Below are 56,336 nucleotides of genomic sequence, written 5' to 3' on the forward strand. Positions count from 1 at the left end.
CAAGCTCAAGCAGCCGACGGAAATGGATGCGGCGCACGTGCCGGCACAGGCTTGGTGGGCTGCGCTGCGGGCGCGCTACGAGCACGACGATGTGGGGTTCTCCGCCGACGCGCTCGACGAAACGCCCTTGCCGCAGGACCTGTTCGACAGCGTGGCCGACAATCTGCTCGCCAACGCGCTGCGCAAACGCCGCGGCGGCGTGGGTGTAGCCGTGGAGGTGCGCCTCAGTTTGCGGCCGACGGTCGCCTTGACCGTGACCGACACCGGCGCGCCCGCCCCCGAGCATGTCGCGCGTAATCTGTTCCTGAGTCCGGTGGCGTCGGATTTCGGGCTTGGCGTCGGGCTTTATCAGGCGGCGCGCCAGGCGGCACGTTCGGGCTTTCGCCTCGATCTGCCGGCCAATCAGGCGGGCCAGGTGACGCTCCGAATTCAGGCTACGGACAGCCGCCACCCGGACATATCCGCCCCCTGAGTTGATCGGCGGAAATCCAGGTCACGAGGTCGTCGAAGTCGTCTGAAGGCGTGCGGCTGACAAATTCTTGGTCGACGTGGTCGCTGTTGGTGTTTTCGCGCTCGGTATTGCTCGATGGGGCTGCCAAAGTATTTCCGTTGAGGTTGCGGGCACCCCAGCCGTTCGGACCGTGGGAAAGAATGACGATCGGCACGTTCGCGGCTACGTTTCCGAGCGCGCCGCAATCGTCAGAATCCGCATTTGTGCTGGTAGTGCAAACCTGGCGATCGCCCACGTCTGCGTTCTGAAAGCCCGTAACGGAATTCGCGAATTCTTCGGTAACGGCGTACCGCAGACGGTTGCCCCAGGCGTCCTGCGCCGCCGTCCCCAATGCAGCCCAGGGGAAAAAACCTTCCGTGTTAAGGCATCTGCCCGCGTCGCGGGGCCCTTCGAGGCCGTCGCCATTGACGTTCGGGCAGGGCAGGTAGGGTGCGCCAGTGCCATTGCTGGCTGAGTGCGCCATCGCATATCCAAAAATCGCCTCGCGCGCTTCGTTCAATGTCTGCTTGGTTTCCGCGATCCGCCGCGCCTGAATCTGAGCCGACAACGGAACCGCGAGCCCCCCGATCAGGATGGTCATGATCACGAGCACGATCGCGAGTTCGATCAGCGTGAAGCCGCGTTGCGGGGTCATGGGGCGGGTTCCTTCTCGAGCGGCGGCGAAGGCGGGGTGGACGGTCGCAGCACCTGATACGGTTCGTACACCTTGCCGTCGCTGCGGATCTGGCCCGGCTTCAAGCCTGACGGGCCGGTCCCGTCGAACTCGGCCGCGCCGTCGACCCAGCGCGTCGTCTTGCCGTCGGAACGGATCACGACCCCGTCGTAACGTACGGGCGGCGGCGTGTCGCTCGCGGCAGACGGGGCCGGGGATGGCGCGCGGCCACTGGTCCGCGCCCGCGCCGCCTCGAGTTGCGCGCGCTCGGCCGGGGTGAAGAAAAGGCGGCCGATCTCGGTCGCTTGCGCCGGTGCGACGCCGAGGACGAGGAGGCTCAGCGTGCCGAGCAGCGGCGCGGCAAGACACGACGGGAATCGGCGCGAAGACCGGTTACGCATCCTGCCCCCGATCCGTCGCTGCGACGGTGAACCACAGCAGTTCGCATTCTGCCTGCAAGGTCGGCCGGCTGGCGGCGGCGAGCGCGAGGTCTTCGCGCTTGCTCAGCCGGCAACCCTGGACGCGGTAGACGCCCGGCGCGCGCGCCTTCAGCGCCGCGAGAAAGCGCGGCAGATCGGTTTCAACCAACACGGGCATGGCCAGCGTCATCACGGTTTGCCCGAGCGGGAGGCCGTCGGCGAGCGCGGGCAGCGCATCGGTGCGCGGCGCCAGGCGGTAGTCGAGCCCGTAAAGACCGGCATCGCGGTTCGCGAGCTGCGCCGCCTCGATCCACGCGAGCCGGTCTTCGGCGCCGACGAAGCCGCGCGCGACGAGCGCCCGATAAGCGCCGAGATGGGTCGCGATCAGGTGCTGTTGCTGGCGGCTACTCTCGAGCTTGCGCCGCACCGCGTCGAGCGCGCCTTGCTGCGCCTCGAGCTCCGCCGCGGCGCGCGCGGCTTCACCGCCCCCCCACCAGATGCCGGCGCCCGCGAGCAGCAGCGCGACCAGCACGAGCAACAGGTGAAACTTGAGGGCGGCGAAGGGGGGGCGTGTCATCGCGCGACCTCGGCGAGACGGGCGCTGACGCTGAAGCGTGCGGCGGGTGCGCTCGCCGCGTCGCCTGCGACGGTCTTGCCCGCCAGCGTGCCGGTCGAGTCGGCGTTGACCGGGCTGCGCACGAGGCTCACGCCGGCCACGCCCGGCACCGCATCGAGGGCGCGCATGAAGCCCTCGATATCCTGCATCGCCACGCGGAAGTTGCCGTCGAACGGCACGAGCGCGGCGTCGATGTCGAGACGTATCTGCCCCGAGGTCAGGGTCTCGTCATGCCAGCTCAGCGTTTCGGGCACGACCCCCGGTGTCGACTGCAGGGCCGCGCCGGCCGTGGCCAGAAGCGTGTCGACCTCGGTCTGGCGGCGGTCGAGACGGGCGGCCAGGGCGACGGTGCGCGCGAGGTCCTCGGGTGTTTCCGCGTCCGGCGGGAAGGTGCGTGCGATGGCCATGTAGCGGCCCTCGAGGCGCTGCACCTGCTTCGCGAGCTGGGTCGCCTGATCGCTCACGTCCTGCGCGTGCAGCCAGTAGGCGGCGGTCATCCCGGCGCCGAGGAAGGCGATGATGCCTGCGGCGGCGCGCAGACCGCGGCGCCACAGAAATTCGACATGGGGTTGCAGCAGTTCGACCGGCGCGAGGTTGAGCGGCAGGGCTTCGCTGGCGATCGCCGCGAGGGGCGCAACCTCCGGCGTCAGCCGCAGAAAGTCGTCCGGGATGTGCAGCGCACGCGCCAGAGTCGCGAGGTCGATCACGCGCGCGCTGAACGCGGGATCGGCGTTCAGCGGCGCCTGCGCGCTGTCGAGTTGACCCGACGGGTCGAGCAGCAACACATGCAGGCGCGCTTCGCGCGGCAGGATGCGCTGGCCGCTCATATAGAGCTGGGTCTTGGCGATTTCCTCCGCCGCGTTGCCCGGCGACTGGGTCGGTGTCTCGCCCGCGATCAGGCGCGAAAACCGCAGCAGGCCGTCGTGGTAGTAGGACAGCCGCAGCCCGTTGCCGAGCCGGCAGGCCAGTAACACATGGGTCGACGGCGCCTTGAGCTTGCCGAGCAGATACTGGTAGGCAAGTGCGAGCGGCGTGATACCGGCGAGTGGCGTGCCTTCGCGGTGCAGCACGCCGAGCCAGGGCATGAGCCAGTCGGCGTCGGGCAGCGCGACGAGCAGGTAGCGGTCGTCGCGGCGGCCGCTCGCTTCGCGTGCCTGGCGCCAGGCGCCGGTGAAGCGCGCGTTGCGGAACACCTGCCTGAGCTTTCGCCCGAGCAACTCGGCGCGCGCGCGGCCCTGCACGTGCGGCAGAATTTCGCTGCGATAGTCTTCCTCGACCGTATCGGCGACGAGCACGACGGGCAGACCGGCGTTGCGCGCGATGATGCGCTGGAAGGCGACGAGGCCTTCGGGCGTTGCGCGGAACTCACCCAGCCAGTGCATGCGCCCGGGCCGCCAGTCGAGGACGCCGATCTGGCGTGCCGTCGCAAGCAGGATCAGGCGATGGTCGAGCATCACAGCGGCAGGTTTCCGATGAGGTCGTAAATCGGCAGCAGCACCGACACCAGAATGCCGCCGAGCAGCAGCCCGAGAATGGCCGTGAGCATCGGCTCGAGGACCCTTAGGCCGTTTTCGATCGAGTCGAGCACCTCGCGGTTATAGAAATAGGTTACGTTGTCGAGGGCTTCGTCGAGCGCGCCGGTCGTCTCGCCGACGCGCAGCATGCGGATCACCAGCGGCGGGAACAGCGCGAGCGAATGAAAGCTTTCCGACAGGCCGCGCCCTTCGGCGATCTGCTGGCCGGCACGGCGGATGCCCTCGGCGATCAGGCGGTTTCCCGCGACCATTTCGCCCGCGCGCAGCGCGTCGAGCACGCTCACCCCGGAGCGGTACATCATCGCCAGGGTGTTGGTGAAACGCGAAAGGACGATTTTCTTCACGATCGGCCCGACCACCGGCAGTCGCAGCTGGGCGCGGTCCCACCACGCGCGCCCGGCCTCGTTCTTCGTCACCCAGAGCGGTACGCCGACGCCGAGCGCGAAGGCCAGGAGCAGACCGATCAGCCAGTACGAGCGCACCGCCTCGGACACGGCCATCAGGATCAGCGTCGGCAGCGGGAGGACGACGCCCATGGTCTCGACGAGCGTGAGCACCTGGGGCACGAGGTAAATCAGCAGGAACAGGATCGCCGCGCCGACGACGGCGAGCACCAGCAGCGGATAAATCATCAGCCGCCGCGCCTTGGCAGCGACTTCCTCCTGCCATTTGAGCGATTCCGCGAGGCGCTCGAAGACCGCGTCGAGGAGGCCGGTCTGCTCGCCAGCCTTGACGCTGTGGACGAACACGGCGCCGAACACGGCGGGGTGCGCCGCCAGCGCCTGCGACAGCACCTTGCCGCCTTCGAGGTCCTCGAGCAACGCGGTCAGCACGTCGCGGAAGCCGCGCTTGTCCATGCTGTCGCGCAGGTCGCGCAGGCCTTCAAGCAGCGGGATGCCGGCGCGCGTGATGTAGCGCATGTGGATGCAGAAGGTCACGAGGTCTCGCCGCGTGACGCGGTCGCGGCCCTGCGGCGCGTACTGCCGCGACAGCTCGGACAGCGTGATGAGGTCGAGCCCCATGCGCTTGAGCCGCAGTTCGAGGTCGACGTCGTTGACCGCCGACAGCGTCCCGCGCACGTTGCGTCCGGTCTGGTCGACGGCGCGGTAGTCGAAAAACGGCATCGTCAGGCCCGCCCGGTCAGGTCGACGACGCGCGCGACTTCGGCGAGCGAGGTGACGCCGTCGAGCACGCGCTTGACGCCGTCCTCGGCGAGCGGGTGGTAGCCGTGCCTGAGCGCTGCGCGGCGAATCTCGTGCAAGGGCGCGTGGCTGGCGACGAGCTCGTCGAGTTCGGGATCCATGCGCAACAGTTCGATCAGCGCCAGCCGCCCCCGGTAGCCCTTGTGGCTGCAAGCGGGGCAGCCCGTTGCACGGAAGATCCAGGTCGGCTCGGCCGCGTCGATGCCGAGGATGCGGGCCTCGTCTTCGTCCGGCTTGTAGGCCTCCCTGCAGCGCGGACACAGCTTGCGCACGAGGCGTTGTGCGACCACGCCGATGATGTTGCCCGACAGGATGCCGGGCTGGATGCCGATATCCATCAGGCGTGGAAACACGCCGAGCGCCGAGTTGGTGTGCAGCGTCGTGAACACCTGGTGCCCGGTCATCGCCGCACGGAACGCCATTTCGGCCGTGTCCTTGTCGCGGATTTCGCCGACCAGGATGATGTCCGGATCCTGCCGCATGATCGAGCGGATGCCGTTGGCGAAGTCGAGCTTGAGCGTCTCGTTGACCGAGCTCTGGCGCATCAGCGTGACCGGATATTCGACCGGATCCTCGAGCGTCATGATGTTCACGGTCTCGTTGTTGAGATGCGAGAGCATCGAGTAGAGCGTCGTCGTCTTGCCCGAGCCGGTCGGGCCGGTGACGACCAGAATGCCTTCGGGGCGCGCCATCATCAGCTGCAGTTCGCGCAGCGCGTCGGCGGTGAAGCCCATCTGCTCGAGCGGCATGATGGATTTTTCGCGGTCGAGGATGCGCAGGACGAGGTTTTCGCCGTGAATGCCGGGCTGCGAGGAGACGCGGAAGTCGATCGGGCGGCCGTTCAGCGTGAGCGACATGCGGCCGTCCTGCGGCGCGCGCGTCTCGGCGATGTTCATGCCCGAGAGCACCTTGAGGCGGACGAGGATGCCCGGCCAATAGGTCTTGTGCAGGCTGCGGATCTGTTCGAGCACGCCGTCGATGCGGTAGCGGATACGCAGGAAGGCATGCTCGGGTTCGAAGTGGATGTCGGACGATTCGCGCTTGACGGCATCGGTCAGCAGCGCGCCGACGAGTCGCACGACGGGCTGCGTGTATTCCTCGGTCTCGGGATTCAGGCTGGCGTAGTCGACTTCGCCGGTTTCGATTTCGCGCAGGATGCCGTCGAGCGAGAGGTCGAAGCCGTAGAACTTGTCGATGCACTCGAGCAGCTGGGCTTCGCCGGCGAGCAGCGCGTCGATTTCGAGATGGCCGCCGAGTCCGGCCTTGAGCTGGTCGAGCGCGACGACGTTGAACATGTCGGTCGTCGCAAGCGTCAGCACGTTCCGCGCCGCGTCGTGGGCGATCGGCAGCAGATGATGGCGGCGCGCAAAATCCTCGGGCACCAGATGCAGCGCTTCGGGGTCGGCGACGACCTGGGTCAGGTCGATGCCCTGGCTGCCGAGCGCGTTCGCGAGCTGGTCGCGCAGCACCGCCTCGGTGATGAACCCGAGCGCGACGAGCTGGCGGCCGATCGGCAGGCCCGTGGCCTTTTGCTCCTTGAGGCCGATGCGCAGCTGGTCGAGCGTGATGAGCCCCTGGGACACCAGGGTTTCGCCCATGCGCAGTTTCTTGCGGCGTTCCATGCGGTCAGCGCATCCGTTGCAGTTGCTGCACCCGCGCTTCGGCCTGCGCACGATCGAAGCGGTGAGCGCCGCCGAGCGCCAGGGCTTTCGTGTAGTAGCTCAACGCGGCGGGATACTGGTGCAACTGATCGAGGCTCACGGCGAGGTTGTAGGCATAGTCGGCGTTGTTCGCGGCGCCGCGGAAGGCCTCGAAATACGCCGCCTGCGCATCGCCCCAGCGGTTCTGGCCGGCGTAGAGATTGCCGAGGGTCTGATAGAGATGGGGGCTCGGCTCACGTTCGAGCAGAAGCTTCAGGCGACTTTCGGCGGCCCCGTCGTCGGTGCTGCCGAGAAGATCGAGCAAGGCGGCCTGCGCGGTCGCGTTGCGTGGATCGAGGTCGAGCACGCGCTGATACAGGCGCTGTGCGTCCGCCTCGCGTTTCTGCACGCCCGCGATCGCGGCCAGTCCGAGCAGGGCATCGACGCTCGGCGCGGCATTCGCAGCCCGCGTGTAGAGCCGTAGCGACTCGTCGATGGCGCCGCGCTGGTAGGCGGCATGCGCCTCGGTCAGCAGGCTCGACTGCGCATCGGGCCGGAAGCGCACCGCGGGACTCGGGGCTGGCGACGGCGCCGATGGCGCGGTGGGCGCCGCCGGGCGTGCCGCCGGGGTCGGTGGGGCAGGCGAGGCCGGCCCGCCGGAAGCGGGCGGCGGGGCAAGGCGCGGCGCAGGGGGCGGGGCCTTGCGCGGCTCGGGCGGAGCAGCGGTTTCCGGCGCCGTGGGCACCGCAGGTACAGCGGGGCGAGAGGCGGCCGACGGGATGAGGTACGCGCTTTCGTCGACGGCGGGCGGAGGCGGGGCGGGCGCGGCCGGTTGGAGCGCGAAGTAGAGGTACACGCCGTATGCGGCGGCGACGAGCCCGGCGAGAAGCGCGGTCAGCGGGACCAGCGAGAGATGCGGCAGCCGCGACAGCAGTGGGCGCTCCCGCTCCGGGGCGGCGCCGGACTTGCCGAACAGCAGGCCGGGCGGCTCGACCCACTCGCGGGCCTTCGCGGCGCCCGGAAGCGCGGGCTCGAGTTCCAGATCGCCTTCGACGCGGCCGTAGCCGTCGGCGGCGTTCGACGATTCCGCGTTCGCGGCTTCGGCCTGTTTCAACGCTTTGAGCAGCAGGCTCACGGTGTCGTCCGTGGGTGGATTCGAATCACTGCCTGCTGCCGACGCGCGGCAGGAGGTGCTGGAAACGCCGCAACTCCTCGTCCTCGAGCGAGGGATTGGCGACGACGATCGGGCGCAGGAAGATCACGAGTTCGGTCTGGCTGTTGATTTGCTCGTGCTGACCGAACACGGCGCCGATGCCTTCGGGGCGCGAAAGGCCCGGGATGCCGTCCCGCGCGTTGTTCGAGTCGTCCTGGATCAGCCCGCCGAGAATGACGGTCTGACCGCTGCGGACCTGCAGCAATGACTCCATTTCGCGGACCTGGATGACGGGAACCTGGTTGGGGATCGCGACCGGAATGCTTGGATTGGGATCTCGGACGAAACCGACGTTTCGCGAAATCGTCGGGCGGACCGTCAGCGAAACCATCCCGTTCTCGTTGATCTGCGGCGTCATCGTCATCACGATGCCGACCGGCACGGTCTGCGGCGTCGTCGTGAACGTCGTCGTCGTCCCTACGTTCGCGGTCGCCGTCGTGTCGGCTTTGACGTTGAAATACACGAGATTGTCGACGACCTTGAGCAGCGCGGTCTGGTTGTTCAGCGCCATGAGCTTGGGGCTCGACAGCACCTTGGCCTTGCCGAACGATTCCAGCAGGTCGATCGCGGCGGTAAATCCGTTACTACCCGCGTTGGTGTACGTCGCCTGGATGAACGGTGTGAGTGTGTTGGCGAGCGCGTTGCTGCCGCCGCTCAAAGTGTTGATCGTCCACCCCGTCGTACCCTCCAGGGCCTTCGACCAGTCGATACCCGCGCGATACTGGTCCTTGAGCGTGACTTCGACGATCGTCGCCTCGATCAGCACCTGCCGCTGCGCCGATTGCATCACGCGGTCGAGGTATTGCTGGACCAGCGCCTGCTGTTTGGCGGTGCCGAGCACGGTCACGGTTCCGGCCACAGGGTTGACCGCGACGTCGTTGCTTGCGTCGAAGCTCGACTGTCTGTCGAATGCCGCGGTGAACAGGCTGGCGGCCCCGGCGCCGGCCTTGCTCGCAGCTTCGGCCTGCGAGACGCGTTCGGCGCGTGCTGCCTTCTCGGCCTCCAGACGCGCGGCGCGCTCCTCGTTGCTCTGGGTGACGGCGCGAGTGCCCGCGAGAATCGTGCGGATGTTCTCGGCAAGCACGTTCCAGAGGTTGTTGTTGGATTCGCTCGCGACCGTGGTCGTCGACGAGTTGCCGACGGCCGAACCGCCTGCGCTCGCCGAGCTGATGTTTCCGCCGGTGCTAGCGATCTGCGCCGCGACCCCGACGCTCGATGTCGTGTTGCGCGCGACGTTGACGTAGTTGACGGTATAGGTCTTGACGTAGGGCGAGTCGGGCATGATCGACACCGTGCGCCCGTTCATCTCGTAGCGCAGATCGGCCTGGCGCGCGATGCGCTCGAGGATCGCCGGCAGGGGCTCCTGCACGGCGTTGAGCGAGACGCGACCGGAGATGCCCGGATGCAGGTCGATGTTGTACTGGGTGTCGCGCGCGATCGAGAACAGCAGATCCTTGACCGGGACGTCGTTGACCACGACCGTATACGTCGGTACGGGCGCGCTGGGTTTCGGTGGCGGCAGCACGGGCGCGGCCCGGACCGGAGCCGGCGGCGTGCCTGCCGCGGGCTGGGCCGGTTGCGTGATGTGGCCGGGCGAGGTGTCGAACGCCCGCGGCGGCACGCATCCGCTCGTGAGCACCACGGCAGCGAGCAGCGTCAAGCGAAAGCGTTTCAAGCCAGTGTTCATCGTCATCCAGTAGGCAGCGCCACGGCGCGCATTTTCCTTACGGTGCGCAGAAACGGCGCGTCCCGCAGGGCCTCGACGCCGGGCGTCGTGGCCGGCAGCTGGCGCAGGGCCGTCGTCGCCGCGTCACGGTCGGGGAATTCTCCGACCAGTATCATCCAGGCAGGGGCGCCCCGGCTGCGTCCGTAGAACACGCGCACGGGCCGTGGCGTGTTGGGATCCAGGCCTGCCAATAATACGGCTGCCTGCGCCGCATCTTTAGCCGCAGCGACCTGGATGACATGGGTGCCCGGCGCCGCGGCAGCGAGCCATTGCCGGGTCAGGCGCGCCTCGTCGAGGACGCGTACAGCGTGGGATACGGCGGGCTCCGGAACCGCCGCAGCCGCCGGGATCGCGGCGGAAGGTTGTGGGCGCGCTTGCCAGGCAGCCCAGGCGAGCAGTCCGAGCGCGACCGCGCCCACGCCCAGCCAGGCCCAACGCCGATTCGTCATGCGGCGCGGCGCGGTGCGTTGAGTCTGCGGCAGCTCGGCGTCGCCGGCCGCGGCGTCGAGGTGGGCGAGCGTCAGGGTGTGGGTCTGGGCGGCGTAGGCTGCGAGCAGGGTCTTGTCGGCGAGCACGTTGATGCGCCGCGACAGTCCCGCGGACAGGCGTGTGAGGCGCGCGATCAGGGCTTCCGAGAACAGGTCGGGCCCGCGGTAGCCGGCAACGGCAAGACGGGCGCGCAGGTAGTCGCCGACTTCGCCTTCGTTCAGGGGCGACAGGTAGAGGCTCAGGGTGATGCGGTCCCTGAGCTGGCGGATGCGCGGGTCGGCGAGCTGGGTGTCGAGTTCCGGCTGGCCGAACAACACGATTTGCAGGAGCTTGTCAGTGGCGGTCTCGAGGTTGGTCAGAAGGCGCAGGAATTCGAGCTTGTCGAGGGCAATGCCTTGCGCTTCCTCGACGAACACGACGACGCGCCGTCCCGCCTCGTGCCGGGCGAGGAGCACGGCGTTGAGCTGGGCGAGGCGCGCGTGCCGCCCGCTCGCCGTGGTTTCGCCGAGGTCGGCGAGGATCGCGGCCAGCATGTCGTCGGGGTCGAGCGACGGATTGCCGAGGTAGACGCTGTCGACATCGTCGGGAAGCTGGGCTGCGAGCTTGCGGCACAGCATGGTCTTGCCGCTGCCGACCTCGCCGACGACCTTGATGATGCCTTCACCGTGCGCGATCGCGTAGAGCAATGCCGCAAGGATTTCTCCACGCTGGCCGCCGGCGTACCAGTACTCGGTGTTCGGCGTGATGCGGAAGGGCGCTTCTTTCAGGCCGAAGTAGTCGAGATACACGGACGAGGGCTATTCGCTTCCGTAGGTCTGCATGCGGCTGTAGAGCGTGGTGCGGTTGATGCCGAGCAGCTTCGCTGCCTGCGACAGGTTGCCGTGCGTCATGTTGAGCGCGGCTTCGACGTAGGCTTTTTCCCACTGGCGCAACGTGACGTCGAGGTTGAAGTTGGCGAGCGTCTGCAGCTGCTTGCGCGCGAGTTCGATCAGCGCCTTGCTGTCGCTCGCCAGCGGGATTTCCTGGGGGTAGGCCTGATCGGTGTCGAGTTCGGCTTCGAGCTGCTCGACGTTGACCGTCGTTCCCGGATACTTCGTCGTCAGGCGGATCGCGATGTTGCGCAGTTCGCGAACGTTGCCGGGGAAGTGATAGTCCTTCCAGATCTGCTGGGCACGCGAATCGAGCTGGAAGGGTGCGCTCTTGGCTTCGCGCGCATAGAAATCACGGAAGTGCTCGAGCAGCGTGAGCTTGTCCTGGCCCATTTCTCGCAGCGGCGGCACGGTGATCGAAAATACCGACAGACGGTGGTAGAGGTCGGCGCGGAAGCGCCCGGCCTTGATCTCGGCGCGCAAGTCGCGGTTGGTCGCGGTGACCACGCGGGCGTTCGAGAAGCGCGGCTGGGTTTCGCCGACGCGCTGGTATTCGCCATTTTCGAGCACGCGCAGGAGCTTGGCCTGCAGTTCGAGCGGCAATTCGCCGATTTCGTCGAGGAACAGCGTGCCGTTCTCGGCCTCCTCGAAGTAGCCCGCCCGGGCGCTGGTCGCGCCGGTGAACGCGCCCTTGGCGTAACCGAACAGCGTCGGTTCGACCAGCGTCGGCGAGATCGCGGCACAGTTGAGCGCGAGGTAGGGCTTGGCCGAGCGCGGCGAGAGCTGATGCAGACTCGACGCGACGCGCTCCTTGCCGCTGCCCGATTCGCCTTCGATCAGCACCGGGAACGGCGCTGCGGCGTATTGCTTGATCTGTTCGCGCAGCTTGTCCATGGCCGGGCTCTGCCCGACGATCCCGGAGTCCTTGGCCGGCGCCGGCGCCTTGTCGGCGCTGCGCTCGGCGTCCTGCACGAGCAGCGCGTTGAACAGCAGCGACTTCAGGCGTTCCGGCTCGCAGGGCTTGGCGACGAAGTCGATCGCGCCGAGCGCCCGCGCATGACGCGCGTTGGCCTCGTCGCTCTGGCCCGACAGGACCAGGATCTTGATGCTCGGGGAAATGCCGAGCAGATCGGCGATCAGGGCGAAGCCCTCGTCGGGCTTGTGCGGCTGCGGCGGCAGGCCGAGGTCGACGAGCGCCAGTTGCGGCGGCTCGTCGAGCTGCATCATCAGGCTTCTGACCTGTGCGCGCGACTCGGCGGCCGAGATTTCGAAGTCCTTGCTGAGAACGTAGGTCAGAGTGTCGGAAATCAGCGGATCGTCATCGACGATCAGCAAAGTCGGCTTGTTGGTTTGGACCACATATCCTCCGGTCGAGTCGTGCCGACCATGCGTCTGCTCTCGGCGGGCAGGACGTTTTTTGTGCGCTGTCGGACTTTCGACGATTGTGCCAGAGAGGCAATCAAAGTGAAACCGGCGCACGTGGGCGCCGGCATCCGCGGCGCGGCCGGCCGGGAAGCCGGCCTGTGTCAGTCCAGGGGGTCGATGCCGACCCGCATCCAGCCTTCGGAGCGGTCGATCGGATTGCCGAGGATGAGGTGTGTTCGCTCGGCGGAACCGTGCACTTCCAGCATCTTGCCCGGGGCGAAGAGGATCGGATCGAGGACGAGGCTGGGCGGGGACGTGTCGAGCCGGAGGCAGGCGTGCGGCAGCATGCCCGCGCCATCGTCGACGCCTTTGACCGTATAGGCGGGTGTCGACAGGTCGACAAGCATGGTCAATTCCGGCCTGCCCGGCAGGATTTCGATGCCGACGGAGCTGGTTTCGTCGCCCTCGCGCGCCAGGCGGCGGACGACGCCGAGCTGCCAGTCGTCGCGGTCGTGCGGCCTAACCCCGATCAGGGCGCCCACGCGGAGCCAGTCCTTGTCGCGCGACTCGACGCGCGCGCCCAGGCCGCACTCGCTTTCGTCGTGGATCACCCAGCGCTCGACGTCGGGGGAGGGGACCGCACGGTTTTTCAGGATCGACGCGCGGTCGCGGGTGCGCTCGGTGACGAAGCCGTAGACGTGCACGTCGTCGGCCTCGTTGTAGTCGAGCCCGGTTCCGTACGGGGACACGCGCGCAGGCGCGTTGCTGAGCTTGATCTGGGCGACGACGGTGCTCAGTCCGTGCGCGACGTCGACCAGCCGCTTGACCGCTTCGCGCGGCGCTCGCCGCTGCTCGCGCCTGGCGAGCGGAGCCCACTGTTGGCGCAGGTAGTCGAGCAGTTCGAGGCTTTCGGCGGTACGCGCGTCGCCGAGGCCGGCCTGCCGCGGCGCGCCGCCGCGCAACAGGTCGCCGAAGATCTCGTTCACGCGCTGCAGCAGACGCTCCGTTTCCCAGAAACGCAGGGGTTTCGCGAGGTCAGGTTTGCGCAGCCGGCGTGGCCCCTCGTCGGCCGCGAGGTCGATCACGAAGGTGTGGCGATCGGGGTCGAGGTGCGTTTCGAGCTGAAGCATGCCGTGCCAGTTGCAGAGCCAGCGGTCGAGCATGTTGATCTGCCGGGGGTAGAGCGTTCCCGAGTTGGCGAGATTCAGCATCAGGATGTGCACGTACGCGGTCTCGCAGCTGCAGTCGGAATTCTCGTCGGGATAGGCACGTTGCGCGCTGCGCTGAAAGCCCCCGCTCTCGGCGATGCGGTAGAGATTGTGCAGGCGTAGCCACAGCTTTTCGCCGGCCGCGAGGTAACGCATCGACCGGCACTTCAGCAGCTGGCCGAACGCACGCACCGCGCGCAGGGTGATGCGCGGGATCACGTCCGCGTGGCGCCCGCCCGGGTCGCGCGAAAGGTGGAGCACGAAGCTGTGATAACCGCGCGCGAGTTCCCAGGAAAGCCCGTAGATCGCGTGCCAGAGCTGGCTTTCCATCTGCCGCGACATGCGAGGGTTGCGCAGGTACTGGCGCACGAGCGTGTCCTGCAGATCGCGCGAGCGTTCGTCGAGCAGCATGAATATCTCGAGGCGTGCGCGCGTGAAGCTCTCGGGGTCTTCATTGGAGCGCTTGAGCGTGCGGCAGACGGCGTCCTGGCACTTGAAGGCGTCGCCGACCGGCAGGCCGTCGAGCCAGCGGGCCGCCGATTTGAGGTCGTTCAGAGGGTCGTCGGCGCGCTTACCGGTGGGCACCAGGCGGGAAAGCTGCGCGGTAAATCTGGTGGCCAAAGAGCTCATGGGTAGGCAAATCCGGTCGGGACCACATCAAGGTACCGGTCTATCCAGCAAGCTTTGTGCCAGTCTCTTTGTTCAGCTCAGCCGGCTTTGCACCCAGGCCTCGACGGAGGCGAGTGCGGCGGGCAGCGCGCCGGGGTCGGTTCCCCCGGCCATCGCCAGATCGGGTTTGCCGCCTCCCTTGCCGCCGACCTGGGCCGCGACGACGTTGACGAGTTCGCCCGCCTTGATCTTCGCCGTAACGTCGGGCGTCACCGCGGCGATCAGGCTCACCTTTCCGTCGGCGACCGTGCCGAGCACGAGCGCACACGATTTGAGTTTGTCGCGCAGCTTGTCGGCCGTCTCGCGCAAGCCCTTCGCGTCGATGCCGTCGAGCCGTGCGGCGAGCACCTTCACACCGTTGATATCGGCCGCCTGGGCGACGAGCTCGTCGCCCGCGCTCGCGGCGAGCTTCGATTTCAGGCGCTCGAGGTCCTTCTCGAGCGCGCGGACGTGGTCGAGCGTCTGCGCGAGCTTCGCGCCGAGCTCGGCCGGATGCGCCTTCAGCGCCGCTGCCGCCTGCTGGATCTCCTGTTCGCGGGCCTGCAGGTAGGCGAGCGCGTTGTCGCCGGTGATGGCCTCGACGCGGCGTACGCCGGCGGCCACACCCGATTCGGAGACGATCTTGAAGAGGCCGATGTCGCCGGTGCGTGCGACGTGGGTGCCCCCGCACAGCTCGCGCGAGCTGCCGATGTCGAGCACGCGCACCTCGTCGCCGTACTTTTCTCCGAAGAGCATCATCGCGCCGGTCTTCTGCGCATCTTCGATGCCCATTACGCGCGCCTGGGTCGGCGTGTTGACGAGGATTTCGGCGTTGACGCGCGCCTCGACCTCGCGGATCTGGGCCGCGGTCATCGGGCTCGGCTGTACGAAGTCGAAGCGGGTTTTTTCGCTGTCGACGAGCGAGCCTTTCTGCTGCACGTGTTCGCCGAGCACCTCGCGCAGGGCCTTGTGCATGAGGTGGGTGACCGAGTGGTTGCGCATCGTACGCGCGCGCGCGGTCTCGTCGACGCGGGCGAGAACCGAATCGCCGACCGCGAGCGAGCCCGTCTTGACCACGCCGTGATGGCCGAATACCTGCGCCTGGATCTTCAGCGTGTCCTCGACTTCGAAGGCGCCTTGCTTGCTCTGCAGCGTGCCGCGGTCGCCGACCTGGCCGCCCGATTCCGCATAGAACGGGGTGTGGTCGAGCACGACGACTCCAGAGTCGCCTTCCTTGAGTTCGCCGACCGCGCTGCCGTCCTTGTAGAGCGCGAGCACGCTGGCTTCGCGGGCCAGGGTGTCGTAGCCGTGGAAGGTCGTCGCCTCGCCGGCGTAGTCTAGGCCGGCGCCGAGCTTGAACTTGCCGGCGCCGCGGGCCTGCGCCTTCTGACGCGCCATCGCGGCGTCGAAGGCGGCGGTGTCGACGGCAACGCCGGCCTCGCGGCAGATGTCGGCGGTAAGGTCGAGCGGAAATCCATAGGTGTCGTGCAGCTTGAACGCGAGTTCGCCGTCGAACACGCCGCCGGCGACGAGTTTCTTGAGTTCGGACTCGAGGATGCCCATGCCGTGCTCGATGGTCTCGAAGAAGCGCTCCTCTTCCTGCCGCAGGATGTCCATCACGCGCGTCTGCGCCTTGACGAGTTCCGGATACGCCTCGCCCATCGCGATCCCGAGGTCGGGCACGATGCGGTGGAAGAAGGCCGCACGCGCGCCCAATTTATAGCCGTGGCGGATCGCGCGGCGGATGATGCGGCGCAGCACGTAGCCGCGGCCCTCGTTGCCGGGGATGACGCCGTCGACGATCAGGAAGGAACACGCGCGGATGTGGTCGGCGATGACCTTGAGCGAGTTGTTGCCCAGATCGTGGGTGTTGGTCTCGCGCGCGGCGGCGGCGATCAGTGCCTGGAAGAGGTCGATCTCGTAGTTCGAATGCACGTGCTGCATGACCGCCGAGATGCGTTCGAGGCCCATGCCGGTGTCGACCGAGGGCTTGGGCAGCGGATGCATCGTGCCGGCCTCGTCGCGATTGAACTGCATGAACACGTTGTTCCAGATCTCGATGTAACGGTCGCCATCCTCGTCGGGCGAGCCGGGCGGGCCGCCAGCGACGTCGGGGCCGTGGTCGTAGAAGATCTCGGTGCAGGGGCCGCAGGGGCCGGTGTCGCCCATCGCCCAGAAATTGTCGGAGGCGTAGCGCGCACCCTTGTTGTCGCCGATGCGGACGATGCGCGCCTTCGGCACGCCGACGTCGTTGTGCCAGATGTCGTAGGCCTCGTCGTCCTCCGCGTAGACCGTGACCCAGAGTTTTTCGCTCGGCAGCTTCAGCACGGTGGTGAGGTATTCCCAGGCGTACTTGATCGCGTCCTGCTTGAAATAGTCGCCGAAGCTGAAGTTGCCCAGCATCTCGAAGAAGGTGTGGTGACGTGCGGTGTAGCCGACGTTCTCGAGGTCGTTGTGCTTGCCGCCGGCGCGCACGCAGCGCTGCGACGACACGGCGCGGCTGTAGGGGCGGGTGTCCTGGCCGGTGAACACGTCCTTGAACTGCACCATCCCGGCGTTGGTGAACAGCAGCGTCGGATCGTTGCCCGGCACCAGCGAACTGGACGGCACGACCGTATGCCCCTTCGAGGCGAAGAAGTCGAGGAAGCTCTGACGAATGGCGCTGCTTTTCATGTTTCGGGGGGCATCGTGCGTGAACGGCGGACAGTAAGGCATTGTATCCGCTAACGTTCCGCACTTACACGCGATACCACGGCCCGCCGAGGGCGAAGCGCCCGCTCCTCGCGGCCCGAGTCGGTGTCGTTCGCGGCCGGTGCTGTCGGAAAGAACGGACGCGGTACCGGCGAGGATTCGCGGTACCGCGCGTGTTTGCTGGATGGGCGGCGGTGACGCCCGAGGGCGCGCCGCAGGGAAGCGGCGGCCGGACGATACGACTGCGTTCGCTAGCTGCCGCAGCCGCCGCAGCAGCTCCCGCTCGCGTGTGGATGCCGCGGCGCTTCGACCCGCACGCCGGCTTGTTCGAGGACGGCGACGAGTTCGGCGCGGGTCGGCGCGATGTCCTCGAGGCGCGCATGCAGGCTCGCGGGCGCGTCGAAGAATGACACGTGCTGCACGCCCTGCAGGGCCTTGAGGCGGGCGCCGGCGGCTTCGGCTGCTTCGGCCGTGATGGGACCGGCGATGTCGAGAATCTCGATTTTCATGTGTGCTCCTTCGGGTTGAGGGTCAGATGTTTTCGGTAAGCCGCGCGTAAAGGCTCGGCAGGACCTGCGGCAGCATGGCCGCGTCGTGGACGACGACGAAGCCGCTTGCGCCGAACAGATGCGGCAGGTAATCGCCGGCCGCCTCGTCGATCGTCACGCAAAACGGCGTGAGCCCTTGGCGCCGGGCTTCGAGGATCGCCATGCGCGTGTCCTCGATGCCATAGCGGCCTTCGTACTTGTCGAGGTCGTTGGGCTTGCCGTCGGTCAGGATCAGCAGCAGGCGACGGCTCGACTTGCGGGTCGCGAGAATCGCGGCGGCGTGGCGGATCGCCGCGCCCATGCGCGTGTAATAGCCGGGCTTGAGCGTCGCGAGGCGGCCGCGGATGCCGTCGTCGTAGCGTTCGTCGAAGCCCTTGAGCAGGTGAAAGCGCACGTTGTCGCGCCGCACCGACGAGAAGCCGTAGAGCGCGAAGCGGTCGCCGGTCGCGGCCAGCGCTTCGCCGAACAGCAACAGGCTGTCGCGGATCACCTCGATCACGCGCGCGCTGTTGTTGACCCAGGCGTCGGTCGACAGCGACAGATCGGCCAGCAGCAGGCAGGACAAGTCGCGCTGCTGCTTGCGGCTGTCGACATAGAGGCCCGGCTCGCTGCTGCGTACGCCGTCGATCTTGTCGGCCGCGAAGCGCACGCAGGCGTCGATGTCGAGGTCGCTTCCGGACAGTTGCGCACGCAGGCGGGCGCGCTGCGTCGTCAACGCCTGGAATTGCTGGCGCAGCCGCTTCGCCGGCGCGCGCAGGGTCTGCGGCAGCGGGCAGGGCTCGGCGTCGCGCGCGACCATCATCTGCAGGCGGCAATGGTCGGGCTGCAAGCGCTGCTTGCGGTAGTTCCACTCCGGCAGCAGGATGCCGTCGGCGAGCACGAGGTCGTCGTCGGCCTCGGCCGGAAGGTCGAGATCGAAGCGCACGCGGCTCGCCGCGGTGCTCTTGTCGTCGTCGGCGACGCTCAAGATGTCGAGATCGTTCGCCGCCTTGGCCGCGTGTTCGTTCTCGTCTTCGTCGAGCGGGCGGTCGACCTTGACGAATTCCGCCCAGGAAAAGAGGCTTTCAGCGCGGAAGAGCAGCATGAAGGGGCTCTTCGCCTCGGGCATCTCGACCCGTTCGGCGCGGCGCTTGCGCGCTTCCTCGTCGGCCTGCGACTTGGCGCTGCCCGGCTGCGGCGACTTCGCGCTGCCGGCCTGGCGGGCGTCGCCGGTATTGACGGGCGGCGTCGGATGCAACCACAGCGGAACGGGCATCGGCGGGTGCTTGCCCGCCATGAAGTCGGTGACTGAGCCGGGTTCGGTGAGCGCAGCGCGGATCGCCGCCTCGGCCGCGGCTTCCTGGTCGCGCAAGCGCTCGGGCTTCGGCCGCAGATTCAGCAGGTCCCCGACGAGCCGGCGATAGCGCGGCGCGAGGCCGGGCAGGGCTGCCAGCGCGGCGCGTGTCGCGGCCTGATTGCGCACGATCCACGGGGCTTGGGGTGCGACGTCGTGCGCCGCGAGCGCGAGCAGCCAGAGGTAGAGTTCGCGGTTCTGTGCGCGCTCCGGGAAGACGTCGAGTTCGGCGGGCAGATGCAGTGTGGTGTCGTCGCTCCAGGCGAGCTCGATCTTTTCGCCGACGCCGGCGACGCGTTCCATCCAGCTGCGCCGCGCGCCGTGGGCCGTCGCCGTGCCGGCGCGCACGCTCAGTCCGGGGTCGCCGCCGAGGGCGCGGAAGAAGATCGGCGCGATCGGATCGATTTCGCGCAGCGTCACCCGTGCCTTCGGAAAGCCGCGGTGCGCGGTGCGGGTGATCAGCTTGTCCCAGAGGCCGCCGACGAATTCTTCCATGGCTAGTTCTCCTTCCGCATCGCTTGCACCGGCGCCTGCGCGATCGGGATCGTGCGGGCGGCGCGGACGTTGAACGCCGCTTCGGATTCGGCGCTCAGGTCGTGCACCCAGTTGAGCAGGGTGCCGTGTGGATTGCCTTCCTGGGTGTGGTCGCAGGCGTCGACGCACTGCCCGCACTGCACGCAGGCGAACATCATGCGTTTGACGTTGCGCGGGTTGAGACGCATCGGGCAGACGTGGTCGCAGGCCGAGTAGCAACTCGCGCAGTCCTTCGCGTGCTCGCGCTTGAAGCCGACCACCATCGCCTTGTCGTTGCCCATCCACGCCAGACTCTGGAATAGCCCGACCGCGCAGGCGTAGCGGCAGAAGAGGTGGCGCGCGAACATGAACTCGACGAAAAACGCGAGGGTCGCGGCACCGAGGAAAATCGCCTGGTTGCGGGTCAGCGTGCCGTTCCAGAGGTTGCCGTAGATCTCCGCTGGCGGCAGCAGGTAGGTCAGCAGAACGACGGCCCACAAACCCGCAAAGCCGACCACGAGCGGAATCACCGCGAACCACCAGATCGCATCGCGTGGCGTCTCGCTGCCGTCCGGGTTGCGCGCGGGTTGTGGCTTCTTGTCCCACAGGCTCTGCTTGCCGATCGCGCGGCGCAGCGTCCGGTTGATCGTCTCGACGACCGAGAAATGCGGACAGAGCCAGCCGCAATAGAGGCGACCCCACTTCCAGCTGACGTAGATCAGCGTGCCGACGACCGCGACGAGCGGCAGGAAGCCGCGTAGCACGAGATTGAGGGCGGCCTCTCCTGCGGACGCCTTGCCGGCGGTGAAGTCGTCGAGCCCGAGCGTCCAGTCGAAACCGAAGAGGATGAAATGCTTGAGGTTGAGGTCGAGACGGAAGATGTCGAACACCGGCGCGAACACAAATAGCAGAAAGAAACCCGCTTGGGTCAGCTGACGCCAGCGCTGGACCGGAACGCCGAGCCAGCCGCGTACCTCGCGTGCGATGCGGAGGCGAAGCGCCGAAGCGGCCTGGGCGTTCAGCATTCGCGTTCCCCGAAGAGCGGGTAGACGTAAGTCTGCCCGGCGATCGCGCGTGACAGGCCGAGCACGCCGAGCAGAACCATGCCGGCGTGGCAGCAGACGAAATAAAGTACCAGCACGACCCAGGTTGCGGGGCGTTCGATGCCGACGAACGAGACCACGGCGCCCGGCACCGCGATCAGCAACAGCCCGGCCCAGATGCTCGCCGTGATGGTCTGTTTGAGGTGGCAGCGCGTCAGCCGATTGTCGCTGCCGGCGTTGCGGCGGTTGAGCCGGAGCAGGAGCAGGAAGGCGAGCCCGGGCATCAGAAGCAGGTTCAGGAGGTAGAGCGCTTCGGCCTGAACGGCGACCACGCGCGGGTCGGGCGGCGCGTCCATGGCCTAGTTGCCGAAGGTCGCCTTGATGACTTCGAGCAGTGCTTCGGCCGTGTCCTTGTCGTCGGTCAGCGATTCGACGAGCGCCGCTTCGCAGGCGGCGACCGGGTCGCAGCCGGCCTGGACGAGGCTTGCGGCATACACGAGCAGGCGCGTCGACGCCGCCTCCTCGAGGTCGTGGTCCTTCAGCTGGCGCAGGTGGCCGGCGAGGTTGACGAGCTGTCTCGCGACGAGCGGCGAGACACCGGTCTCCGCGATGACGATCTTTTCCTCGAGCGCTGCCGGTGGGAAATCGAAGCTGATCGCGACGAAGCGCTGGCGCGTCGACGGTTTGAGGCTTTTCAGGAGGTTCTGGTAGCCCGGGTTGTAGGAGACGACGAGCATGAAGTCGTCGGGCGCCTGCAGTTCCTCGCCCGTGCGCTCGATCGGCAGGATGCGCCGGTCATCGGTCAGCGGATGCAGCACGACCGTCGTGTCCTTGCGCGCTTCGACGATCTCGTCGAGATAGCAGATGCCGCCTTCGCGCACCGCGCGCGTCAGGGGGCCGTCCGACCACACGGTCTGGCCGTCGCCGATCAGATGGCGGCCGACGAGATCCGCCGCGGTGAGGTCGTCGTGGCAGGCGACCGTGATCAGCGGTCGCGCGAGGCGCGCGGCCATGTGCGCGACGAAGCGCGTCTTGCCGCAGCCGGTCGGCCCCTTGATCAGCAGCGGCAGGCGCTTGCGGAACGCGTACTCGAACAGTTCGCACTCGTTGCCGACCGGCTGGTAGAACGGGACCGCGGAGAGGGTATCGAGGCCGGGCGTGGACATGTCGTTCATGGAATTCTCCGGTTGCTTCTACGTCGTTTGGAAGGCATAGGCGATGAGGCCCAGCACCAAGAATAGCCAACCCAGCACGATCCAGCGCCAGGGCGCGCCGACGGGCAGCAGCGCCATGAAATGGTCGATCACGATGCGGCCCTTGATGAAGGTCAGCAGCAGTACCGGCGCGAGGAGCGCGTTGCCGGTCAGCCCGTCGCGCGTCAGGACGACGGCGAGCGCGGTCAGCGTGAGCAGGATCAGCCAGTGGGCGGTCGGTGTCTTGAGCATGGTCAGCGCAGCACGTAAATCAGCGGGAAGAGCACGATCCACACGAGGTCCACCATGTGCCAGTAGGCCGCGCCGGTTTCGACGCCGCCGTGATTCGCGGCGCTGTAGCCGCCCTGCCAGGCCTTGAGCGTGATCGCGCCGAGGATGACCATGCCGAGCACGACGTGCATGAAGTGGAAGGCGCCGAGGCCGAGGTAGAACATGTAGAAGACGTTCGTCGACATCGTGATCCCGGCACTCATTTTTCCGCCGAGTTCGGCCAGCTTGAGCACGAGGAAGGTGCCGCCGCAGGCCATCGCGGCGCCGAGCCAGACGGCCGCAGGGCGGGAGTGTCCGCGCCGGACCCGGTCGACGGCGCGGACGACGAAATAGCTGCTGGTGATCAGCAGCACGGTATTGATCGCGCCGCTCAGCTGGCTGAGTGCGAGTTGCGACGCGTTGAACAATTCGACATTGCGCGCCCGCGCGAACGCGTACGCGAGAAAGAAGACGCCGAACACCAGCAGTTCGGCGAGGATGAAAAACCACATCGCGAGATCGCCCGGCAGTGCCCGGGGCTCGCGATGGGGTGTTGGAATTGTTAGGGAGACGTTCAAGATCGTTTCCGTTTCCGCCCGGCGAACCGGGCGGATCAGGGTTTAGGCTGCGGCAGCCGCCGTCGCCGTGGTGCTGACGGTGACTTCCTTGCCCTTGACGAAGAAGCTGCCGATGTAGAGCAGGATGCCGACCAGGAACACGAGGCCAGCCACTTCACGCATCCAGTAGAACAGCGCGACCTGCTCCTGCGCCGCCATGAAGGGCATCGGCGTGTCGGAGATGCGCTGCAGCCAGATTTGCAGGATGCCCGCAGCGGTCAGGAACAGCGTGATGAACACCATCGAGATCGTCATCAGCCAGAACGACCACATCTCCATGACCTGCGCCGTGGCGCTGTTGGCGACGCGGCCACGCAGCAGCGGCATGGTGTAGCTGATCATCGTCATCACGACCATCGCATAGGCGCCGTAGAACGCCATGTGGCCGTGGGCGGCGGTGATCTGGCTGCCGTGGGTGTAGAAGTTGACCGGTGCGAGCGTGTGCAGGAAGCCCCAGACGCCGGCGCCGAGGAAGGCCATGACGCCGGTGCCGAGTGCCCACAGCACGGCCGCCTTGTTCGGGTGTTCACGCCGACGACGGTTGACCATGTTGAACGCGAAGACGGTCATCATGAAGAACGGAATCGGTTCAAGTGCGGAGAACACGCTGCCCCACCACTGCCAGTACTCCGGCGCGCCGATCCAGTAGTAGTGGTGGCCGGTGCCGATGATGCCGGTGATGAGCGCCATGGCGATGATCACGTAGAGCCACTTTTCGATGACTTCGCGGTCGACGCCGGTGACCTTGATCAGCACGAAGGCCAGCATTGCGCCCATGATCAGTTCCCACACGCCTTCGACCCAGAGGTGAACGACCCACCACCAGTAGTACTTGTCCTTGACCAGGTTGCCCGGGTTGTAGAACGAGAACAGGAAGAAGATCGCGAGGCCCCAGAGGCCGACCAGCATCACGAGGTTGATCGCGGTCTTGCGGCCACGCAGCACGGTCATCGACAGGTTGTACAGCATCGCGAGCGCGACGATGACGATGCCGACCTTCGTGGGCAGCGGCTGCTCGAGGAATTCCCGACCCATGGTCGCGAGCAGGTTGTTGCCGGTCATTTCGGCCAGGGACGCATAAGGCACGAAAAGATAACCCAAGATGGTCGCGGCCCCGGCGACGAGGAAGATCCAGAACATCGCCAGCGCGAGCTTGGGACTATGCAGCTCGCGTTCAGATTCCTCGGGAATCAGGTAGTAGGCGGCGCCCATGAAGCCGAACAGCAGCCACACGATCAGCAGGTTGGTATGCACCATCCGCGCCACGTTGAACGGGATCGCCGGGAACAGGAAGTCCCCGACCACGTACTGCAAGCCCATGATCAGCCCGAACAGGATCTGACCCAGAAAAAGACCGATTGCCGCGATGAAATAGGGCTTCGCGACGGCCTGTGATTGGTATTTCATATCGTTCCCCAAGTGCTGGTTACGTGGATGGACATTCTCAACCCTCGATGTTTGGCGGCCATTTCGAGGTGTTCACCTCGGAGGCGTATTTCAGGAAGGCGACGAGGTCGTCGAGCTGCGCGTCGGTCAGCTGGAAGTTCGGCATCTGGCGACGGCCGGGTGCCCCGCTCGGCTGGATCTTCATCCAGGTCCTGATGAAGTCGGGACCGCGCCGCGCGTAGACGTTTCCGAGCTCGGGCGCGAAATAGGCACCTTCACCCATCAGGGTGTGGCAGCCGATGCAGTTGCGCGTCTCCCAGATGTGCTTGCCGCGCAAGGCCGAGTCGGTCAGATTGGCTCGGTTGTCGCGTTTGGGAAGCGTCGTCATCGTGTCGAAGGTCAGGCCGATGAACAACAGGAAGAAGAACACCGCGCCGCCGTAGAAGATGTTGCGGGCTGCGGATTTTGTGAATGCCGAGCTCATTTGGTGGGTCCCTTTCGTTTACTGGGTTGGCTACGAATCCCGTGCTGCGGCGCCGTTTCCAGCTGCCTTGCGCCTCGCGCGGTCATATCGCGATCTAAATATATATTTATCGTGCATGTTTTGGCAAGCGGAAAATTCGCCTGTTGCTCGGACGAGACAGGCGTTGATCTAAGTCATGGACGAACCGCATCCCGCGGCGCAGGCTTGTCGCGCGGGCGGACTTTTGCCGGGTTCCTCGGGCCGCCGGGAGGCTCGTGACCAGCGCGGCCGCCCCGCCGGCATAGGGGCAGTAAGGAGAGAATGAAAAAAAGGGGCTTTCGCCCCTTTTTGTTCAGCGTGTCGTCACGCGCCTTACGAGAGGCCGCCCGAGTAGGCAGCGATGCCTGGATTGGATTTGCCCACGCCGACGATCTTCGGTTCGTTGAGCTTCAGGCCTTTGATCACTTTCTTGTCGCGCAGGTAAGTGGCGACGACGTCCCATACCGGTTCGCCTTGGACGCCTTCGCCGACCGGCGCCCAGCCCGCGACCATGTAGGTCTTGTCGGCGCTGACCGGTTTCCCGTTCAGCTTCATGTCGCCGATGCGCTGGCCGATCTTCTTGTTCGGGTCGATCGTGTACTCGATGCCGCCGACGCGGACCATGTCGCCGCCCTGCTGGTAGTACGGGTCGGCGTTGAACAGATTGTCGGCGACGTCTTCCATGATCGTCTTGATCGTTTCGCCCGTCATCTCGGTGAGCGTGGTCTGCGGATAGGTGATCGCGGTCTGGTCCATCAGCCGTTCCATCGTGATCGCGTCACCGGGCAGCAGCGTGGTCCCCCAGCGGAAACCGGGCGAGAACGCCGCGTCGGCGCCCTTGACCTCCATCAGCGCGTCGACCAGCAACTGGTCCCAGGTGCCGTTGAAGTTGCCGCGGCGGTAGAGGAAGTCGTCGGTGACGGCGAGCTTTTCGCTCAGCTTGGCTTCGTAGGGCGCGCGCACCTGCTTGATGAAGGCGTCCATGCCCGGGTCGGCGGGCAGCAGGTTGGAGAACACGGGCAGCAGGCGGTATTTGTAGCTCTGCACCTTGCCGCCGCGCACGTCGAAGTCCATGACACCGAGGAACTTGCCGTTGGAGCCGGCATTGGTGACCAGCGTCACGCCCTTTGCGTTCTTGACTTTCGTCGGCTGCGGCACGCCGTCGTGGGTGTGTCCGCCGAAGATCGCGTCGATGCCGGTCACGCGGCTCGCCATCTTGAGGTCGACGTCCATGCCGTTGTGCGAGAGCACGACGACGACCTTCGCGCCTTCGGCGCGGGCCTGGTCGACGAACTGCTGCATGCTGTCGTCACGGATGCCGAAGCTCCAGTCCGGCACCATGTGGCGCGGGTTCGCGATCGGCGTGTAGGGGAAAGCCTGGCCGATCACCGCGACCTTGACGCCGTTCATGTCCTTCATGACGTAGGGCTTGAACACCTGGTCGCCGAAGTCGTTGGTGACGACGTTCTGCGCGACGAAATCGATGTTCGCCTTCTTGAAGTCGCCGTTCACGATTTCCAGCACGCGCTCGGCGCCGAAGGTCGACTCCCAGTGGGGTGTCATGACATTGACGCCAAGCTTGATGCAGGCGTCGACCATGTCCTGAGCGTTGGTCCACAGCGAAGTCGCCGAGCCCTGCCAGGTATCGCCGCCGTCGAGCAGCAGCGCGCCCGGGCGCTGCGCGCGCAGCTTGTCCACGAGCGTTTTCAGATGGGCGAAGCCCCCGACCTTGCCGTAGACCTTGGCCGCTTCGGTGAAGTCGAGGTAAGTGAAGGCATGGGCTTCGGCGCTGCCCGGCTTGATGCCGAACTGTTTGAGCAGATGCTGGCCGACCAGGTGCGGCGCCTTGCCGTGCGCGGCGCCGACCCCGAGGTTGACGTTGGGCTCGCGGAACCACACCGGCAGCAGCTGGGCGTGGCAGTCGGTGAAGTGCAGGAAGGAGACGTTGCCGTGACGCGGCACGTCGTAGAAATTGGCCGGGGCCTTGCCGGCGAGCGCGGACTTGCTGTCCAGCGCCATGCCGGACGCGGCCGCGACGGCGAGCAGTTGCAGGAACTCGCGGCGGTTCATGTGCATGGGGGTCTCCTCGGAATCGGTAGCTGGAATCGGCTCTATTGTCAGTTTGCCGGCGAGCCCGGTAAATAGTAGCTCCTGCCCATGTTCCACGATGGAACAAAGAAAAAGCCCGGTTGGCCGGGCTTTTTTCTCGGGGTGCGCGAGGCGTGTTTACTTGCGGAACACCGATGCCTTCATCGGCAGGCCGTTGGACAGCGAGGAGTGGAAGTACTCCAGGTTGTTCATCGTCTCGCTGCCTTCTGCGGGCGGCACGGCGCGGACCTGCTTGAAGCAGCCGGTGTAGCGGTTCTGCAGCGTCACGAGATTGTCTCCGCCGCGGAACACGGGCCAGTGCACGGCGTGGCCGACGGCGGGCGAGATCAGCTCGGAGCGCAGGCGTACGCCGGCGTTCTGCACGTGGCAGCTGGCGCAGGCGAAATTCAGCTGGCCCTTGCGCGAGAAGAAGGTCTTCTTGCCGTCTTCATATGCGGCCATCGCTTTCGGGCTCTGCACCCTGATGTTCATCAGCATGCCGTCGGACAGCGTGCGCATATAGGCGGTGAGCTTGCCGAGCGTGTTCTTGTCGCTGATCTTGTAGGGCGCTTCGCCGTTCGCGACGCGGCAGTCGTTGAGCGCCGCCTCCAGCGTCACGACCTTGCCCTTGGCCTCGTCGAACATCGGATAGTTGCCAGCGATCTGGCGGCCGCCGTTGGGCAGACAGTCGGCGTAGGTCTTGCCGTTCTTGAACGGGGTTTCCCACAAGGTCTGGCCCGCCTCGATCTCCGCTTCGAAGGGCGGGAATTCCATGATGGCCTCGTACTGGGCCTTGCTGTCGGCGTCGAAGGCGAGTGCGCCGTAGACGTAGTCCTCAAGCTTGATGTTGGGGTACTTCGACGTGTAGTACTGGATGAATTCCTGGCGATCCGACTCGGGCGAGGCGTATGCCGTCGCGGCGCCGAGTGCGATGCCCAGTCCGGCCATGCCGGTCAGCAGCTTCGTAATGATTTGTTGTTTCATGCCGTCCTCCTGAAACCTGATGAATAAAGCGCGAGCGGGGCATTGCCCCGCTCGTGTCGCGCATGAATCAGCTGATGGTCGCTTCGGCGCTGTTCTTGTCGCCCTTGTTGTCCGACCAGTTGACGACGACCTTGTCGCCTTTTTTCGGGCCCTTGACCTTGAAGCCGAGGTAGGGGTTCTTGGACACGCCGCTGCCGAGCGAAGCGGTCAGCACGTTGGTGCCGTTGACCGTGGCGGTCACTTCCTGGATGAAGTGGGCGGGCACGAGTTGACCGGTCTTCGCGTCTTTACGCAGGCCGGTTTCCATCGGGTGGTTCATGAGCACTTTGACGTCTGCGACGTCGCCCGACATGGTGGCGCGGATACGCATGGGTTCAGCCATTTGGCTTCCTTTCCTGAATATGAATGAGGGAGGTCAGGTGGGCTCGATCAGCCGCCGCAACCGCCGATGGTGACTTTCACTTCCTTCGCCGCCGTGTAGGACTTGCCGCCGGCCTTGACGACGGCGCGCACGAGCGAGGTCTGGCCCATTTTGATGCGCGTCGAGACATAGCCCTGCGTGCCGCCGGCGAGCGCGTATTCGGCGACCAGCGGGCTGGCGTTCTTCTCGGCGAGGATCGCGATGCTGGTCGTGTCGGGAAGCTTGCTGGTGATCTCGACCGGCACGACGGCGCCGTTTTCGGCGATGTCCGGCGCCTTGATCATGATGTCCTTGCTGTCGGACGGGCCCGAGGAACCCAGCCCTTTCATCGCGTCGGCGACGTTCTTGGCCTCGAAGGCCGATTTGTTCCACGCGGCGAGCGCCTGGGTCGGCTTGAGCAGGCCGGCAGCCACGGCGACGGCCACAGTACCGGCGCCGGCAGCGCTTTTCAGTACGTTTCTACGAAGTGCATTCATTGAGTGTATCTCCTGAATTAACAATGCAAGGGATGATTACAGACCGTACACGAAGTCGGTCACCTTATCGATTTCGGCTTCCGTCAACACCCCGTGCTTGCCAAAGGGAATCATCGTGGTGGAAGGGTTCGCCACGGTGGCGTCCCAGATCTGGGCCCGCAGCTTGGCCTTGTCCGGGTAACGTGCGCTCATCGCGATCAGCGGTGGACCGTACATGCCGGTCGAGACTGCGTCGGGCACCGTCGGCATGCCGTGACACGCGAGGCAGTTGCCTTTCTTGTTGTTGAATGCGAGTTCCTTGCCGCTCGGTTCCTTGGCGGGCTCCGCGGCGAGCGCGTTGCCCGTCAGCGCGATGGTGCCGAGCGCGCAGGCCGTGATTAGCTGGTGCAACTTACGCATTGTCATCCTCCTAATTTTTTACGTGGTGATGAAAGCGCCCCCCGGGGCAAACGTGCAGTGAGCGCTATCCACATCTCATGGATGAGACGAAGCATAGTGGAATTGCTTTTTGCCATGCAATACCGGGCAAGCGTTTTTCGAACCTATTCTCGAGGTAATTTCCTACCAGCATCGAACGCGCGCGAAGACCCCGCCGGCTGGCCGTCTTTGCGCTGCGCCTTTTCGGCTTCCTGCCACTCGCGGCGCTTTGCTTCGGCGGCCGAGAGTTCATGAAAGCTGCCGTCGCCGGCCTTGATGCCGAGCGAGACCTGCTCGATCGCGCCGACCAGGTTGCCCCCGAGCGCGAGCGATTCGGCCATCGCCTGATGGCTCAGCAGGCGATGCCCCAGACGTGCGTGCACTTCGGCGGCCTGTCGCCACAAGCGGCGGTCAAGAGGATACAGGGCGAGCTGTGTGTCGACCTGACGCAACGCATCCTTGTTTTTCCGCGCGTCGAGCAGTGCACGGACATAGCCGTACTGCAGCGGCCGGTATCCCGGGAAGGCGGCGGTACCTGCCTCGTAGCGCTGCAGCGCGAGTGCCGGGTTGCCCGCGGCAAGTGCGGATTGGGCGGCGACTTGCGTGACCATCGGATGTGCCGTCGCCCCGCCGAGCAGGGTTTGCGCCTCGCGCTCCGCGTCTTTGAATTGGCGCGCGCGCATGAGCGCCACGACCAGGCCGTAACGCGCGGCCACCGCGCTGCTGTGGCGTTTTTCCTTCAGCGCGGCGCGCGCCGCGAGCACGGCGTCCTGCGGGCTGCCCTCGCGGGCGCGCAGGCGCGCGCGCACCAGCTGGAAGTCGAGGCTGTCCTCTTTCTGGTGATAGGGCGCCGCCTCGCTGCGCGCCTCCATGTCGGCGATACGCTCGGTCGTGAGCGGGTGCGTGCGCAGATAGGCCGGCGCGCTGCTGTCGTAGAAGCGGTTCGCACGCTGCAGCCGATTGAAGAAGCCGCTCATTCCGCGCGCGTCGTAGTCCGCGCGGGTCAGCATGTCGTAGCCCAGGCGATCGGCTTCACGCTCGTAGTCCCGGCTGTAGTTGAGCTGGTTCTGGATGGAGTAGGCCTGGCTCGACGCGATCGCCGCGCTCGCGATATTCGGGTTGGAACGGGACGCGAGCAGGGCAAGCGCAAGCGCCGCCAGCGTCGGCCACTGGCTCTGGCTCTGCGCCGCGACCATCCGCGCGATATGGTCCTGGGTCACGTGGGCGATTTCGTGGGCGATCACGCCGGCGAGTTCGGATTCGCTTTGCGCCGCGAGCAGCAGCCCGGTGTGCACGCCGACGTTGCCGCCCGGCATCGCGAAGGCATTGATGCTCGGGTCGTCGACGACGAAGAAGTTGAATTCGCGTTGATTGCGCGTGCTGACGGAAACGAGCTTGTAGCCGAGTTGGCCGAGGTAGGTTTCGATCTCGGGATCGTCGAGGTAGCGCGGGTCGACGTAGACGTCGCGCATGATCGCGCGTCCCAGCGCCTGTTCCTCCTGATCGGAAAAGTATTGACGCGACACTTCCCCAAGTTCGGGCAGGTCGACGGCAGCGGCGGGTTGGGCCGCCAACAGCATGGCGAGCAGCAATCGCAGCATCAGCAGCGCACGCGGGCCAAAGTCGAGGCGGGAGTAGACATTTGGTTTACGATTCGTGAATCGACACAAGGTTCCCAGCAATGAGCGAGTTTACCCATTTTGACGAAAGCGGCCGCGCCATCATGGTCGACGTGGCGGGCAAGGACGACACCCGCCGTGTTGCCACGGCACGCGGCGCCATCCACATGTTACCCGACACCCTCGGACGCATTCTCGGCGGGCAGGCCGCCAAGGGCGACGTCCTTGCGGTCGCGCGCATCGCTGCGATACAGGCGACCAAACGCACGGCCGACTTGATCCCGCTCTGCCACCCGATCGCGCTGACTCGAGTTGTGGTCGATTTTGCGCCCGAAACCGAGGTCTCGCGCATCGTGTGCACGGTGACAGCCGAGACCGTGGGCAAGACCGGGGTGGAAATGGAGGCACTGACCGGGGTCAGTGTAGCCCTCCTCACGATCTACGACATGTGCAAGGCAGTCGACCGCGGCATGCAGATCGGCGACATCCAGCTCGTCGAGAAACAGGGCGGCCGCTCCGGCCACTGGCGCCTGCCCGATTAGCCCGGTGCCCAGCAGGGCGGCGGTGGCCATCTGCTGGAACGGGCGAGTGCCTTCCGCCGGGCGTCACCGCAAAGGCGACAAGTTGCATGGCAGGGCCGGCGCGGCGAGAAGCGGTGCTTCGTGCCGACCACACGAAATAAAGATGTTTAAGTCCTTAATGATTAAGGATTTTTCCCTTGTTCCGTTTATAGGGTCATAAGGGCGATCTGCTTGCCAGGATCTGTTGAAGGCGTGCAAAATAACAAAATATTCGGAATATTTAATATATCCGTCCCCGTAGCAATCGGCGGGCAACGCCGTTGCGACGTCCCAGCAGTCACCTAAGGTGTTTAACGGGCAGTCCGAAACGCGGCTCGAGCGGCCGCCGGGGCGGTTTTTTTACTCAGAGACAGCATGAACGCCAAAATAAAACTCGAAAATCACGACGCGCAGCAGATCAGGTACACCACTTGTTATATGTGCGCGTGCCGCTGCGGCATCAAGGTGACGCTGGAGGACAACAAGGTTCGCTTCATCCAGGGTAACCGCAATCATCCGACCAACCAGGGCGTGCTGTGTGCCAAGGGTTCGGCCGGCATCATGAAACAGTACTCGACCGCGAAGCTCACGCAGCCCTTGATGCGCAAGCCGGGGACCGAACGCGGCGAAGGCGTTTACGAGCCGATTTCGTGGGATCAGGCGCTCGAAGTCTTGACCGCGCGGCTCGAAGAGATTCGCGCGACCGATCCGTCGAAGCTCGGCTATTTCACCGGCCGCGACCAGATGCAGGCGCTCACCGGCCTCTGGGCGCAGCAGTTCGGCACGCCCAACTGGTCGGCGCACGGCGGTTTCTGCTCGGTGAACATGGCGGCGGCCGGCCTCTATTCGATCGGCTTCTCGTTCTGGGAGTTCGGTGCGCCCGACTGGGATTACGCCAAATACTTCCTGATGTGGGGGGTCGCCGAGGACCACTCGTCCAATCCGATCAAGATCGGCCTGGAGAAGCTCAAGCGCAAAGGCGGCAAGTTCGTCACGGTCAACCCGGTGCGCACCGGCTATTCGGCGATCGCCGACGAGTGGCTGCCGATCAAGCCGGGCATGGACGGCCTGCTCGCGATGTCGATGGTCCACGTGCTGCTCAAGCATGAACAGTTCGACTACGAGTTTCTGGTCCGCTACACCAACGCGTCCTGGCTCGTCGTACAGACACCGGGGCAGAAGGGCGATGGCCTGTTCCTGCGCGACGAAAACGGCCATCCGCTGATCTGGGATCTCGACAAGGAAGCATTCAAGAACGGCATGGACGGCGACATCGCTCCAGCCCTGTTCGGAGAGTACGTCGCGCCCGACGGCCGTCACGTCAAGACCGTGATGTCGCTGATGGCCGAGCGTTATCTCGACGCGCGCTACGCCCCCGAAAACGTCGCGCTCGAGTGCGGTCTGCCAGCCGAGACGATCGAGCGCATCGCGCTGGAGATGGCGCACGTCGCGTTCCAGGAAACCGTCGAGCTGCCGATCGAATGGACCGACGTCTGGGGCAAGAAGCACGACAAGGTCGTCGGACGTCCGGTCGCGATGTATGCGATGCGCGGCATCTCCGCGCACTCCAACGGCTTCCACTCGTGCCGCGCGATCCACATGATCCAGATGCTGCTGGGCGCGCTCGACGCGCCGGGCAATTTCCGCGCCCGCGCGCCGTACCCGAAGCCGATCCCGCCGCACCAGCTGCCGGAAAATAACATCGACATCATCAACGCGCCGAACACGCCGCTGTCGCGTCCGCCGCTCGGTTTCCCGACGCGTCCGGAAGATCTCGTGATCGACGAGTTCGGCAATCCGCTGCGCATCGACAAGGCCTACTCGTGGGAGGTGCCGATCGCCTCACACGGGCTGATGCACATGGTCATCACCAACGCGACGAACCACGATCCCTATGCGCTCGACACGCTGATCCTGTTCATGGCGAACATGGCGTGGAACTCGACCATGAACACGGCGAACATCCAGGACATGCTGCGCATGAAGGATCCCGAGGAGCCGGGCGAGTACAAGATCCCGTTCCTCGTCGTCATCGACGCCTTCCACTCGGAGATGACGAATTTCGCCGACCTGATCCTGCCGGACACGACCTACCTCGAGCGCCACGACTGCATCTCGCTGCTCGACCGGCCGATTTCGGAGCCCGACGCCGCTGCCGACGCGATCCGCTATCCGCTCGTCACGATCGACCGCGACGTGCGGCCGTGGCAGGAAGTCATGGTCGAGCTGGCGTCGCGCCTCAAATTCCCGGCCTTCACCAACCCGGACGGTACGCGCAAGTTCAAGGACTACCCGGATTTCATCGTCAACTTCGAGCGGTCGCCGGGCGTGGGCTTCCTCGCCGGCTGGCGCGGCAAGGACGGCAGCAAGTCGTTGAAGGGCGAACCCAACCCGAATCAGTGGCAGAAGTACATCGAGAATCAGAGTTTCTTCGCCCACCACTGGCCCGACAACCAGAAGTACATGCGCTACGCCAACAAGGACTACCTGGACGTGGCGGCGGACGTCGGCTTCGTCGGCAAGGTCGAGCCCATCATCATGCAGTTCTATTCCGAGCCGCTGCAGAAGTTCCGCCTCGCCGGGCAGGGCCTGTACGACGGCCCGCAGCCGAACAACCAAGTCGACCGCGAGCGCCTCGTGAAGTATTTCGACCCCCTGCCGATGTGGTACGAGCCGCTCGAGCAGCAGCGCGTTGACGCCAAGGAATATCCCTTCTTCGCGCTGACCCAGCGTCCGATGTTCATGTACCACTCGTGGGATTCGCAGAACGTGTGGTTGCGCCAGATCATGGCGCAGAACTACATGTACATGAACGCGCGCCGCGCCGCGGAAATGGGCATCAAGGACTTCGACTGGATCTGGGTCGAGTCGCACAACGGCAAGATCCGCTGCCAGGTCAAGACCATGGAAGGCACGCAGGAAGACACGATCTGGACCTGGAACGCGATCGGCAAGCAGAAGGGCGCCTGGGGCCTTAAGGAAAACGCCTCCGAGGCGACCAAGGGCTTCCTGCTTAATCACCTGATTTCGGAGCTGCTGCCGGAAAAATCGGGCGAGCGCCGGGTCACCAACTCCGACCCGGTGACCGGTCAGGCGGCCTGGTTCGACCTGCGGGTGAAGATCTGGAAGGCGGCGCCCGGCGAGACGGGGGCGTGGCCGCAGTTCGACGTCCTCAAGCCGCTCCCCGGCGACGAGCGTTACGAGCGCCCCGACGTGTTGCGCTACGACGCGCGCAGCCACGAAAAAAACTGAACGGCAGAACTGAGCAGTACCTATATAAATAAAGCGAGCACAACATGAGACTTGGATTGGTCATCGACCTTGACGTGTGCGTGGGCTGTCATGCCTGCGCCATCGCCTGCAAGGAGTGGAACGCCTCCGGCACCATCGGCCCGTTGTCGGATTACCAGCCCTACGGCGCCGAGCCGTCGGGCGTCTGGTTCAACCGGATCCGCCATTACGAGATGGACGAGTATCCGAACAACAAGACCGTCAACTTCCCGATGTCGTGCATGCACTGCGAGGACGCCGACTGCGTCACGGTGTGCCCGACCGGCGCGTCGTACAAGCGTGCCGAGGACGGCATCGTGCTGATCGACCAGGATAAGTGCATGGGCTGCAACTACTGCTCCTGGGCCTGCCCCTACGGCGCGCGCGAACTCGACCGATCGAGCGGCACGATGAAGAAATGCACGCTGTGCGTCGACCGTATCTACGACGAGAACCTGCCGGTCGAGGAGCGCCAACCCTCGTGCGTGCTGACCTGCCCGGCGCACGCGCGCATGTTCGGCGACTTCGACGATCCCGATTCGGCGGTGTCGCGCGTGGTGCGCGAGCGCGGCGGGTATCCGCTGATGCCCGAGCTCAACTACAACCCGACGAACACCTATCTGCCGATCCGTCGCAAGCCGGTGATCGGGGTGGAAACCAAACCGAAGGGCGGCTTGAAGGAAAGCATCAAGCAGTTCGCCAACAGGCTGGTGCGCCGTTGAGCGACGCCGCAAGATAAATCGCGTTCGAAGTATTCGTCATCGGTGATGTCCGGCGCGGCTCGCGGAGCCGATCGCCGGTCCCGCCGGTTGCCCTGATTAGGAAATAACTATGCATCCCGCGTTTTCAGTCATCTTCTTCACCGTCGCGTCGGGCGCAGGCTTCGGCCTCATCTCGCTGCTGTTCATCGCCGATTCCTTCAAGCTGGGTGGCGGATTCAGCCGCGAAGAGCTCACGATCGGCGGCCTCATCGCGCTGGGCCTCATCGTATTCGGCCTGTTGTCGTCGACCTTTCACCTCGCCAATCCGAAAAATGCCTGGCGTGCAGTGACCCGCTTCCGCACGTCCTGGCTGTCGCGCGAAGGCGTGTTCGCGATCGCCTTCATGCCGCTGGCGCTGGTCTACCTGGCGAGCATCTGGTTCGACGCCCCCCTGTGGCTGCGCGAGACGGTCGGCTTCCTGACCGCGGTGCTGGCATGGATCACCGTTTTTTCGACCGGCATGATCTACGCCTGCCTCAAGACCATCCGCCAGTGGAACACGCCGCTCGTGCCGGCGAATTACCTCGCGCTGGGCTACGCCAGCGGCAGCCTGCTGCTGCTCCTCGGCGCGGTTCGCGCAGGGCTGGACACCACGCCCTATATCGCGATGTCGGCGCTGATCATTTCGATCGCCGCCGTGCTCAAGGCGATCTATTATTTCTGGATCCGCAGCCCCGGGCTCACGCCGACGATCAATACCGCGACCGGTCTGACGCGGGCGAAGGTCAAGCTGCTCGACACTGGTCATACTCACGGCACCTTCCTGACCCAGGAGTTCGGATTCAAACTCGCACGCCAGAAGGCCGGACTGCTCAAGGTGGTCGTCTTCGCCCTGGGTTTCGGCCTTCCCGGCGTGATGCTGGTCTGGGTGTTCGAGCAGCAGGGGGGACTGGCCGCCGCCGCGGTCGCGGCCATGGCCGGGATCGCCGGTGCAGCGGTCGAACGCTGGCTGTTTTTTGCCGAGGCCCGTCACGTCGTCAATCTGTATCACGGCGCGCAGCGCTGCTGATCGGTTCGCGGCCTTGGCCGCGGCGGGTGTCTGATGTATATTAGAGGGTTCTAATTTTCCATGCAGGAGTGACATCGATGGTTGGACTGTCAGGCTTCAAGGAAGTGGATTCGGCTTATGTTGCAGAGCTTGCCGCCAAGGGCGCGCATTTGATCGACGTGCGGACCGAGGCCGAGGTGGCGCAGGGCGTCATCGACGGCGCGATTCACATCCCCCTCCACCTGCTGCCCCTGCGTGCGGCCGACATCCCGCAGGACAAGCCTGTGGTGATCTACTGCCGCTCGGGCGCGCGCTCGGCGCAGGCATGCGCGTTCATGGCTTCCAAGGGTTATGGGAACATGCACAATCTCGCCGGCGGCATCATCGCCTGGGCACGCGCCGGACAGGCCATTCGCCCTGCCGGATAAGGATGGGACGCCGGGACTACGCCAACTGGCTGATTTTGCCTATTGCGCGGCGATTTCGGTTGCAATAGGCAAACTTCTGGTTTAAGGTACCGCAGCGTTTTTTAGTACATGCCGATTTAATGTAAGGAGAACAGAATGAATTTTGATAAAGAACTCGATGCACGTGGTCTGAACTGTCCCCTGCCCATCCTGCGTGCCAAGAAAGCCCTGGCCGAAGTCACCAGCGGACAAGTGCTGAAAATCCTGTCGACCGACCCGGGTTCGGTCAAGGATTTTGCGGCCTTCGCCAAGCAGACCGGCAACGAACTGCTGTCCACTGCCGAGGCAGGTGGCGAGTTCACCTTCTTCATGAAGAAAAAATAATAAAAGAAACCTAACCGGCGCCGACTGTTCCAAAGAAGAACACACGGCGCTGTTTTTTTAACGAAACAGGAGACAGAGCATGGATACCAAAAAAATGGCCATCATTGCCACCAAGGGCACGCTGGACTGGGCTTACCCCCCGTTCATCCTGGCTTCGACGGCGGCGGCGCTGGGTTATGAAACCCAGATTTTCTTCACCTTCTACGGCCTCCAGCTCCTCCGCAAGGATCTGTCTGTCCTGAAAGTGAGCCCCTTGGGCAACCCCGGCATGCCGATGAAGATGCCCTTTGGCCCGAAATGGTTCAAGAGCATCAACTGGAACATGCCCAACGCGATCCAGTCGCTTATCCCGGGTTACGAAAGCGTCGCAACGGCCCTGATGAAGCAGACCATCGCCAACAACGGCGTGGCGACCATTCCCGACCTGCGCGAGCTGTGCCAGGAAGCCGAAGTCAAGTTCCTCGCCTGCCAGATGACGGTCGAACTGTTCGGCTTCGAACACTCCGACTTCATCGACGGTCTCGAATACGGTGGTGCCGCCACCTTCTTCGAATTTGCCGGCGAAACCGACATCTGCCTGTTCATGTAAGAAACAGCGTCTGATCGAAGCTTGCAGTCCGATGAAAAAGAGCCGAAGTGATTCGGCTCTTTTTTATTGTGTGTCTTTTGTACCACATCGTCCCCTGATTGTTCGCCCAGATGGGGTGGCTGGCTTGTCTAAGCGCTAGAGCACGCGTAGCCTTCCGGGTAGGTCATACAACAAGTTGATCTGTAGTAATTCCGCCCATAAGGAGACATCAATGAAATTCACACGCGTATTCGCATTCATGGCGCTGGCTGGTCTGGCCGGCAGCGCCTTCGCTACCAATGGCTACTTCTCGCACGGCTACGGCATGAAGGCCAAGGGCATGGCCGGCGCCGCCACCACCAACACCGACGACGCCTTCGGCGGTGCCAACAACCCCGCTGCGATGGCTTTCGCAGGTAACCGTCTCGATCTGGGCGTGGACCTGTTCAGCCCGCGCCGCGAAGCAAGCATGAGCGTTCCCGGCGTGTCGGTTAAGAGCGACTCCAACTACTTCCTGATCCCGGAATTCGGCTACACGCACCAGATGAGCAACGATCTGGCGCTGGGCGTGACCGTGGTGGGTAACGGTGGCATGAACACCAATTACCCGACCAACCTGTATGGTGGTAACGGGAAACTCGGTATCGATCTGATGCAGTTGATTGTCGCTCCGACCGTTGCCTACAAGGTTGCGCCGAATCACTCCATCGGTATTTCCCCGCTGCTGGGCTATCAGCGTTTCAAGGCTGAGGGCTTGGTTAACCCAAATACCGGAACCCCCATCCCCAACGCAGGATACGACGATTCTTTCGGCTACGGCGTGCGTGTCGGGTACCTGGGTAAGATCACACCGACGGTTACAATTGGTGCGGCTTATGCCAGCAAGATGAATTTCGACGAGTTTAGCAAGTACAACTGGTTGTTCCTGGAAAACGGCGACTTCGACATTCCCGAGAACTACAACCTTGGCGCGTCGTGGCAGGCGACTTCTGCGCTCAGGCTGGCGCTGGACTATCAGCGCATCAATTACTCGGGCGTAAAGGCAGTTGGTGCAGCGCCTTCGGCTGGTGGCTTCGGCTACGATGACGTCAATGTCGTGAAGCTTGGTGCCGAGTACAAGCTCAACTCGGCATGGACCCTGCGCGCAGGCTACAGCCATACCAACAACCCGATCAAGGGTGCAACCGCTACCGAGTGCGGTGCGGGTTCTGTGAACTGCGGCGAGGTGACCACCAATATCCTGGCTCCTGCCGTGATCAAAGATCACGCCACGCTGGGCTTCACCTACACGCTGGCTTCCGGCAACGAACTGACCATGGCTTACATGCATGCCTTCGAGAACGACGTATCCGGCTATAACGGCAACAGCGGCGGCACTGATACCATCCGCATGTACCAGGATTCGCTGGGCGTCCAGTACAGCTGGAAGATGTAATTACCACCAGCTTTGCGCTGTCTGAAAGCCGGGGTCGTGAGACCCCGGCTTTTTTTAGCTTTATTGACCCGGTTCGTTGTAAAAACGCGGCTTCTGCCACGCTTTTTGTTTGGGTTGGGTTAGGGCAGGTCAGCCCAGCCGCGCGTGCTGCGCCTCCAGTTTCTGCAACATGGCCGCAAAATCGGCTAGCCGCGCCTGCTCCTGCTGCACCACCGCCGCCGGGGCCTTGTCGACGAAGCTGGGGTTGGCGAGCTTGGTTTCCGCCTTCCTGATCTCGCCCTGGATACGGGCGATCTCCTTGGCGAGCCGTGCACGTTCGGCGTCCTTGTCGATTTCCACCACCAGCATCATCCGCATGTCGCCGACCAGCGCGACGGGGGCGTCGGCTTCCGGCAGCGCGGTCACCGCGCTGACTTCGCCAAGCTTGCCCAGCGCAACCATGTAGGGCGCCAGCGTGTTGATTACGGCGGCATCGCCTTCGATTACCAGCGGCACGCGCTGGGCGGGTGACAGATTCATTTCACCGCGCAGGGTGCGGCAGGCGTTGACCAGTTCCTTCAGCAATTGCATCCGCGCGACGCTGCCGGGATGGCGTTGTGCTTCATCGACCTGCGGATAGGCAGACAGCATGATGCTGTCGCCGTGCACGCCGGCCAGCGGCGCGACCTTCTGCCACAGTTCCTCGGTGATGAAGGGGATGATGGGGTGAGCGAGGCGCAGCGTGGTTTCAAGCACGGTGGCCAGGGTGCGGCGAGTGGCGCGCTGCTGTTCGGGCGTCCCATGGTTCAACTGCACCTTGGCGAGTTCCAGATACCAGTCGCAGTATTCGTCCCACACGAATTCGTAGACCGCGCGCGCCGCCTGGTCGAAGCGGTAAGCGGCGAAGGCCTCATGCACGTCGCCGATGGCCTGTTGCAGACGTGCGGCGATCCAGCGGTCCGCATCGGAGAAATCCATCGGCTGGTCGGCTTCCTGCCCGCAGTCGTGGCCTTCCAGGTTCATCAGCGCGAAACGGGTGGCGTTCCACAGCTTGTTGCAGAAGTTGCGGTAGCCCTCGGCGCGCTGCAGGTCGAACTTGATGTCGCGCCCGTGAGTGGCGAGCGAAGCAAACGTGAAGCGCAGGGCGTCGGTACCGTAGGCGGCGATGCCATCGGGGAACTCCTTGCGGGTGCGTTTCTCGATGCTGGCGGCCTGCTTGGGGTTCATCAGACCCTGGGTGCGCTTGGCGACGAGGTCGCCTACGGCGATGCCGTCGATGAGATCGATCGGGTCGAGCACGTTGCCCTTCGACTTGCTCATCTTCTGGCCTTCAGAGTCGCGCACCAGGCCGGTGACGTACACCTCGCGGAATGGGACCTTGCCGGTAAGGTGCTTCGACATCATCACCATGCGGGCAACCCAGAAGAAGATGATGTCGAAGCCGGTGACCAGCACCGAAGTCGGCAGGTAGCGCTCCAGTTCCGGCGTCTGCTCGGGCCAGCCCAACGTCGAGAAGGGCCACAGCGCGCTGGAGAACCAGGTATCGAGCACGTCGTTGTCCTGCGTCAGTTCGCGGCCGCCGGCCTGCTTCCTTGCTTCTTCCTCGGTGTGCGCGACGTAGAACTCGCCGTCGGCGTCGTACCACGCCGGGATGCGATGGCCCCACCACAGCTGGCGCGAAACACACCAGTCCTGGATGTTTTCCAGCCACTGCCGGTAGGTGGTGGTCCAGTTTTCCGGCACGAATTTCAGTTCGCCCGAGTCGACCGCGGCGAGCCCTTGCTTGGCCAGGCCTTCCATGCTCATGAACCACTGGTCGGTGAGCATCGGTTCGAGCACGGCGTGGGTGCGGTCGCCGCGCGGGATCATCAGCTTGTGCGGCTTGGCCGAGACCAGCAGGCCCTTCGCCTGCAGTGCGTCGAGCAGCGTCTGGCGCGCGTCATAGCGGTCGAGTCCCTGGTATTCGGTGGGGCAGAGCTCGTTCATTTTGGCGTCGAGCGTGAGGACGCTGATTGCCATGAGCTTGTGGCGTTGCCCGACCTGCCAGTCGTTGAAGTCGTGCGCAGGGGTGATCTTCACTACGCCCGTGCCGAACTCGCGATCGACGTACTCATCCGCGATGACGGGAATACTGCGCTCGGCGATCGGCAGGCGCACGTGCTTGCCGATGAGGTGCGCATAGCGCTCATCCTCGGGATGCACGGCGACCGCGGTGTCGCCGAGCAGGGTTTCCGGGCGCGTGGTGGCCACGGTCAGGTGACCGCTGCCATCTTCCAGCGGATAGTTGATTTCCCAGATGAAGCCGTCTTCCTCGGTGCTGACGACCTCAAGGTCGGACACAGCCGTTCCGAGCACCGGATCCCAGTTCACCAGCCGCTTGCCGCGGTAGATCAGGCCTTCGCGATAGAGCCGCACGAAGACTTCGGTGACCGCCTTCGACAGCCCGGCATCCATGGTGAAGCGCTCGCGGCTCCAGTCGGGGCTGGTGCCGAGCCGGCGCATCTGCCGCGTGATGGTGGAGCCGGAATGCGCTTTCCATTCCCAGACTTTTTCGAGGAATTTTTCGCGTCCAAGGTCGTGGCGCGAGATGTTCTGCGCATCGAGCTGACGCTCCACCACGATCTGCGTGGCGATGCCTGCATGGTCGGTGCCAGGCTGCCACAGGGTGTTGTCGCCCGACATGCGGTGGTAGCGGGTCAATGCGTCCATCAGCGTGTGCTGGAAGGCGTGGCCCATGTGCAGCGTGCCGGTCACGTTGGGCGGCGGCAGCATGATGCAGTACGCGGGCGCATCGGGCTTGTCCCTCGCCTTGAAGTAGCCGGCACTTTCCCAGCGGGCGTACCAGCGCTTTTCGATTTCAGCGGGTTCGAAGGATTTGGCGAGTTCCATGGCGTGCGCGCAAAGGCGGCATTATCCCAAAAAATGCCGGGACAAGCCCCGAAATGCGGAGGCGGCGGCAGGCCGCGCGCGATTTCGACAAGCGTCAGGCGTTTCAGCTCGCCGGCTTGCGCGGTTGCTTTAGTTTTTCGGCGACCGCTTCGCGCACGATCTCGCGCATGTTGACGTCGAGCTGAGACAACAGATTGGTGACCGTCTCGTCGATGTTCTTGCGCAGCTCGGCAGCGACCTGCTTCTCCATCACTTCCGACAGGCGCGGCGCGAGTTCGCTCATCAGTTGTTCGGCGAGCGCATCGCTGGCCGCCGGGGCTTGCGGCGCATCGCTTTCTACGGCGGGCGCGGGCGGCTGCGGCGCGGCCTCGGTCGCCGCGGGCGGCGTTCCGCGTTCGATCACGTCGGTGAGGACGGGAAGCCAGGCCGGGGGCTGGCCGGGAGCGGGCGCGGCTGCCGGCGGGCCGAGATGAGCCGACTCGCCGGCGCCGCGATGTTTCTTGAGGAGGGCGTCCATCTTGTCCAGCAAGGGGTCGTCGCTCATCGTTTTCTCATCCCTCGCTCTGCTGGCGCAGATCGTGCGTCTTCAGCGCGTAGCCGCGCGACTGATAGAAGCGATAGCGCGCGCGGCCCTGTTCGCGCTCCGCGTCGTCCGTGCCGACGATTTCGACGAGCCGCTCGAAGCGGCCGAAGGCCGGCGGTTGCGCGGAATCGAGATTGATCATCACGTCGGCGTGGCGGAGTGCGCCGGCGTCGGCGCCGATCAGCACCGGCGTTTCCGCCGCGAGTGCGTCGCTGTCGCGGGCATGCGGCACGAAACCGAGCGCCGGTGTCGTCCACAGCATGCGATCCACCGCGCCTGCGACGGCCGCATCGGGCGCATAGATCATCACCTGCTTGCCTTGACCGTAGGCCTTGGCCGCCACGCGGCGCGCGACGTCGAGGCGGTCTTCGGCAAAGGTATAGAAGATGATCTCGGTCACTTTTCCGTGCGATTCAACAGGAAATGCACGAGCAAGGAGACCGGACGGCCGGTCGAGCCCTTTTCGCGACCACCCTTGTATGCCGTGCCGGCGATGTCGAGGTGGGCCCAATGGTATTTCTTGGCGAAGCGCGACAGGAAGCAGGCGGCGGTGATCGAACCGCCGGGACGGCCGCCGATGTTCGCGACGTCGGCAAGGCTGCTCTTCAGCTGATCCTGGTAGTCGTCCCACAGGGGCATGCGCCACACGCGGTCCCAGGCGTGATCGGCGGCGTGCTCGATCTCGCGGGCGAGCGGGTCGTGGTTGCTGTAAAGCGCGCTCGGATGGGCGCCGAGGGCGATCACACAGGCGCCGGTCAGCGTGGCGACGTCGATGACCGCGTCGGGCTCGAAGCGCTCGGCGTAGGTCAGGGCGTCGCACAGAATCAGGCGCCCCTCGGCGTCGGTGTTGAGGATCTCGATCGTCTGACCCGACATCGACGTGACGATGTCCCCCGGCTTGTTGGCTTGGGCGTCGGGCAGGTTCTCGCAGGCCGGGATCAGGCCGACGACGTTGAGCGGCAGGCCGAGTTCGCCGATCGCGCGGAAGGTGCCGATGACCGCGCCGCCGCCGCTCATGTCGTAGTTCATCTCGTCCATTTCGGCAGGCGGCTTCAGCGAAATCCCGCCGGCGTCGAAGGTGACGGCCTTGCCGACCAGGACCACGGGCTTGTCACCCTTGGCTCCCCCCATGTGTTTCAGCACGATGAAGCGCGGCGGCTTGTCGCTGCCCTTGCCGACCGAGAGAAAGGAGCCCATGCCGAGCTTCTCGCATGCCGCGAAATCGAGAATCTCGCAGCCGAAGCCGTGGGTCTTCGCGAGCTTGCGCGCTTCCGCCGCCAGATACTCGGGCGTGCAGACATTCGATGGCGTGTTGCCGAGGTCCTTGGCCAGCGCGATGCCGCGTGCGATCGCCAGGCCTCGCGTCAGGCCCGCTTCGCCGAACTTCAGTTCGCCGCGCCGCGACACCGCGAAGACGACGCGCTTGAGCGGGCGCCGCATTTCGTCGGTCTTGCTCTTCATGCGGTCGAAGCGGTACAGGGCTTCCTGGGCACTGATGACCGCCTGTTCGATATTCCAGGTGACGTCACGCTTACGGACCGCGATTTCGCTCAGGGTGATGACGGCTTCCATCGACCCGGTGTCGCGCAGGGTGCGGATCGCGCGGGCGATCGCGTCGCGGTACGATTTCTCGTGGAACTCCCGCTCCTTGCCGAGGCCAACAAGCAGCACGCGGTCGGCCAGGATGTTCGGCACCCGGTGCAGCAGCAGCGTGCTGCCGGCCTTGCCGTCCATGTCGCCGCCGCGCACGATGTCCGACAGATAGCCGTCGCTCGCCCGATCGATGTCGATCGCCGGTGCCGAAAGTTTGCGGCTTTCGAAGACGCCGACGACGACGCAGGCCGTGCGCTGCTTTTCGGGCGCACCGCTTTTTATGCTAAATTCGAGTTCGATTTCCCTGTTTTCCATGTCTGTGCTCAAAAAAATACAATTTGTCGATGCGCCGGCTGCCGGCCGCGCCAATGGAGGAATTATTGGCGTTGTCGCAGGGGAATGTCAAAAGCGCGTTCGTGCCATGTCCGCCGTTTTCCCGCACCCATGCTCTATCGCCGCGCACTGACCCGTGAAATGGGCCTCGCGACCGGCGCCGTGTTAACGGTGCTGATCGCGATCGCTCTCGTCATCCTGTTCATCCGGCTGCTCGGCGACGTCGCCCGCGGAGAGCTCGCGAACGAAGCCGTCTTCGCGTTTCTCGGCTTTTCGCTGCTGTACTTTTTGCCGGTCTTGATGACGATTTCTCTGTTTGCGGGCGTGCTGATGCCGCTTTCGCGCATGTGGCGGGACAGCGAAATGGTCATATGGTTCAACGCGGGGCTCTCGCTCGCGCAATGGCTGCGGCCGGTACTTGCGTTTGCAGTCCCGCTTTCGCTCGTGATCCTGTTGCTGACGCTCGTTCTCAATCCCTGGTTGCAGGCGAAGAAAAACGACTATCGCCAGGATCTGAAGGCACGCAGCGAGAGCGCACTGATCGCGCCAGGCCTGTTCGCCGAATCCGGCGCCGGAGAACGCGTCTACTACGTCGAATCGCTCAATCCGCTGACTGGCATCGTGCGCAACGTTTTCATGCAATCGCGGATCGACGGACAGCTTGGCCTCGTCGTTGCCCGCGAGGGCGACCATACCGAGTTGCCCGACGGCTCGCGCTACCTCGTGTTCAGGCAAGGCCGCCGCTATGAAGGCACGCCCGGTACGCTCGACTACCGGGTCGTGGAGTTCGAGCGCTACTGGATGCGGCTCGATCCGGTCGCCACGGGCGGCCGGGATACCAACATCCGCCAGAAGTCCGCCGGCGACCTCCTCGCCGATCCCGCGCCGGCGGCGCGTGCCGAACTCCTTTGGCGCCTCGGCGTGCCGCTGTCGGCGCTGGTGCTCGCGGTCATGGCGATCCCGCTCAGCTTTGTCAACACCCGGGCGCGTCGTTCCTATGGGCTCGTGACGGCGCTGCTGCTGTACTTCGTCTACAACAACCTGCTGTCGCTGACCCAGGCCTGGGTCGCGCAGGGCAGATTCGACCCCTGGGCCGGAATGGCGTCGGCCCACCTCGTGATGCTGCTCGCTGCGGCCGGCCTCTTCTATCTTCGCAGCCGTCGCTACGGCTTCAGCTGGAGAAGGACGTGAACCTGCTCGCGCGCTATCTCGCGGGCCAGGTGCTGGCCGCCTCGGGTTTCATGCTGCTGGCCCTGCTCGTGCTGTTCGCGTTTTTCGACGTCGTCCAGGAACTCGGCAACCTGCGCGCCGGCTACGGCTTTGGTCAGGCGACCATCGTGGTGCTGCTCAACGTTCCGGGCCACCTCTACGAAATCCTGCCGGTCGCGGCGCTGATCGGCACGCTGTTCGCACTGGCGCGGCTCGTCGGCAATTCGGAATACGCGGTGATGCGGGTGTCGGGACTGTCGAACTGGCGCGTGGCCGCCTACTTCGGCGTCATCGGCGTGTGGCTCGCGCTGCTGGTCCTGCTGCTCGGCGAGTATGTCGCGCCGTGGTCGGATCAGGCCGCCCAGCGCTACAAGCTGTCGGCGACCCGCTCGGTCGTCGCCCAGCAGTTCCGCTCGGGCCTCTGGGTCAAGGACGGCAGCACCTTCATCAACGTGCGCGAGGTCATGCCGGACAACACGCTGCGCGGGATCGAGATCTACGGCTTCGATCAGGAGGGGCGATTGGACTGGATCCGCGCTGCCGAGATCGCGACCTGGCGAGGCGACAAGACCTGGCAGCTGCAAACAGTGGTCGAGACGCGCTTTTCCGCGGACGGCATTCGCGCGCAACGCAGCGCCAATCTAGCGTGGCGGTCGGTGCTCACGCCCGAAATCCTCAGCGTGCTGCTCGTCGCACCCGAAAAGATGTCCGCGCGCGCGCTCTGGCGCTACATCGCCCACCTCAAGGCGAACGGCCAGAAGGCCTCACGTTACGAGCTCGCCCTGTGGTCCAAGTTCATCAGTCCCTTCGTGATCCCGATCATGATGCTGATCGCGATGCCGTTCGCGATCCAGTCGCCGCGCGCCCGCGGCACGAGCGTCAAGGTGTTCTTCGGCATTCTCGCCGGGCTGGGCTTTCACCTGCTCAGCCGGCTGTTCGGCCACCTCGGTCTGCTGAACGACTGGCCGGCCTTCGTCGTGTCGGCGTTGCCTCTGTTGATCTTCCTCGGCATCGCGCTGGCGGGTATCCGGTGGGTCGACCGACGCTAGACCGGCTCCCCGACCGGCTCGCCGCGTGCCTGCGCTGCGAGCGGCCCGACGCCAAGGCGGCATGCGTCCATGCGCTCCATGCCGACTGGCAGGCCGGCCGCGTCGACGCTGCCGCGGAACTTGCGCGCGTGTCGGTCGACGCGCCCGGGCGGCCCCGCAGGCCGGAGCTGGTGCCGCCGCAGGCGGTGCCGCGCCGCCGCGCGGATACCGTTCCGGGCCGCGCCGCGCTCGTTCATGCGCTGGCCCACATCGAGTTCAACGCGATCAATCTCGCGCTCGACGCGGCCCATCGCTTTGCCGGAATGCCCGTCGCGTACTACGCGGACTGGCTGGGCGTCGCGCACGAGGAGGCGCTGCATTTCGCCCTCCTCGACGAACACCTCGGCACGCTCGGCCATGCCTATGGCGACTTTCCGGCACACGCGGGACTGTGGGATATGGCCTTGAAGACCGCACACGATCCGCTCGTGCGCATGGCACTCGTGCCGCGCGTGCTCGAAGCACGGGGCCTCGACGCGACTCCGCTGATCGTCGAGAAGCTCGAGGCGGCGGGCGACACACGCATGATCGAGATTCTCGCCGTCATCGAGCGCGACGAGATCGGCCATGTCGCGATCGGCAGTCATTGGTTCGTCTACCTGTGTGCGGCGCGGGGCGTCGACCCCGAAATGACCTTCCGCGCATTGCTCGCCGAGTACGATGCGCCGCCGCTGAGACCGCCTTTCAATCTGCGGGCGCGCCGGCAGGCCGGGTTCAGCGAGAGCGAACTCGCCTGGCTCGAGACGGTTTCAGAGACCGAGCGTCGTCGCTGACACCTGGCGCGGCGCGCGCTGCCATAGCGCTTCGAAAACCTGGTTCAGTTCCGTCACGCGCGCCGTATCGTCGGTATGTAGCGCGCCGGGCGGCGAGTGCTTGTCGGCGCGCAGCAGTACGCCGTGGGCGTCCGCGAGCACGAAGGCCCGGTCGGGACGCGCTGCGTCGGGGTCGGCCTGACGGACTTCGATTACATGAGCGAAGTCACGCAATAGCAGCATTAGGCGCGGATGGTCGACGGTAAGGCGCCCGACCTCGTCGAGCAACAGTTCGATCCGCCGCCCGCCGCCGGCGACGCAGAAAGCGCGCAGCGTCGCGATCCGTGTCGCATCGTCGATGTCGAATACCGCGAGATCGTGTTCGTAGACACGCAGCGTTCGACGTGTCGTGCTCAGCAGCGTGTCGAACGCGGCGCGGAGTTCGGACGGGGTTTCGAAGGCGGTCATTCGCCGTCGATCTCCAGCCAGCCGGCTTCGTACCAGGCATAGAAGCGCGCGCAGAGCGCCGTCGACAGCGGGGGCGCGAGGCGGCGCCGATCGGCGAGTCGGGTTAGCGTGGCGAAGTCGTCCCGTGGCGGCGTGAACGCCTCGCCATTGATGAAGAAACGCCGGCCGCGGAACAGCAGACGCGACTTCGGATCGAGCGCGACGCCGGCGCTATTCGCACGCCGGTCGAAGGCGCGGCGCGTGAGGGGGGCGTCGGGCGCCCGGAAAAACACGTTCGGCTTCGGCTCCGACAGGTAGCGGCCGGCGAATTCGGCGACGTCGTTGCGGCTCCAGCGGATGCGGTCGATCATGGCCTCGATCTGATCGAGCATCGCGCGGCCGATTTCGCCCGGATGACGTTGCAGACGCAGGTCGGGATCAGCGTAGCGGCCCTCGAGGCTGAGCGTATCCTGCAGATGCATCAGGAAGCCGTGCGCCAGTTCTTCGACGGTCGGCGCGCGAAATCCGATCGAATAGGTCATGCACGCGTCTTCGGCCACACCGTAATGCGCCACGTGCGGCGGCAGATAGAGCATGTCCCCCGGCCCGAGCACCCATTCGTCGGCGACCTCGAAATGCTTCAGGATCTTGAGCGGCGCGTCGTCGACGAGCGCGAGATCGGTTTGCGTGCTGATCTGCCAGCGGCGATGCCCCTGGCCCTGCAGCAGAAACACGTCGTAGGAATCGAAATGCGGGCCGACGCTGCCGCGCGGCACCGCGTAGCTCACCATCAGATCGTCGAGGCGGGCGTGCGGAATGAAGTCGAAGCGCGCGAGCAAGACGTCGGCTTCGGGCAGGACATGGTTGAGCGACTGGACCAGGAGCGTCCACTCGGTCTTGGGGAGGCGCTTGAAGTCGGTCTTGCTGAAGGGGCCGTGCGCAAGCCGCCAATCGCTGCCGCTGCCCTGCACCAGGCGCGATTCGACGTCGTCGCGGCAGGCGAGTTGCTCCATCTCGCGCGGCGACAACAGACCCTGGAACCCGGGGACGGCGTTGCGGATCAAGAGCGGCCGTTTGTGCCAGACGTCGCGCAGGAAGCGGGTCGGACTGAGGCCGCCCAGGAGCGGGTCGGCGGAACGAGGCGTGGACATGCGGGGGATTATAACGACGCTGCGGCGTGCTTCTTCGCCGGAGCGGGTGCCGCGGGCGAGCGTCGGCCGGGCTTTCCGCGTTCTGGTTAATTTGGGGAACAACCGGGCTAGAATGCTGCCCGACATGCAGTGGCGGAGGTTCAGATGCTGAAAACCGGAGACCGCGCGCCGGATTTTTCCAACCCGGACGCGGACATGAATGAGGTCGAGTTGTCGCAGTTCCGGGGCAAGAACCTGGTGCTGTATTTCTATGTGCGTGACGACACGCCTGGCTGCACCACCGAGGCCATCGAGTTTTCCGAACTCGAGAAGGAGTTCGCCAAGCTGCAGACGAGCGTGGTCGGCGTGTCACGCGATGATTGCATCAAGCACGGCGAATTCCGCGACAAGCACGGCATCGGCGTGCGCCTGCTCGCCGACAAGGACGAGACGACGAGCAAGGCCTACGGCGTGCTGCAGGACAAGGAAGTCGACGGCGTCAAGCGCAGAAGCGCGACCCGTTCGACTTTCATCATCGACAAACAGGGCGTCATCCGTCACGCCCTGTACGGCGTTTCGAGCCGCGGCCACGCGGCGGAAGTGCTTCAACTGGTAAAGGAACTCAAGTGAACATCGGCAAAGACACCGTGGTGACGATCACCTACGTCGTGAAGGATCTGGACGGCAAGCTGCTCGAGGAAAGCGACGAGCCGGTCAGCTATCTGCACGGCGGCTACGACAACATCTTTCCGCTCGTCGAGCAGGCGCTCGAGGGCAAGGCGGTGGGCGATGCGGTCGATCTCAAGTTGCAGCCGGCCGATGCCTTCGGTGAGTTCGAGGAGGACCTGGTCCGCCTCGAGCCGCGCGAGGCGTTTCCACCCGAGATCGAGATCGGCATGCAGTTCGTCGGCTCGCCGGTCGACGGGGGCGGCGAGATGCTTTACACCGTGACCGACATCGCCGAAGAAAAAGTCGTCGTCGACGGCAACCATCCCTACGCGGGGCAGGCCGTGCATTTCCACTGCGAGGTCAGCGAGGTGCGGGCCGCGACGTCCGACGAAGTCGAGCACGGTCACGCCCACGGCGCGCACGGCCACCATCACCACTGAGCCAGGACGTCCCCCACACGCACGGGCGGGTCGCCGGGCTGCTAGAATGCCCGGCTAACCTCTTTGCCCTGACTGTCTGATGAAAACCACTTTCCTCGATTTCGAGCAGCCGATCGCGGAGCTCGAAGCCAAAATCGAAGAACTGCGCTTCGTGCAGGACGACTCCGCGCTGGACATTTCCGAGGAAATCCGCCGTCTTCAGAAGAAGAGCCAGGCGCTGACCAAGGACATCTACGCCAAGCTCAATGCCTGGCAGGTGTCGCAGGTCGCACGCCACCCGCAGCGTCCCTATACCCTCGACTACATACAGGGGCTGTTCACCGACTTCGTCGAACTGCATGGCGATCGCGCCTACGCCGACGATGCCGCGATCGTCGGCGGAATGGCACGCTTCAACGGCGAGCCCGTCATGGTGATCGGGCACCAGAAGGGGCGCGACACCAAGGAAAAGATCTTCCGTAATTTCGGCATGCCGCGGCCAGAGGGCTACCGCAAGGCGCTGCGTCTGATGCGGCTCGCGGAAAAATTCCGCCTGCCGATCCTGACCTTCATCGACACCCCGGGCGCCTATCCCGGGATCGGTGCAGAGGAGCGCGGCCAGTCGGAAGCGATCGCCCGCAACCTCTATGTCATGGCCGAACTGCAGACGCCGATCGTGTGCACGATCGTCGGCGAGGGCGGCTCGGGCGGCGCGCTGGCGATCGGCGTCGGCGACCGCACGCTGATTCTCCAGTATTCGACCTACTCGGTGATTTCGCCCGAAGGCTGTGCGTCGATCCTCTGGAAGAGCGCGGACAAGGCCTCGGTCGCGGCGGAAACGCTCGGGATCACGGCCGACCGCCTGAAAGCGAACGGCCTCGTCGATCGCATCATCGAGGAACCGCTCGGCGGCGCGCAGCGCGACTGGGACGCGATGTTCCAGTCGATGCGGCGCGCGCTCACCGATACCCTCGCGGAATTGCGCAAGCAGCCGACGGAGGCCATGCTCGGCGCGCGGTATCAGCGCCTGCGGGCGTATGGCAGCTTCAAGGAAGCCCCTGCCCGGTAAGGCGCCCGCCGACGCGGTGGGCGACGCGCTCGCCCGCCATGTCTTCTCCGGCGCGCGGCTCGTGCTCGCGCTGTCGGGCGGCCTCGATTCGGTGGTTCTGCTGCACGTGCTCGCGTCCCTGCGCGGGCGACACCGCTTCGCGCTCGCCGCCGTTCATGTCCACCATGGCCTCTCGCCGCATGCAAGCGACTGGGCCGATTTTTGCGAGCGGCTCTGTGCCGCCCACGCGCTCGACCTGCAGGTCGAGCGCGTGCACATCGCCGGCGACGACCCGGCTGGCACCGAGGCCGCGGCCCGCCGGGAACGACATCGCGTCTTCGCGCGCCTCGACGCGGATTTCGTGCTGACTGCGCACCACCTGGACGATCAGGCCGAAACCGTGCTCCTTCAACTGTTGCGCGGCGCCGGCCCGAAGGGCCTGGCGGCGATGCCGCAGTTGCGACGGCCGGCCGGCTGGCGTGCGGCGCAGTTGCGGCCGCTTCTCGATGTATCGCGCCGCGCGATCCGGGCGCATGCGCAACGGCATGGGCTGGCCTGGGTCGAGGATGAGAGCAATCTCGACCTGCGCTATCGCCGCAACGCGCTGCGCCGGGACATCATGCCGCGGCTCGCGGCGCACTTTCCCGGCAGCGCGCCGACCCTCGCGCGCGCCGCCGCGCTACAGGCCGAGGCCGCGGGCCTGCTCGACGATCTCGCCGCGCTCGATGCACAGGGCGCAGTCCGGGGAGACCGGCTCGACTGTGCCGCACTCGCCGCGCTGTCGGCGCCGCGCGCGCGCAATCTCCTGCGCCACTTCATCGAAGGGCGGGGGTGTCCGTTGCCGAGCGCGCGCGTCCTCGACGAGGCGCGCCTGCAACTCGTCGATGCGCGTCACGACGCGCGCGTACGTGTCAACCTCAAGGCGGCCGAGTTGTGGCGTTTTCGGGGTCACGCCTATGTCGTGTCGCCGGCGCCCGCGCCGGCCCCAGCCGTGTACTGGCACGGCGAACAGAGCCTGTGGGTGCCGGGCGCCGGCTGCCGGGTCGAGTTCCGCCCGACAACGGGGCACGGGCTCAAGCGCGGGCTTCTGACTTCCGGCACCGTCACGCTCGACGTGCGCCGGGGCGGCGAGCGCCTGAGGCTTCACCCGGGCGGGCCGCATCGCAGCCTCAAGAACCTGCTGCAGGAGGCGGCCGTGCCGCCGTGGCAGCGCGCGCGGCTGCCGCTTCTGTACCAGGACGGGCAGCTCGTGTGGGCGGCCGGGATCGGTTTCGACCCCGCCTTCGGCGCCGCGCCGGGCGAAGCGGGGGTGATGCCGCATGTCGTCTCGCAAGCTGCCGCGCAAGACAGCGGCGGCTGCGGCGTGCTATCCTAGCGGGCTGATTTTCATCGTTTTTTGAACGTTTTCACTCATCGTCCGGAGCACACACATGGCTGTTCAGCGCACTTTCTCCATCATCAAACCCGACGCGGTCGCCAAGAACGTGATCGGCAAGATCGTCAGCCGTTTCGAGACCAACGGCCTCAAGGTCGTCGCGTCGAAGATGAAGCATCTCTCGCGTCAGGAAGCCGAAGGTTTCTACGCCGTGCACAAGGATCGCCCCTTCTTCAAGGATCTCGTCGACTTCATGGTCTCCGGTCCCGTCGTGCTGCAGGTGCTCGAGGGTGAGGACGCGATCGCCAAGAACCGCACGCTGATGGGCGCGACCGACCCGAAGAAAGCCGAGCCGGGCACGATCCGCGCCGACTTCGCCGAGAGCATCGACGCCAACGCCGTTCACGGTTCCGACGCGCCCGAAACGGCGGCAGTCGAGATTGCCTACTTCTTCCCGGCGAGCGAAGTCTACGCCGGACGCTGAGCGCGCATGCCGCAGAATCTGCTCGATTTCGACCTCGCAGGACTGACCGCCTGGTTCGGCGAACGCGGCGAGAAGCCGTTTCGCGCCCGCCAGGTGTTTCACTGGATCCACCAGGCGGGGGTGACCGATTTCGCGCAGATGACCGATATCGCCAAGAGTCTGCGCGAGAAGTTGCAGAACGAGGCCGTCGTGCAGGCGCCGGCGATCAACTTCGCCCACCTGTCGGCCGACGGCACGCGCAAGTGGCTGTTCGACGTCGGCGTCGGTAATGGCATTGAGACGGTATTCATTCCCGAGGACGATCGCGGAACGCTGTGCGTGTCGTCGCAGGTCGGGTGCGCGCTCGAATGCACCTTCTGCTCGACCGGTCGGCAAGGCTTCAACCGCAACCTGACGGTCGCCGAGATCGTCGGTCAACTCTGGGTCGCGCAGCACAGCCTGAAGCGCGAGCCTAATCGCACCGCGTCCGACCACGGCGCAGGCGAGATCGCCGAACGTCCGGTCACCAACGTGGTGATGATGGGCATGGGCGAGCCGCTCGCGAACTTCGAGAACGTCGTGACCGCACTCGGCGTCATGCTCGACGACCATGCCTACGGGCTGTCGCGGCGGCGCGTGACCGTGTCGACCTCGGGCCTCGTTCCGGCGATGGACCGGCTGGCCGAGCGCTGCCCGGTGGCACTCGCGGTGAGCCTGCACGCACCGAACGACGCGCTGCGCGACCAGATCGTGCCGATCAACCGGAAATACCCGCTGGCGGAATTGATGGCGGCCTGCCGGCGCTACCTCGTGCATGCGCCGCGCGACTTCATCACCTTCGAGTACGTGATGCTGGCCGGCGTGAACGACCAGCCCGAGCATGCGCGCCAGTTGATCGCGCTCACGCGCGACGTGCCGTGCAAGTTCAATCTCATCCCGTTCAATCCGTTCCCGGATTCGGGCTACGAAAAACCGCGCGCGGAAGCGATGCGCGTGTTCCGCGAGATCCTGCAGGACGCCGGCTACGTCGTGACGACCCGCAAGACCCGGGGCGACGACATCGACGCGGCCTGCGGGCAACTCGCCGGACGCGTGGCGGACAGGAGCGGTCGTGTGATGAAGCGGGTGCACAGGGAGGCGGCGTGACGTGGTGAAACCGGAGCTGAGAAAGTGGATCGTCGTCACGGCAGTCGCGCTCGCCGGCTGCGCGGGCCAGCCCGGTGGCGGCGGCATCGGCGCGCCCGATAGCCAGGCCAGTAGCGAAAGCCGCGACCGCGCGCGCGCTTTCACGGAGCTCGCCGGCGCCTACTTCGCGCGGGCGCAGTACAAGATCGCGCTCGACGAACTGCGCAAGGCGATCACCGCCGACAGCCATTTCGGCCCCGCTTACAACGTCTACGGCCTCATCTACATGGAACTGGCCGAGGACAAGCTCGCCGAGGACAATTTCCGCCGTGCGATCGAGCTCGACCGCAACGCGTCCGACGCGCGCAACAACTTCGGCTGGTTTCTCTGTACGCGCGGTCGGTACGACGAGGGCCTCGAGCAGTTCCGCATCGCCTTGCGCAACCCGCTGTACGCCCAGCCCGAGCTGGCGATGGCCAACGCCGGCCAGTGTGCCGAGAAGAAGGGCGATCTCGCCTTGGCCGAGGCCAACTTCGTCAAGTCGCTCAAGCTCCAGCCCGACAACCCGAACACGCTGTTGAAGCTCGCCGGACTGCATTTCCGCCAGGGCCGGCTTGCCGATGCGCAGCGCGGGCTCGCGCGCCACGCCGAGCTCGCGCCGCCCAACGCCGAAAGTCTTTGGCTAGGCGTGCGACTCGAACGACGTCTAGGGGATCGCGCGCAGGCGGCGGCCTACGGCTTGCAACTGCGCAAGCGCTTCCCCGAGTCCGAGGAAGCACGCCTGCTGCAGGCGGGGCAGTACGAATGAACGGCGAGGTCCAACTGACCGTCGGGCAGACGCTGCGCGAAGCGCGCGAGGCGAGCGGCATGACGCTCGACGAGGCGTCCGCCCGGCTGCGGCTCATGCACCGTCAGGTCGAGGCCATGGAGGCCGACGATTTCGAGGCGCTCGGTCAGCCCGTGTTTGCGCGCGGTTTCGTGCGCAACTATGCGCGGCTGCTCGGTCTCGCGCCGGAGACGCTGCTGGCGTCGATGGAAGGCGCGCCGGCAGCGCCTGCGGAGGTCAGCTATGCGAAGCCGCCGCTCCAGCGTCCCTGGTTCGCTTCGTCCTGGGTGATCCTCCTGGCGCTGGTCGTGCTCGTCGTGCTGGCCGTCCCGGTCGGGCTCTACCTCTGGCTCAACAGCGACGTCGAGGAGGGCGGCCAGCGTCAGGTGGCGGTGTCGCAGCCGACCACTGCGGGTGCCGCGCCATCGAGTGCTCCGCCCGCCACGCGCGGCGAGGCGCCCGCCGAAACGCCGGGCGCGCCGAATGCCCCCGCCCCGGTTGAGGGAAACGGCGCGACGGACGGCACCACTGCAGACGGCACCGTCGCGGTCCCGCCTCAGTCACCGCCTGATGAAGCGGCGGAAGACGCCGGCTCCACCACCGAGGCAAGCACGGGCGGCGCCGCGCTGCATCTCGAATTCGGCGCCGAAGCCTGGGCCGAGATCAAGGATGCGACGGGGCGAGCCGTGCTTCGTCAGCTCAACCCGGCGGGCAGCAGCGTCGAGGTAAAGGGCGAGCCGCCGTTCAAGCTCGTGATCGGCAACGCGGCGGAGACGCGCCTGACCTACAACGGTCGCCCCGTCGATTTGAAACCCCATACCGGCATGACGGTCGCCCGCTTCACGCTCGAATAGATTCCCCAGATGACGACTCAAATTGTCCGCCGCACCACCCGTCAGGTGCGGATCGGCCCGATATGCGTAGGCGGCGACGCGCCGGTGGCGGTGCAGTCGATGACCAACACCGACACGGTCGACGTCAATGCGACCGTAAGCCAGGTGCAGGCGCTCGCTGCCGCCGGCTCGGAACTCGTGCGGCTCACCGTGAACACGCTGGAAGCGGCGGCGGCCGTGCCGCGCATCCGCGAGCGCCTCGATGTGCTGGGCTGTCGCGTGCCGCTGATCGGCGACTTCCACTTCAACGGCCACAAGCTCCTGACCCAGGTCCCCGAGTGCGCCCAGGCGCTGGCCAAACTCCGGATCAATCCCGGCAACATCGGCCGCGGCGAGAAACGCGACGAGCAGTTCGCGACGCTGATCGACGTCGCCTGCCGTCACGACAAGCCGATCCGCATCGGCGTCAACTGGGGCAGTCTCGACCAGGCGCTGGCCGCGCGCATGATGGACGACAACGCCAGGCGCGCGCAGCCTGAAGATGCCGAGGTCGTCATGCGCCGGGCGATGGTCGCGTCGGCCCTCGAGTCGGCGCGCAAGGCCGAGGAACTCGGATTGGGCGGCGACAGGATCATCCTCTCCTGCAAGATGAGCCGGGTACAGGACTTGATCGCGGTTTACCGGGATCTCGCGGCGCAGTGCGACTATCCGCTCCACCTCGGCCTCACCGAGGCCGGCATGGGCAGCAAGGGCATCGTCGCCTCGACCGCGGCGCTCGCGGTACTGCTGCAGGAGGGGATCGGCGACACGATACGCATTTCGCTGACCCCCGAGCCGGGCGGCGACCGCGCCCAGGAAGTCCGCGTCGGCCAGGAAATCCTGCAGGCGCTCGGCCTGCGCGCCTTCACGCCGCAAGTCACGGCATGCCCGGGGTGCGGCCGCACGACCTCGACCGTTTTCCAGGAGCTCGCGCAGGATATCGAGACCTATCTGCGCACGCAGATGCCG

Annotated in this window: 54 protein-coding genes (2 of these 54 cut by a window edge); 21 read left to right on the plus strand and 33 right to left on the minus strand. The window is 65.5% G+C overall.

Annotation, left to right across the window (positions count from 1 at the left end; genetic code table 11):
• On the plus strand, window positions 1-472 hold the end of the coding sequence (locus TBD_RS02735) for a sensor histidine kinase (protein WP_148202997.1). Its footprint begins 1,247 nt before the window's first position; the window shows 472 of its 1,719 coding nt (coding positions 1,248-1,719); its start codon lies off the left edge, out of view; its stop codon occupies window positions 470-472.
• Here the strand turns inward: TBD_RS02735 and TBD_RS02740 are convergent.
• The 27 genes from TBD_RS02740 to TBD_RS02870 form a co-directional block, all read right to left on the minus strand.
• Window positions 435-1,145 carry a type II secretion system protein gene (locus TBD_RS02740; protein ID WP_011311054.1) on the minus strand — a complete coding sequence of 237 codons (711 nt, stop codon included), beginning with the start codon at window positions 1,143-1,145 and terminating at the stop codon, window positions 435-437. The genes TBD_RS02735 and TBD_RS02740 overlap by 38 nt on opposite strands.
• A complete protein-coding gene (locus TBD_RS02745) occupies window positions 1,142-1,564 on the minus strand; it encodes a hypothetical protein (protein ID WP_011311055.1) in 423 nt (140 codons plus the stop codon). Before TBD_RS02745 ends, TBD_RS02740 begins: the two co-directional genes overlap by 4 nt.
• Window positions 1,557-2,159: a hypothetical protein gene (locus tag TBD_RS02750; RefSeq protein WP_011311056.1), complete on the minus strand. Its 603-nt coding sequence runs from the start codon at window positions 2,157-2,159 to the stop codon at window positions 1,557-1,559. Before TBD_RS02750 ends, TBD_RS02745 begins: the two co-directional genes overlap by 8 nt.
• Window positions 2,156-3,652: a monoheme cytochrome SoxX gene (locus TBD_RS02755; protein WP_011311057.1), complete on the minus strand. Its 1,497-nt coding sequence runs from the start codon at window positions 3,650-3,652 to the stop codon at window positions 2,156-2,158. The genes TBD_RS02750 and TBD_RS02755 overlap by 4 nt, the downstream gene beginning before the upstream one ends.
• The gene (locus tag TBD_RS02760) at window positions 3,652-4,857 is read right to left on the minus strand and encodes a type II secretion system F family protein (protein ID WP_011311058.1); all 1,206 of its coding nucleotides are present in this window, start codon (window positions 4,855-4,857) and stop codon (window positions 3,652-3,654) included. Before TBD_RS02760 ends, TBD_RS02755 begins: the two co-directional genes overlap by 1 nt.
• Before the next feature lie 2 nt (window positions 4,858-4,859).
• Window positions 4,860-6,557, minus strand: coding sequence for a GspE/PulE family protein (locus tag TBD_RS02765; RefSeq protein ID WP_011311059.1), 1,698 nt, complete (start codon window positions 6,555-6,557; stop codon window positions 4,860-4,862).
• Between the two features lie 4 nt (window positions 6,558-6,561).
• The gene (locus tag TBD_RS02770; RefSeq protein ID WP_011311060.1) at window positions 6,562-7,710 is read right to left on the minus strand and encodes a hypothetical protein; all 1,149 of its coding nucleotides are present in this window, start codon (window positions 7,708-7,710) and stop codon (window positions 6,562-6,564) included.
• 25 nt (window positions 7,711-7,735) lie between these two features.
• The gene (locus TBD_RS02775; protein WP_238376485.1) at window positions 7,736-9,463 is read right to left on the minus strand and encodes a secretin and TonB N-terminal domain-containing protein; all 1,728 of its coding nucleotides are present in this window, start codon (window positions 9,461-9,463) and stop codon (window positions 7,736-7,738) included.
• Between the two features lie 14 nt (window positions 9,464-9,477).
• Window positions 9,478-10,791: an ExeA family protein gene (locus TBD_RS02780; protein ID WP_011311062.1), complete on the minus strand. Its 1,314-nt coding sequence runs from the start codon at window positions 10,789-10,791 to the stop codon at window positions 9,478-9,480.
• A 9-nt stretch (window positions 10,792-10,800) separates the two neighbouring features.
• Window positions 10,801-12,231 (minus strand): sigma-54-dependent transcriptional regulator, encoded by a 1,431-nt coding sequence (locus tag TBD_RS02785; protein WP_011311063.1) that lies wholly within the window; start codon window positions 12,229-12,231, stop codon window positions 10,801-10,803.
• Window positions 12,232-12,398: 167 nt separating this feature from the next.
• The gene (locus TBD_RS02790) at window positions 12,399-14,030 is read right to left on the minus strand and encodes a hypothetical protein (protein WP_238376486.1); all 1,632 of its coding nucleotides are present in this window, start codon (window positions 14,028-14,030) and stop codon (window positions 12,399-12,401) included.
• A 117-nt stretch (window positions 14,031-14,147) separates the two neighbouring features.
• Window positions 14,148-16,766, minus strand: a complete 2,619-nt coding sequence (gene alaS, locus TBD_RS02795) for an alanine--tRNA ligase (RefSeq protein ID WP_041432282.1) — start codon at window positions 16,764-16,766, stop codon at window positions 14,148-14,150.
• Between the two features lie 269 nt (window positions 16,767-17,035).
• A complete protein-coding gene (locus TBD_RS02800) occupies window positions 17,036-17,293 on the minus strand; it encodes a hypothetical protein (RefSeq protein WP_011311066.1) in 258 nt (85 codons plus the stop codon).
• A 22-nt stretch (window positions 17,294-17,315) separates the two neighbouring features.
• Window positions 17,316-19,160, minus strand: a complete 1,845-nt coding sequence (locus TBD_RS02805; protein ID WP_011311067.1) for a nitric oxide reductase activation protein NorD — start codon at window positions 19,158-19,160, stop codon at window positions 17,316-17,318.
• Window positions 19,161-19,162: 2 nt separating this feature from the next.
• Entirely contained in the window at window positions 19,163-20,203 is a 1,041-nt protein-coding gene (locus TBD_RS02810) for a 4Fe-4S binding protein (RefSeq protein WP_011311068.1), read from the minus strand.
• Window positions 20,197-20,577: a hypothetical protein gene (locus TBD_RS02815; RefSeq protein WP_011311069.1), complete on the minus strand. Its 381-nt coding sequence runs from the start codon at window positions 20,575-20,577 to the stop codon at window positions 20,197-20,199. The genes TBD_RS02810 and TBD_RS02815 overlap by 7 nt, the downstream gene beginning before the upstream one ends.
• Window positions 20,578-20,580: 3 nt before the next feature.
• Complete coding sequence (locus TBD_RS02820; RefSeq protein WP_011311070.1) at window positions 20,581-21,396, minus strand: CbbQ/NirQ/NorQ/GpvN family protein; 816 nt, start codon at window positions 21,394-21,396, stop codon at window positions 20,581-20,583.
• A gap of 18 nt (window positions 21,397-21,414) precedes the next feature.
• On the minus strand, window positions 21,415-21,666 hold the full coding sequence (locus TBD_RS02825) for a cytochrome C oxidase subunit IV family protein (protein ID WP_011311071.1): 252 nt from the start codon (window positions 21,664-21,666) through the stop codon (window positions 21,415-21,417).
• A gap of 2 nt (window positions 21,667-21,668) precedes the next feature.
• Window positions 21,669-22,196, minus strand: a complete 528-nt coding sequence (locus tag TBD_RS02830; RefSeq protein WP_187147202.1) for a cytochrome c oxidase subunit 3 — start codon at window positions 22,194-22,196, stop codon at window positions 21,669-21,671.
• A gap of 108 nt (window positions 22,197-22,304) precedes the next feature.
• Window positions 22,305-23,708 carry a cbb3-type cytochrome c oxidase subunit I gene (locus TBD_RS02835; RefSeq protein WP_011311073.1) on the minus strand — a complete coding sequence of 468 codons (1,404 nt, stop codon included), beginning with the start codon at window positions 23,706-23,708 and terminating at the stop codon, window positions 22,305-22,307.
• Window positions 23,709-23,745: 37 nt separating this feature from the next.
• The gene (locus TBD_RS02840; RefSeq protein WP_011311074.1) at window positions 23,746-24,171 is read right to left on the minus strand and encodes a c-type cytochrome; all 426 of its coding nucleotides are present in this window, start codon (window positions 24,169-24,171) and stop codon (window positions 23,746-23,748) included.
• A gap of 351 nt (window positions 24,172-24,522) precedes the next feature.
• Window positions 24,523-26,265, minus strand: coding sequence for a thiosulfohydrolase SoxB (soxB, locus tag TBD_RS02845; RefSeq protein ID WP_041432283.1), 1,743 nt, complete (start codon window positions 26,263-26,265; stop codon window positions 24,523-24,525).
• A gap of 150 nt (window positions 26,266-26,415) precedes the next feature.
• Window positions 26,416-27,261 (minus strand): sulfur oxidation c-type cytochrome SoxA, encoded by an 846-nt coding sequence (gene soxA / locus TBD_RS02850; protein WP_011311076.1) that lies wholly within the window; start codon window positions 27,259-27,261, stop codon window positions 26,416-26,418.
• Between the two features lie 67 nt (window positions 27,262-27,328).
• On the minus strand, window positions 27,329-27,643 hold the full coding sequence (gene soxZ, locus TBD_RS02855) for a thiosulfate oxidation carrier complex protein SoxZ (RefSeq protein ID WP_011311077.1): 315 nt from the start codon (window positions 27,641-27,643) through the stop codon (window positions 27,329-27,331).
• 47 nt (window positions 27,644-27,690) lie between these two features.
• Window positions 27,691-28,158, minus strand: coding sequence for a thiosulfate oxidation carrier protein SoxY (gene soxY / locus TBD_RS02860; RefSeq protein ID WP_011311078.1), 468 nt, complete (start codon window positions 28,156-28,158; stop codon window positions 27,691-27,693).
• Between the two features lie 36 nt (window positions 28,159-28,194).
• Complete coding sequence (gene soxX / locus TBD_RS02865) at window positions 28,195-28,557, minus strand: sulfur oxidation c-type cytochrome SoxX (protein WP_011311079.1); 363 nt, start codon at window positions 28,555-28,557, stop codon at window positions 28,195-28,197.
• A gap of 143 nt (window positions 28,558-28,700) precedes the next feature.
• Window positions 28,701-30,176, minus strand: coding sequence for a beta-barrel assembly-enhancing protease (locus TBD_RS02870; protein ID WP_049750203.1), 1,476 nt, complete (start codon window positions 30,174-30,176; stop codon window positions 28,701-28,703).
• Window positions 30,177-30,256: 80 nt separating this feature from the next.
• Between TBD_RS02870 and moaC the strand changes: the two genes are divergently transcribed.
• The 8 genes from moaC to TBD_RS02910 all read left to right on the plus strand — a co-directional run bounded on the left by moaC (window position 30,257) and on the right by TBD_RS02910 (window position 38,567).
• Entirely contained in the window at window positions 30,257-30,736 is a 480-nt protein-coding gene (moaC, locus tag TBD_RS02875; protein ID WP_011311081.1) for a cyclic pyranopterin monophosphate synthase MoaC, read from the plus strand.
• Between the two features lie 393 nt (window positions 30,737-31,129).
• Window positions 31,130-34,006: a molybdopterin oxidoreductase family protein gene (locus TBD_RS02880; protein WP_011311082.1), complete on the plus strand. Its 2,877-nt coding sequence runs from the start codon at window positions 31,130-31,132 to the stop codon at window positions 34,004-34,006.
• Window positions 34,007-34,050: 44 nt separating this feature from the next.
• Window positions 34,051-34,746, plus strand: a complete 696-nt coding sequence (locus TBD_RS02885; protein WP_011311083.1) for a 4Fe-4S dicluster domain-containing protein — start codon at window positions 34,051-34,053, stop codon at window positions 34,744-34,746.
• Window positions 34,747-34,855: 109 nt separating this feature from the next.
• Window positions 34,856-35,794, plus strand: coding sequence for a dimethyl sulfoxide reductase anchor subunit family protein (locus TBD_RS02890; RefSeq protein ID WP_011311084.1), 939 nt, complete (start codon window positions 34,856-34,858; stop codon window positions 35,792-35,794).
• A 77-nt stretch (window positions 35,795-35,871) separates the two neighbouring features.
• A complete protein-coding gene (locus TBD_RS02895; protein ID WP_011311085.1) occupies window positions 35,872-36,201 on the plus strand; it encodes a rhodanese-like domain-containing protein in 330 nt (109 codons plus the stop codon).
• A 135-nt stretch (window positions 36,202-36,336) separates the two neighbouring features.
• Window positions 36,337-36,564: a sulfurtransferase TusA family protein gene (locus TBD_RS02900; protein WP_011311086.1), complete on the plus strand. Its 228-nt coding sequence runs from the start codon at window positions 36,337-36,339 to the stop codon at window positions 36,562-36,564.
• A 79-nt stretch (window positions 36,565-36,643) separates the two neighbouring features.
• The gene (gene dsrE2, locus TBD_RS02905) at window positions 36,644-37,153 is read left to right on the plus strand and encodes a sulfur carrier protein DsrE2 (RefSeq protein WP_011311087.1); all 510 of its coding nucleotides are present in this window, start codon (window positions 36,644-36,646) and stop codon (window positions 37,151-37,153) included.
• Between the two features lie 211 nt (window positions 37,154-37,364).
• Window positions 37,365-38,567, plus strand: coding sequence for an OmpP1/FadL family transporter (locus TBD_RS02910; RefSeq protein WP_011311088.1), 1,203 nt, complete (start codon window positions 37,365-37,367; stop codon window positions 38,565-38,567).
• A 129-nt stretch (window positions 38,568-38,696) separates the two neighbouring features.
• Here the strand turns inward: TBD_RS02910 and TBD_RS02915 are convergent, their stop codons facing one another.
• From TBD_RS02915 to TBD_RS02930, 4 genes are all read right to left on the minus strand, one after another.
• Window positions 38,697-41,435, minus strand: a complete 2,739-nt coding sequence (locus TBD_RS02915; RefSeq protein WP_011311089.1) for a valine--tRNA ligase — start codon at window positions 41,433-41,435, stop codon at window positions 38,697-38,699.
• 103 nt (window positions 41,436-41,538) lie between these two features.
• Window positions 41,539-41,979, minus strand: coding sequence for a hypothetical protein (locus TBD_RS02920; RefSeq protein ID WP_011311090.1), 441 nt, complete (start codon window positions 41,977-41,979; stop codon window positions 41,539-41,541).
• A gap of 7 nt (window positions 41,980-41,986) precedes the next feature.
• On the minus strand, window positions 41,987-42,418 hold the full coding sequence (locus TBD_RS02925; RefSeq protein ID WP_011311091.1) for a DNA polymerase III subunit chi: 432 nt from the start codon (window positions 42,416-42,418) through the stop codon (window positions 41,987-41,989).
• Window positions 42,415-43,926, minus strand: a complete 1,512-nt coding sequence (locus TBD_RS02930) for a leucyl aminopeptidase (protein ID WP_011311092.1) — start codon at window positions 43,924-43,926, stop codon at window positions 42,415-42,417. The genes TBD_RS02925 and TBD_RS02930 overlap by 4 nt, the downstream gene beginning before the upstream one ends.
• A gap of 129 nt (window positions 43,927-44,055) precedes the next feature.
• Between TBD_RS02930 and lptF the strand changes: the two genes are divergently transcribed.
• The 3 genes from lptF to TBD_RS02945 are packed head-to-tail and all read left to right on the plus strand — an operon-like array spanning window position 44,056 to window position 47,014.
• The gene (gene lptF / locus TBD_RS02935; protein WP_011311093.1) at window positions 44,056-45,135 is read left to right on the plus strand and encodes an LPS export ABC transporter permease LptF; all 1,080 of its coding nucleotides are present in this window, start codon (window positions 44,056-44,058) and stop codon (window positions 45,133-45,135) included.
• Window positions 45,132-46,202: an LPS export ABC transporter permease LptG gene (gene lptG / locus TBD_RS02940; protein WP_011311094.1), complete on the plus strand. Its 1,071-nt coding sequence runs from the start codon at window positions 45,132-45,134 to the stop codon at window positions 46,200-46,202. The genes lptF and lptG overlap by 4 nt, the downstream gene beginning before the upstream one ends.
• Window positions 46,184-47,014 carry a ferritin-like domain-containing protein gene (locus TBD_RS02945; RefSeq protein WP_011311095.1) on the plus strand — a complete coding sequence of 277 codons (831 nt, stop codon included), beginning with the start codon at window positions 46,184-46,186 and terminating at the stop codon, window positions 47,012-47,014. Before lptG ends, TBD_RS02945 begins: the two co-directional genes overlap by 19 nt.
• On the opposite strand, the gene TBD_RS02950 is transcribed toward TBD_RS02945, so the two are convergent.
• Window positions 46,991-47,461, minus strand: a complete 471-nt coding sequence (locus TBD_RS02950) for a hypothetical protein (RefSeq protein WP_011311096.1) — start codon at window positions 47,459-47,461, stop codon at window positions 46,991-46,993. The genes TBD_RS02945 and TBD_RS02950 overlap by 24 nt on opposite strands.
• Window positions 47,458-48,591, minus strand: coding sequence for a cupin domain-containing protein (locus tag TBD_RS02955; protein WP_011311097.1), 1,134 nt, complete (start codon window positions 48,589-48,591; stop codon window positions 47,458-47,460). The genes TBD_RS02950 and TBD_RS02955 overlap by 4 nt, the downstream gene beginning before the upstream one ends.
• 144 nt (window positions 48,592-48,735) lie before the next feature.
• Between TBD_RS02955 and TBD_RS02960 the strand changes: the two genes are divergently transcribed.
• From TBD_RS02960 to ispG, 9 genes are all read left to right on the plus strand, one after another.
• Window positions 48,736-49,200, plus strand: coding sequence for a peroxiredoxin (locus TBD_RS02960; RefSeq protein ID WP_011311098.1), 465 nt, complete (start codon window positions 48,736-48,738; stop codon window positions 49,198-49,200).
• Complete coding sequence (locus TBD_RS02965; RefSeq protein ID WP_011311099.1) at window positions 49,197-49,679, plus strand: FKBP-type peptidyl-prolyl cis-trans isomerase; 483 nt, start codon at window positions 49,197-49,199, stop codon at window positions 49,677-49,679. Before TBD_RS02960 ends, TBD_RS02965 begins: the two co-directional genes overlap by 4 nt.
• Window positions 49,680-49,758: 79 nt before the next feature.
• The gene (locus tag TBD_RS02970) at window positions 49,759-50,727 is read left to right on the plus strand and encodes an acetyl-CoA carboxylase carboxyltransferase subunit alpha (protein ID WP_011311100.1); all 969 of its coding nucleotides are present in this window, start codon (window positions 49,759-49,761) and stop codon (window positions 50,725-50,727) included.
• The gene (tilS, locus tag TBD_RS02975; protein ID WP_238376487.1) at window positions 50,696-52,081 is read left to right on the plus strand and encodes a tRNA lysidine(34) synthetase TilS; all 1,386 of its coding nucleotides are present in this window, start codon (window positions 50,696-50,698) and stop codon (window positions 52,079-52,081) included. The genes TBD_RS02970 and tilS overlap by 32 nt, the downstream gene beginning before the upstream one ends.
• Before the next feature lie 55 nt (window positions 52,082-52,136).
• Window positions 52,137-52,565: a nucleoside-diphosphate kinase gene (gene ndk, locus TBD_RS02980; RefSeq protein ID WP_011311102.1), complete on the plus strand. Its 429-nt coding sequence runs from the start codon at window positions 52,137-52,139 to the stop codon at window positions 52,563-52,565.
• 6 nt (window positions 52,566-52,571) lie between these two features.
• Window positions 52,572-53,690: a 23S rRNA (adenine(2503)-C(2))-methyltransferase RlmN gene (gene rlmN / locus TBD_RS02985; RefSeq protein ID WP_011311103.1), complete on the plus strand. Its 1,119-nt coding sequence runs from the start codon at window positions 52,572-52,574 to the stop codon at window positions 53,688-53,690.
• A 1-nt stretch (window position 53,691) separates the two neighbouring features.
• A complete protein-coding gene (gene pilW, locus TBD_RS02990) occupies window positions 53,692-54,477 on the plus strand; it encodes a type IV pilus biogenesis/stability protein PilW (protein ID WP_011311104.1) in 786 nt (261 codons plus the stop codon).
• Window positions 54,474-55,349: a RodZ domain-containing protein gene (locus TBD_RS02995; RefSeq protein WP_011311105.1), complete on the plus strand. Its 876-nt coding sequence runs from the start codon at window positions 54,474-54,476 to the stop codon at window positions 55,347-55,349. The genes pilW and TBD_RS02995 overlap by 4 nt, the downstream gene beginning before the upstream one ends.
• Before the next feature lie 9 nt (window positions 55,350-55,358).
• Window positions 55,359-56,336, plus strand: the 5' portion of a protein-coding gene (ispG, locus tag TBD_RS03000; protein ID WP_011311106.1) for a flavodoxin-dependent (E)-4-hydroxy-3-methylbut-2-enyl-diphosphate synthase. 246 nt of this gene lie beyond the right edge of the window; 978 of the gene's 1,224 nt are visible here — the first part of the coding sequence; its start codon is at window positions 55,359-55,361; its stop codon lies off the right edge, out of view.

This window comes from Thiobacillus denitrificans ATCC 25259, from assembly GCF_000012745.1.
In the GTDB taxonomy this organism is placed as follows: Bacteria; Pseudomonadota; Gammaproteobacteria; order Burkholderiales; family Thiobacillaceae; genus Thiobacillus; species Thiobacillus denitrificans_B.

Excerpts from the sequence above, each read along its gene's own strand:
- TBD_RS02740 (WP_011311054.1), bottom strand. The coding sequence starts at position 1,145 with ATGACCCCGCAACGCGGCTTCACGCTGATCGAACTCGCGATCGTGCTC.
- TBD_RS02745 (WP_011311055.1), bottom strand. The coding sequence starts at position 1,564 with ATGCGTAACCGGTCTTCGCGCCGATTCCCGTCGTGTCTTGCCGCGCCG.
- TBD_RS02750 (WP_011311056.1), bottom strand. The coding sequence starts at position 2,159 with ATGACACGCCCCCCCTTCGCCGCCCTCAAGTTTCACCTGTTGCTCGTG.
- TBD_RS02755 (WP_011311057.1), bottom strand. The coding sequence starts at position 3,652 with ATGCTCGACCATCGCCTGATCCTGCTTGCGACGGCACGCCAGATCGGC.
- TBD_RS02760 (WP_011311058.1), bottom strand. The coding sequence starts at position 4,857 with ATGCCGTTTTTCGACTACCGCGCCGTCGACCAGACCGGACGCAACGTG.
- TBD_RS02765 (WP_011311059.1), bottom strand. The coding sequence starts at position 6,557 with ATGGAACGCCGCAAGAAACTGCGCATGGGCGAAACCCTGGTGTCCCAG.
- alaS (WP_041432282.1), bottom strand. The coding sequence starts at position 16,766 with ATGAAAAGCAGCGCCATTCGTCAGAGCTTCCTCGACTTCTTCGCCTCG.
- TBD_RS02800 (WP_011311066.1), bottom strand. The coding sequence starts at position 17,293 with ATGAAAATCGAGATTCTCGACATCGCCGGTCCCATCACGGCCGAAGCA.
- TBD_RS02805 (WP_011311067.1), bottom strand. The coding sequence starts at position 19,160 with ATGGAAGAATTCGTCGGCGGCCTCTGGGACAAGCTGATCACCCGCACC.
- TBD_RS02810 (WP_011311068.1), bottom strand. The coding sequence starts at position 20,203 with ATGCTGAACGCCCAGGCCGCTTCGGCGCTTCGCCTCCGCATCGCACGC.
- TBD_RS02815 (WP_011311069.1), bottom strand. The coding sequence starts at position 20,577 with ATGGACGCGCCGCCCGACCCGCGCGTGGTCGCCGTTCAGGCCGAAGCG.
- TBD_RS02820 (WP_011311070.1), bottom strand. The coding sequence starts at position 21,396 with ATGAACGACATGTCCACGCCCGGCCTCGATACCCTCTCCGCGGTCCCG.
- TBD_RS02825 (WP_011311071.1), bottom strand. The coding sequence starts at position 21,666 with ATGCTCAAGACACCGACCGCCCACTGGCTGATCCTGCTCACGCTGACC.
- TBD_RS02830 (WP_187147202.1), bottom strand. The coding sequence starts at position 22,196 with ATGTGGTTTTTCATCCTCGCCGAACTGCTGGTGTTCGGCGTCTTCTTT.
- TBD_RS02835 (WP_011311073.1), bottom strand. The coding sequence starts at position 23,708 with ATGAAATACCAATCACAGGCCGTCGCGAAGCCCTATTTCATCGCGGCA.
- TBD_RS02840 (WP_011311074.1), bottom strand. The coding sequence starts at position 24,171 with ATGAGCTCGGCATTCACAAAATCCGCAGCCCGCAACATCTTCTACGGC.
- soxB (WP_041432283.1), bottom strand. The coding sequence starts at position 26,265 with ATGCACATGAACCGCCGCGAGTTCCTGCAACTGCTCGCCGTCGCGGCC.
- soxA (WP_011311076.1), bottom strand. The coding sequence starts at position 27,261 with ATGAAACAACAAATCATTACGAAGCTGCTGACCGGCATGGCCGGACTG.
- soxZ (WP_011311077.1), bottom strand. The coding sequence starts at position 27,643 with ATGGCTGAACCCATGCGTATCCGCGCCACCATGTCGGGCGACGTCGCA.
- soxY (WP_011311078.1), bottom strand. The coding sequence starts at position 28,158 with ATGAATGCACTTCGTAGAAACGTACTGAAAAGCGCTGCCGGCGCCGGT.
- soxX (WP_011311079.1), bottom strand. The coding sequence starts at position 28,557 with ATGCGTAAGTTGCACCAGCTAATCACGGCCTGCGCGCTCGGCACCATC.
- TBD_RS02870 (WP_049750203.1), bottom strand. The coding sequence starts at position 30,176 with ATGCTGCGATTGCTGCTCGCCATGCTGTTGGCGGCCCAACCCGCCGCT.
- moaC (WP_011311081.1), top strand. The coding sequence starts at position 30,257 with ATGAGCGAGTTTACCCATTTTGACGAAAGCGGCCGCGCCATCATGGTC.
- TBD_RS02880 (WP_011311082.1), top strand. The coding sequence starts at position 31,130 with ATGAACGCCAAAATAAAACTCGAAAATCACGACGCGCAGCAGATCAGG.
- TBD_RS02885 (WP_011311083.1), top strand. The coding sequence starts at position 34,051 with ATGAGACTTGGATTGGTCATCGACCTTGACGTGTGCGTGGGCTGTCAT.
- TBD_RS02890 (WP_011311084.1), top strand. The coding sequence starts at position 34,856 with ATGCATCCCGCGTTTTCAGTCATCTTCTTCACCGTCGCGTCGGGCGCA.
- TBD_RS02895 (WP_011311085.1), top strand. The coding sequence starts at position 35,872 with ATGGTTGGACTGTCAGGCTTCAAGGAAGTGGATTCGGCTTATGTTGCA.
- TBD_RS02900 (WP_011311086.1), top strand. The coding sequence starts at position 36,337 with ATGAATTTTGATAAAGAACTCGATGCACGTGGTCTGAACTGTCCCCTG.
- dsrE2 (WP_011311087.1), top strand. The coding sequence starts at position 36,644 with ATGGATACCAAAAAAATGGCCATCATTGCCACCAAGGGCACGCTGGAC.
- TBD_RS02910 (WP_011311088.1), top strand. The coding sequence starts at position 37,365 with ATGAAATTCACACGCGTATTCGCATTCATGGCGCTGGCTGGTCTGGCC.
- TBD_RS02915 (WP_011311089.1), bottom strand. The coding sequence starts at position 41,435 with ATGGAACTCGCCAAATCCTTCGAACCCGCTGAAATCGAAAAGCGCTGG.
- TBD_RS02920 (WP_011311090.1), bottom strand. The coding sequence starts at position 41,979 with ATGAGCGACGACCCCTTGCTGGACAAGATGGACGCCCTCCTCAAGAAA.
- TBD_RS02930 (WP_011311092.1), bottom strand. The coding sequence starts at position 43,926 with ATGGAAAACAGGGAAATCGAACTCGAATTTAGCATAAAAAGCGGTGCG.
- lptF (WP_011311093.1), top strand. The coding sequence starts at position 44,056 with ATGCTCTATCGCCGCGCACTGACCCGTGAAATGGGCCTCGCGACCGGC.
- TBD_RS02950 (WP_011311096.1), bottom strand. The coding sequence starts at position 47,461 with ATGACCGCCTTCGAAACCCCGTCCGAACTCCGCGCCGCGTTCGACACG.
- TBD_RS02955 (WP_011311097.1), bottom strand. The coding sequence starts at position 48,591 with ATGTCCACGCCTCGTTCCGCCGACCCGCTCCTGGGCGGCCTCAGTCCG.
- TBD_RS02960 (WP_011311098.1), top strand. The coding sequence starts at position 48,736 with ATGCTGAAAACCGGAGACCGCGCGCCGGATTTTTCCAACCCGGACGCG.
- TBD_RS02970 (WP_011311100.1), top strand. The coding sequence starts at position 49,759 with ATGAAAACCACTTTCCTCGATTTCGAGCAGCCGATCGCGGAGCTCGAA.
- tilS (WP_238376487.1), top strand. The coding sequence starts at position 50,696 with ATGGCAGCTTCAAGGAAGCCCCTGCCCGGTAAGGCGCCCGCCGACGCG.
- ndk (WP_011311102.1), top strand. The coding sequence starts at position 52,137 with ATGGCTGTTCAGCGCACTTTCTCCATCATCAAACCCGACGCGGTCGCC.
- rlmN (WP_011311103.1), top strand. The coding sequence starts at position 52,572 with ATGCCGCAGAATCTGCTCGATTTCGACCTCGCAGGACTGACCGCCTGG.
- TBD_RS02995 (WP_011311105.1), top strand. The coding sequence starts at position 54,474 with ATGAACGGCGAGGTCCAACTGACCGTCGGGCAGACGCTGCGCGAAGCG.